The following is a 57,671-nucleotide window of genomic DNA, read 5'->3' as shown; positions in this document are numbered from 1 at the left end:
CTTTTTTCGAAAAAATTCTTGGACGTTCTGGGAATATAATCCTGAAGCAGGGCATCCGAATCCACCACACTGAAAATCGAATCGAGCTGTCGGGCATTGTAACCGGAAGCATACAATCCTCCGATGATGGCACCCATACTGGTTCCGCCAATGTAATCCACTTTTACGCCGGCTTCCTCCAACACTTTCAACACGCCGATATGCGCCAATCCTTTCGCACCGCCGCCACTTAAAACCACTCCTATTTTAGGTTTTTTTTGATCTTGGGCCACAGCAGAAAAAACTAAGCTAAAGAGAAAAAGCAGCGGGTAAAGTTTTTTCATTTTATTGTTTTGGATTGGATTCCTTGTAAAATTCGACAATTTTTTTGGCTTTTGAAAGTCCTACAACCTCAGAAATTTCTTTTTCGGTCGCTTTGGACAGTCTTTTTACGGATTTGAAGTGTTTGATCAGCGCTATCATGGTTTTTTCGCCGATGCCCGGAATGCTTTCAATCGAGGTCTGAATGGCTGCTTTGCTGCGTTTGTCGCGGTGAAAGGTAATTCCGAAACGGTGTGCTTCGTTCCGCAAATGCTGAATGATTTTCAGCGTTTCCGATTTTTTGTCAAGATACAACGGCACCGAATCGCCCGGATAATACAGTTCTTCCAGACGTTTGGCAATGCCGATGATGGCGATTTTTCCACGCAGCCCTAAATCGTCCAGACTTTTTAAAGCGGAAGACAACTGACCTTTTCCGCCGTCGATGATGATGAGCTGCGGCAAGGGTTCGTTTTCGTCCAGCAAACGCTTATATCTTCTGTAAACAACTTCTTCCATCGAGGCGAAATCGTTAGGACCTTCGACCGTTTTAATGTTGAAATGCCGGTAATCTTTCTTGCTCGGCTTACCGTCTTTAAACACCACACAGGCCGCCACCGGATTGGTGCCCTGTATGTTGGAATTGTCAAAACATTCGATGTGCCGCGGCTCGACAGACAAACGCAAATCTTTCTGCATCTGCGCCATGATGCGGTTGGTGTGCCGGTCCGGATCGACAATTTTGATTTGTTTGAGCTGGTCCAGACGGTAATATTTGGCATTGCGTTCCGACAAATCGAGGATTTGTTTTTTATCGCCCAGTTTAGGAACGGTCACTTTTATTTTGTCGCCGAAATCGAGTTCGAACGGCAGGATGATTTCTTTGGAATTCAGATGAAAACGCTCGCGGAGTTCCACTACGGCTAACTCCAGCAGTTCCTGGTCGGTTTCTTCCAGTTTCTTTTTTAGTTCCATCGTATGCGAACGGACAATCGCGCCGTGGGAAATCTGCAGGAAATTCACGTAGGCCATGCTTTCGTCAGACACAATCGAAAACACGTCGATGTTGGAAATTTTAGGGTTTAAAATCGTCGATTTCGCCTGATAATTCTCTAAAACTTCTATTTTTTCTTTGATTTTCTGGGCTTCTTCAAATTTCATGTCGACCGCCAAATCGTTCATCAGTTTTTTAAAGTCTTTTAAACTCTCTTTAAAATTTCCTTTGAGAATTTCGCGGATGGCCTGCACCTGTTTGTCATAATTGGTAATCGATTCCAACCCCTCACAAGGCCCTTTGCAGTTCCCGATATGGTATTCCAGACAGACTTTGAACTTGCCGCTGTCGATGTTGGCTTTGCTCAAATCGTAATTGCAGGTGCGCAGCGGATAGAGTTCTTTTACCAAATCCAGAATCGTGTGTACGGTTTTAAAATTCGTATACGGCCCAAAATATTCCGAACCGTCTTTAATCATTTTTCGGGTGGAAAAAATTCGCGGGAAACGCTCGTTTTTGATGCAGATCCACGGATAGGTTTTGTCGTCGCGAAGCAACACATTATACCGCGGCTGTAAGGTTTTGATCAGATTGTTTTCCAGTAATAACGCATCGGTTTCCGTAGGAACGACAATGTGCTTGATGGCGACAATCTTCCGGACCATCACATTGGTTTTGGCGTTGTCGTGCACTTTGTTGAAATACGACGCAACGCGTTTTTTCAGATTTTTGGCTTTCCCGACATAGAGAATTTTACCGTCTTTATCGTAATACTGATACACGCCGGGACTGTCCGGTAAGGTTTGGATTTGAAGTTCTAAAGCGGAAAGCGACATGGTAGTTGTTGGCTCTTTGTTAGTTTCAAATTTACGAATTTGTTTGCGAAAAAGCGACTTCCTAACAATTCGTTACCTATAATTTATAAATATTACTATTTTAGCATTTTAACCTGCTATGAACTACCGCAATAACATCCTGAAAATACTGAAAGAAGAGATTTTACCCGGAGAAAGCAAAACCATCAACATGGAAATTGCCAAGCTCCACACCATGACCAAACTGAAAATCCCGATCATTGTGGAGCGTTCCAAACTTCCGGGACCAACCGTTTTGTTATCGGCCGGGTTGCACGGGGACGAAATCAACGGGATTGAAATTGTACGGCAGCTTATCGTGAAGAAAATCAACAAACCCAAAACCGGGACGGTTATCTGTATTCCGATTATTAACGTTTTCGGCTTTGTAAACCAGACGCGCGAATTTCCAGACGGTCGTGATTTAAATCGCGTCTTCCCCGGAAGTAAAAACGGTTCCTTAGCCAGTCGTTTTGCGTATTACCTGCTGAAAGAAATCATCCCGAACGTGGATTATGCCATCGATTTTCACGCCGGTGGTGCCGCCCGTTTCAATGCCGCGCAAATCCGAATCGCACCGGGAAATCCTGAATTGAGAGATTTGGCTTCCGTTTTCAATGCTCCGTTCACGTTGTATTCCAACAACATTAGCGGTTCGTTCCGGAACTCCTGTGACAAACTCGGTGTAAAAATGCTGCTGTTTGAAGGCGGAAAATCTATCGACATCAACGAAGAAATCACCCAGCAGGGAATTGAAGGCGCCAAACGCGTGCTGGAACACCTGGGCATGCTGAACCCGAGAAAAAAACCAGAACCTACTGACCACCAAAGCATTTACATTGAAAAATCGGCCTGGATTCGCGCGCGGTATTCGGGGATGTTCCACGGCTATACCAAAATCGGCAGTTATGTGGAAAAAGGACAACTCTTAGCCACCATTTCCGATCCGTACGGCAAAATCGAACACAAGATGAAAGCGCCCAATGCCGGCTACATCATCAACGTGAACGAAGCGCCGATTGTGTACCAAGGGGATGCTATTTATCATATTTCCACCGAATTGGAATCTCAAACCTAACAATTATCATATTTTATGTATGTGGAAGCCCTTAGTTTTGAAGAAAATTCAGGACTATGCTACCGTGGAAAAAACTCACGCAACAGGAACGCCAAGCCCGTATTGAGCGCGCCTTACAGGAAAACGTAAACTTTGCACACGACGCTTCTTTAGGCTATCCCGCCTCCAAACTGGACGGCAAAGTCTTCAATAACGAAGCGCCTTTTTTAAAAGATGCGCCCACGCTGCAGGCCTATGTGGCCAATCCGAACCATATCGGTTGCCATACCTTCGGCACTTCGGAAAAAGCGTTTAGCGGTACGCAGAAAATGGAACGCGAAGTGCTGAAAGTGCTGGCGGAAGATATTTTTAAAGCCGAACCGCTTTCCTACGACGGCTATATCGCTCCGGGCGGCACGGAAGCCAACATACAGGCCATTTGGATGTACCGCAATTTTTTTATGAATTATTGCGACGCTTCCGCGGAGGAGATTGCGATTATTGCTTCGGAAGACACGCATTATTCCATTCCGAAGGCTTCCAATTTACTGATGCTGGACCGTTATGCCGTTCCCGTGGATTTCGAAACCCGGAAACTGGACAAAGTCGCTTTGGATAAAATCGTCGTCGGAGCAAAAAACAAGGGTAAAAAATATTTCATAGTGGTGGCGAATATGGGAACCACCATGTTTGGTGCCATTGACGATCCGGAAGAATATTGTGAAATCCTGGAACGCCATCAGCTTTTGTACAAATTGCATATTGACGCGGCCTACGGTGGTTTTGTGTATCCGTTCAGCAATCCGGAAAGCACTATCAATTTTGAAAATCCAAAAATCAGTTCGATTACCATTGATGCGCATAAAATGTTACAGGCGCCTTACGGAACGGGTGTTTTCTTATGCAGAAAAGGACTAATCGAAAACGTCCTGACTCAGGAAGCCGAATACGTGGAAGGTATGGATTTGACCTTGTGCGGCAGCCGAAGTGGTGCGAATGCCATCGCGGTCTGGATGATTCTTTTTACCTACGGTCCGTTTGGCTGGTGCGAAAAAATCCGGGTTTTGCAGATGCGCACGGATTGGCTTTGCCGGCAGTTGGATGCATTGCAGGTAAAATACTTCCGGGATCCGTTTATGAATATCGTGACGATTCAATCGGAATGCATCACGGAAGAACTGGAAGAAAAATACGATCTGGTACCGCAAAAACACGGTATCGGCAACCGTTGGTATAAAATTGTAATCATGGACCACGTGGAAGTCGATCATTTGAGTACTTTTACAGCTGATTTGAAACGAACACTCCATGCTAAAGAAAGAACTCCGCACAAAGTATAAAGACGACCGAAAAAAACTCACGTTTGATGAAATCCAGCTGATGAGTCTGGAAATTGCGAACCAGTGTTTGGGCCTGCCGGTTTGGGACAAGACTTATTTCCATTTGTTTTTACCGATTGAAGCCCAAAACGAAATCAATACGGAATTCCTGTTGCAGATTTTGGCCGGACGGGACAAAGAGGTCGTGATTGCCAAATCCGATTTCGACACGCGGAAAATGACGCATTACCTGTTGACGGACAATACGAAAATCCAGAAAAACGCGTACGGCATACCGGAACCTGTGGACGGTCTTGAAGTGCCTGTTTCAAAAATTGAGGTAGTGTTTGTACCGCTATTGGCCTATGATAAAACCGGACACCGCGTAGGCTACGGCAAAGGTTTTTACGACACGTTTCTGAGCGAATGCAAACCTGATGTCATTAAAGTCGGGCTTTCCTATTTCGATCCGGAAGATACGATTACCGATATTGCCGAAAACGACATCCGTTTAAATTACTGCGTAACACCGGAAGGAATATTTGAATTTCTGTTTTAAAAAAGTATATTCGTAAATCCAAAATACCATTTATGAGAAATACATTTTTAAAAAGAACCTTTTACACTGTATTGGCCCTTACCGTAATGCTGGGGTTCAGTGAGTGTTCGCATCACCACCACCATCATCATCACAAAACAGTTAAAGTTAAAAAGAAACGATTACCGCCGGGACATGCCAAAAAGATTCACGGGGACAAAAGCGCCCGAAAACATGCCCGCGGACACAATAAATAATATTTTCCGCAATAACGGAGAAAGCCACGAATTCACGAATTATTTGCTTTTAATTCGAGAATCCGTGGCTTCTTATTTTATCTTCGGAAACCGCTGATTTTATGACAACCTATTTTCCAAACGCTTTTTTGTTGAACACAATCAGGATGCCTACACCGGTGGAAATTGCCACATCGGCTACGTTAAAAATTGCGTTGAAGAAGGTAAAATGCTGTCCGCCCCAAATCGGCAGCCACGAAGGCAAATTCCCTTCCCAAATCGGAAAATAGAACATGTCCACCACTTTCCCGTGAAACCATTGCCCGTAAGGTTCGCTGCTGAACAGCGTGGCCACCTGTCCGTAGCTGTCGTTGAATATTCTTCCGTAGAATACCGAATCCAGAATATTTCCCACTGCGCCGGCTAAAATCAAGGCTACAGCAACAATTAAATAATTGGAGGCGTGTTTTTTTACCGCATCCCAGAGCCAGTACGCAATGCCTCCCACGGCCAGGATTCTGAAACTCGTGAGCAACAGTTTTCCGAAAGCACCCGGAATTTCTGCACCCCAGGCCATACCGGAATTTTCAATGAAGTGAATGCGAAACCAATCGAACACATACACTTCTTCGTCCAGTTCAAAATTGGTTTTGATGTATATTTTGGAAAGCTGGTCGACCACCAGAATCAGAATGACCAGCAAATAGGCTTTTTTTAGCGACATTTCATTCAATTTGAAAGCAAAAGTAAACTATTTATATAACATAAAAAACGCCCCTAATGGAGCGTTCAGTAAAATTTTGAAAAGATTAACGTTGCAGGTTCTTGGCTTCAATGCTCATGGTGGCATGCGGAACCAGTTTCAATCTCTCTTTATTGATAAGTTTTCCTGTTACTTTACAGATCCCGTAGGTCTTATTCTCGATACGAATCAAAGCGTTTTTCAGATCTCGGATGAATTTTTCCTGACGAATGGCAAGCTGTGAATTGGCCTCTTTCGACATGGTCTCGCTTCCCTCTTCGAAGGCTTTGAACGTAGGAGATGTATCATCGGTTCCGTTATTCAAATCGTTTAAATAAGCGCTTTTTATTAAATCCAAATCGTTTTTCGCTTTTTCCAGTTTCTTCAGAATCAATTCTTTGAATTCCGCTAAATCCGCGTCGGAATATCTTATTTGTTCATCTACCATAATTCATCTGTTTTTGGTTAATTACTCATTAATTTGTCAGATGTAACCTTCCGGTTTCCCTCATTTTGAAATTAATATTCTTGTTTTTAGGTCGTCAAACTCAATTTCCGTACCATTTTCGATACGTTCGGTAAAAACAAGTTCTTCGGTTAAGGTTTCCGATTTAATGTATGCTTCGTTATCGTTTACGGCTTCCTGAATGATGCCGTCTCTTTGCATTGTCACTTTAATCTTGTCCGTCACTTCAAAACCTGAATCTTTGCGGATATTCTGAATTCGGTTGACCAGTTCGCGGGCGATACCTTCTTTTCGTAAAGTATCGGTTATCGTAATATCTAAGGCTACGGTTATTCCCCCGGAATTTGCTACTAGCCAACCTTCGATATCCTGTGAAGAAATCTCCACATCTTCTGTTGTTAAAGTAATACTATTTCCTGAAATAACAATACTTATTTCGCCTTCTCTTTCTAATTTATTGATCTGTTCCTGACCGAAATTTTGTATCTCTTTGGAAATCAGCCCCATGTCTTTACCAAAGCGCGGTCCCAAAGTTTTAAAATTCGGTTTGATTTGTTTTACCAGTACCCCGGAAGCATCGTCCAACAACTCTACTTCTTTGACGTTTACCTCAGCCTTGATCAGGTCGGAAACCGCTTCAATTTCCGCCCGCTGCACCTCGTCAAGTACAGGAATCATCACCTTTTGCAGCGGTTGACGCACCTTGATCATCTCTTTCTTGCGAAGCGACAATACCAGTGACGAAACCGTCTGCGCTTTCAACATTTTGCTTTCGAGTGATTTATCAACAAAATTTTCAACAAATTGCGGGAATTTCGCCAGGTGTACACTTTCGAAACTTTCCTTGTTTGTTGCGGCATTCAAATCCTGATACAGACGATCCATAAAGAACGGTGCAATCGGAGCCGATAATTTAGCTACGGTTTCCAGACAGGTGTACAACGTCTGATACGCGGCAATTTTGTCGGTGCCGTACTCGCCTTTCCAGAATCTTCTGCGGCACAAACGCACGTACCAGTTGCTCAGATTTTCCTGTACGAAATCGGAAATGGCTCTGGCGGCTTTGGTTGGTTCGTAATCGTCGTAGGCTTCGTCCACCAGTTGAATTAACGAATGCAGTTCCGATAAAATCCAACGGTCGATTTCCGGTCTTTCGTGCAGCGGCACTTCGGCTTCACTATGAGAAAAACCGTCGATGTTGGCATATAACGCAAAGAACGAGTACGTATTATATAAAGTACCGAAGAATTTTCGTCGCACTTCGGCCACGCCTTCGATGTCAAATTTCAGGTTGTCCCAAGGGTTCGCGTTGGCAATCATGTACCAGCGGGTCGCATCCGGGCCATATTCTTTCAGGGTTTCGAACGGATCTACGGCATTGCCCAGTCGTTTGGACATTTTCTGCCCGTTTTTATCCAATACCAAACCGTTGGATACTACATTTTTATAGGCTACCTGATTAAAAACCAGTGTTCCGATGGCGTGCAGTGTATAAAACCAGCCGCGGGTCTGGTCTACACCTTCTGCGATAAAATCCGCAGGGAAGGACTTGTTACCGTCGATTAAGTCTTTGTTTTCAAACGGATAATGCCATTGTGCATACGGCATCGCTCCGGAATCGAACCAAACGTCAATCAAATCGGCTTCGCGTTTCATCGGTTTTCCGGAAGCGGAGAGCAAAACGATGTTGTCGACTATGTTTTTGTGTAAATCCACCAACTCGTAATTCGCTTCAGACATATCGCCGATTACGAAACCTTTAAACGGATTTTCCGCCATCAGACCGGCTGCAACGGCTTTTTCGATTTCGTTGTACAGTTCTTCCACCGAACCGATGCAGATTTCTTCGGTTTTGTCTTCCGTTCTCCAGATAGGCAACGGAATACCCCAGTAACGGGAACGCGACAAATTCCAGTCGTTCGCGTTTTTCAGCCAGTTTCCGAAACGGCCTTCTCCGGTAGCTTTCGGCTTCCAGTTGATGGTTTCGTTCAGGTCGAACATGCGGTCTTTTACCTCCGTCACTTTGATGAACCAGGAATCTAACGGGTAGTACAACAACGGTTCATCGGTTCTCCAGCTGTGTGGGTAACTGTGCACGTATTTTTCTACTTTGAACGCTTTGTTTTCTTCTTTTAAACGAATCGCGATTTCCACGTCTACGGATTTTTCCGGCACTTCTCCTTTATCGTAGTATTCGTTTTTCACATATTTGCCGGCCAATTCACCCATTTGAGCCACGAAACGGCCTTGTAAATCCACCAGTGGCATTGGGTTTCCGTGTTCGTCCAACACTAACATGGGCGGCACTTCCGGTGTGGCTTCTTTGGCTACTTTGGCGTCATCGGCACCAAACGTCGGCGCGGTGTGTACGATACCGGTACCGTCTTCCGTAGTAACGAAATCTCCGGAAATTACCCGGAAAGCGTTTTCAGGATTTTGGTACGGCAGCGCATACGGCAATAATTGCTCGTATTTGATTCCCACTAAATCAGCGCCTTTGCTTTCCGCTAAAATCGTGTACGGTATTTTTTTGTCTTCGGATTTGTAGTTCGCAAAATCGTCTTCGGATACTGCTTCAAAATATTTTCCTCCAAATTGTTTCGCTAACAATGGTTTTGCCAAAATCACGTTGATTGGTTCGAAGGTGTATTGGTTAAAGGTTTTCACCAACACATAATCGATCTTTGGCCCAACGGTTAACGCAGTATTCGACGGTAACGTCCAAGGCGTAGTCGTCCAGGCTAAAAAATGAATCGTTCCGAAACCTTGTAAAAATTCAGGCAGCGTTTCGTCTTTTGCTTTGAACTGCGCCACAATGGTCGTATCGGTAACATCGCGGTACGAACCCGGCTGGTTTACTTCGTGCGAAGACAATCCGGTTCCCGCTTTGGGCGAATACGGCTGGATGGTGTAGCCTTTATACAGTAAATTTTTATCGTAAATCTGTTTCAGTAACCACCATACCGATTCCATGTATTTGGATTTGTAGGTTACGTATGGATCTTCCATATCCACCCAGTAGCCCATTTTTTCGGTCAGGTCGTTCCACACATCGGTGTAGCGCATTACGGTTTTTTTACACGCTTCGTTGTATTCGGTTACGGAGATGGTTTTCCCGATGTCTTCCTTGGTGATGCCCAATTCTTTTTCGGTACCCAATTCCACCGGCAAGCCGTGAGTGTCCCAACCCGCTTTACGCTTTACCTGAAACCCTTTTTGAGTTTTGTAACGACAGAAAATATCTTTAATCGCACGCGCCATCACGTGGTGAATGCCCGGTAAACCGTTGGCGGAAGGCGGCCCTTCAAAAAACACATACGGGGTCGCGCCCTCACGGGACGTTACACTTTGCTCAAAGATGTTTTGCTTTTTCCAGAAATCAAGCACTTCAGAAGCCACGGTAGGCAAATCAAGTCCTTTGTATTCAGTGAATTTCGTACTCATTTTGTCGTTTTCTAAAATCAATGCGCGAAAGTACGGAATTTTGACTAATTCTACGTTAATACTATGACAAAATACACGGCTAACTGATGATTTTTGTGCGGTTTACGAGAAAACTTCCTTGAGGACTTCTAAGGATTTCGGCATTTTAAATCCGTCCAAATGAACGGAATAGTAATTCAGGAGGATTTTTAAAAGAATCTGACGTTCGGTTCCGGCGAAAATTTTCTGTTCGGAATCGAATTTCAAACCAATCAGTTTTTTAAACAGAACGGTTTCGTGTTCCGAAAGACAACTCAACGCGTGAAATTGGGAAAACACGCCTTCGTTCAATTCAAAAAAAGGCAAACCGATTTCGGAAACATCGGGATAAAACCCTAAAAATTTGGTGATTTCCAGCAATAAAATCAGGTGAAAATTGGCTGTTTCTTCGTGGTTGTCCAGCCAAAGCAGCGCCGTTTCCAGAAAGGTGAACAATTCCCGGTTCTGCTCTTCCTCGCGGATGCTGTGGTGCAGCACTTCGGACAGGAAAATCACAATGGTGCTTTTTACCACATCGGAAGGTATGGAATGGTACGGAAATGCAAGCCGGACTTCTTTAAAATGTTCTAAGGTTCCCTTGTTTTTGTGGTTGGCTTCGATTTCCAGAATCGACAACGGCTGAAAATACGCGGCCTTCTGATTGGATTTTTTAGCCGAAAACGCACTCGGCACAAAATACGATTTCAATCCGTCGGATGCCGTAAAGCATTTGACAATCAGGGATTTTTCCTGATATTTTAAGGCACTGAGGACAATCGCTTTGGTTTTGACCTGCATTAACGGACAATCATTACTTTTTTCACTTTGGTTTCCACGCCGTCTTCCGCAGCAATGAAAATCATGTATACACCGGAAGCTACTTTGTGTTTGCCAAAAGCTCTGGTATCCCATTCTATGGTTCCGCCTTCGGATGTTGTTTCATACACGAGGTTTCCTTCGATATCGGTAATTTTCACGTTCGCGTTGTCAATCAGCCCGCTGATTTTTACCGTGCCTTCATAGCCCGGACGCACCGGATTCGGATAGACATACACGTTGCTCAAATCTTCGGCCGGTCTTGTCGAAACACCTTTGAAGGACACCAGGCCTCTGTCGGTCGCGAAATATACTTCTCCGGTCTCACCGTCGATTTCAATGTCGTTGATGTTATTGCTCGGCAACGGTGAATTTTCCATGGTAAAATGATAAATGGTTTCCTGACCGTTAGGCGACAGTAGAAACACTCCGGCCTCGGCTATGGCCACCCATTTGCGGTTGGAACCGTCTACGGCGATGTCCCAGATACTCTGCTGATAGAATAATTCCTGCGCCAGTCCGTCTTCGAGTATGATAATGGAATTGGATTCGAGCGTGTCTTCGGAAAGGAAGCGGTCGACACTCGGAATTACACGGAGTCCGTCAAAGGTACCGATCCAGAGCTGATTTTTATTATCTATAGCTACACAACGCACGTCATTGTTGGGCAGATTCCCGGATCCGGATCCTTCTTTGATGAGAATGAATTTGTTGTTGTAATTTTCGTTAAAGGCGATAACGCCGTTGCGGTAAGACGGTATCCATTTGGTATTGTTTTTGTCGATTACCATGGAGGCATAGTCGTCGTCTATGGGATTGGTTGTAATATTTTCCAACGTATAAGACTGCCAGTTGCCGTCGGCTTTCATTACTTTGATGGCTTTTTTAATGCGGCTGTTGGTCATCCAAAGGTTTCCGTTTTTATCAAATGTCGGACCGTTAACCCGGATGTCTATGTAAGACGGATCACCAATATCCAAAGATTCCAATCCGTTGGGTCCGGTATTGGTCTGATTGAAAAGCGTTACGTTTTCCTGAGCATCAATTTTCAGCAATCCTGAAAAATAAGAACTTACAAAAACATTGTTGGAGGCAGGGCTTATACCTATCCGCGTAAGCGATTTTGCACCCAAAAGATTTGAGTAAGGAATCGAAGTCCAGCCGTTCTGTTCGGAATATTTACTGATGTCGAATTCGTCTAACGGATAAGGATTGTACTGTTTGGTGTAATCGCCGTATACCGCCCAAAGAAAATTAGGCGCTTTTTTTACGTTGAAGATATTATTCCGGAAAGGGCCGTTTGGCGTATTGTTCACAAAAGCCGACAAATTGGTAGTCGCGGTTTCGTAAAGTCCTTTGTCTGCAGTCCCCACAAAAATTTTATCCCCAATTGTGGTGGCGCAGGAAAAAAGAGAGACTACCTCCGGTATTTGGGTAATGTGCGCCAATTCCATAAAATTCTCATTGTACACATACACATGGTTGTTGCCGGTGATTGTCAGTCGGTTGTCGTAAGCCTCCAAATCGATTATCGGCTGACCCACATTTAACAAAGGGCTGAAAGCACTTCCCGTATGCCGGTAAACGGTTGTGTTTGAATTCGAAGCAACCAACTGATTCTGAAAGGTTTCAATTCCGCTCCAATACCCGGCATCAAAAACAGACCACTGGCTGAAATCGACCAGATTCGGATTAGTTATTTCGGCTCTTCTGATGCCATAGATGGAAGTCACGGCATAAATATAATTGTTGTGTACCGTGGTTTGATACACCTCCACTTCTTCACCAGCCGGCCCGATAAAAAAGGTATCCCCAAACTGATCGATGGTCAGATCAAACACACAAACCCCAAAATCACAGGACAGATAGACTTTTCCTTCGTGTTCGTAGATGTCGTTAATCTTCTTTTTATTCGGCGGTATCGTGGGTTTGTTGACAATGTCAATCACATTAAGAACGGTTCCTGCGACTTCATCAACCACTAAAAGCAATCCGTTGTTGTTCCCAACCAGCGTTTTATTAAAAGCTGTACTGTGGTGCATGGCCGTAATGATTTCCGCCTTAAATCCTTCTATTGAGGTTGTTGTTTTAAGTTCACCGGTACTTAGGTTTTTCGAAAAAAGAGCATTTTCCGCGGCGGCATAAACTTTATCGGCTGAAGGAGACAAATCCTTGATGTTGCTGTACGAAAAATAACTTTTCCAAAGCTGATTTTGCTGCCCGAAAAGTATGCTTTGAAAAAAAAATACCGAAAAGAAAACAAAAACCTTTTTCATTAGTGCTGAATCATTTCTACAAATATAAACGAAAACCCTAAGATTCCTCGTTTTATACCTTAACTCTTTTAAATCAGTTTTATTTTAAATAAGAAATTTAATTTTTTTATAACACGTATTTTTTTTCTTTTTTTTTTAAAGTGAAGTATGTTTTTATATATTTGTCCGAAATTGACCTAAATAGAATTGAAGATGCCCAAAAAAATTTTATTGCTTTTACTGACCGTAATTGGCAGCAGCAGTCTTACCAGAGCGCAATTTGGTTTCTCTCATGAAGTGGGAGCCATCGCAGGTCCTGTAATGTTTATGTCGGATTATGGTGTGAGATACGATTTTGAAACCAATTCAGGAAACACAGGCTATGGGATAGGGCTGATTCACTATCTTAACTTTTCTTATCGCGCCGAGTGTAACTGTTATACCCCTGAAACCTACTTTAACGATCACTTCAAATTAAGAAGTGAGTTGTCCTACAATAAAACCAACTTACAGCATTTTGGTAAATGGGTAGACGACAAAAAACAGTCTATCACTGCGCAGCAATTAAGAGCAATGCGTGGAGAAGCTTCGGTTACCGATATTGGTATGCAGTTGGAGTATTTCCCTTTAAGTATCCGTGACTTTACAGCTACCAATGGTGCTTTTGGACCGTTTGTAAGCTTAGGAGCACACTACTCTTTCTTCAAACCGGAAGCGTATTCCAAATTGGGTCGTATTGACCAGCCGGGAGTATTACCAACCAAATATATCGGAGGGGTTTCCAACGACAGCGGCAGCACTTGGTCTGTAGTAGCTTCTGTAGGAACACGCTACAAATTAACCGAATTGTCCGACTTAATGTTAGACTTGCGTTGGCAATACTATTTCTCCAACTGGGTAGACGGTTTGAACCCGGATCCGGATATCTACAAGGAGAACAAAGCTAACGACTGGTTGGTTTGGTTAAACTTCGGTTACATTTATTATCTAGATTAATCAGTACATTTGACAGAATAAAAAACCCGAGCGATGGCTCGGGTTTTTCTTTTTTATACTTTTACTGTTTAGGCTAAGGCCTGCTTCAAATCTTCAATCAAATCATCGGCATCTTCCACACCTACACTCAGACGAACCAAATCATCGGTAATTCCGATTTCTTTGCGCTTGTCTTCCGGAATGGACGCGTGGGTCATTAACGCCGGATGGTTCGCCAAAGATTCCACACCGCCTAAAGATTCCGCTAAGGTAAACACCTGAACTTTTTCCAAAAACTTAATTGCATCTGCTTTAGCTCCCGATTTGAAGGTAAAGGTCACCATGCCGCCAAATCCGCCAAGCATTTGTTTTTTGGCAATGTCATGAAACGGATGGTTTTCCAAGCCCGGATAGTATACTTTATCCACTTTCGGATGGTTTTTCAGGAACTCCGCCACTTTGGCTCCGTTTTCGCAATGGCGTTGCACGCGCAAGTGAAGCGTTTTGATGCCTCTTAGCACCAAGAAACTGTCCATTGGCCCTAAAGTTCCGCCGGTTGCGAATTGTTTGAAATGTAATTCGTCTCCCAGAGCCTTATCTTTAATCACCAATGCTCCAGCAATCACATCACTGTGACCGCCTAAATATTTAGTAGCGGAATGCATCACGATATCCGCGCCTAAGTCTAACGGTTTTTGCAGATACGGCGTCGCGAAGGTGTTGTCTACCGCGAACAAAATATTGTGTTTTTTCGTGATTTTGGCAATTTCCGCAATATCGGCTAACTTCATTAACGGGTTCGTAGGCGTTTCCACCCAAACCAATTTCGTGTTTTCGTTGATTAACTTTTGAAAACCGTCCAAATCGTTCATGTCCACGAAATGAAATTTGATGCCACTGTCTTTGTACAGACGGGTAAACAAACGGTACGTGCCGCCGTACAAATCGTCCATGGCGATGATTTCGTCACCGGCCTTGAACAGGCGCAACAAACAATCGGTAGCTGCCAAACCGGAAGAAAAGGCCAAACCGCGCGCGCCGTTTTCAATCGACGCCAACGCATCTTCCAAAGCCTGACGTGTCGGGTTTGCCGCACGGCTGTATTCGTATTCCCCTATCGGTTGCCCTGGTGACACCTGAGCAAAAGTAGAGGTCTGAAAAACAGGAGGCATCACTGCTCCCGTTACTTTCTCATGGTGTTGTCCGCCATGTATTACTTTTGTATTAAACTTCATGTTCTTTATATTTTAGAGGATAAAATTACGGCGAATTTCAGGATTATAAAAACTTGGCGATGCGCATCATAATGCCCGTGTGCACACCTTCGTGATAGTTGTTGAATTCCATAGCTTCCTGTGCGTTTCGGATGTGAAACCCGGACATCGTGGTAAAAGCCGTATAGTTTTTAAAAACGTCTTCTGAAAAATCTCTTTTGGTTTGTTCCAAAGTAGCATAAAGCAATGCTTTTAACTGCTCCGCTTCTTCTTGCAAAACGGGCGCTTCCGGTTTGGTGCCTTTCTTATATTTTTCTACCATTTCCGTGGAAACCAGCATCGGTAATCCGGATAAATTATACACCAGCATCTGTTGTACCACCACAATATGGCCGATATTCCAGATCAGGTTGTTGCTGAAGCCTTCCGGAACTTTGTTCAGTTGCTCTAAAGAGTAATTTTCAAGAAATTTAAGCAGTGTGTTTCTGCTGGACAGGTTAATGTTGAAGGTAGCTTCCATAATTTGAATTGGGTCAGGTTAAAGTAAAACAAAATCTTCGGTCTTAGGAAAAGCGTGCATCACCTCGCGGGCTATTTCCGGAGTCGGGCTGGCCAGTTTTCGCAGTTTCGTATCCATCCAGGCCCCGTCCACACTCAGTACCGCACACAGTTCGCCTTTCTGGTTTTTCATCTCGTGCACAATCGTCCAGCGCGAGGCATCGTCCTTCATCTTCCCGATTTTGGTACTGATGGTAATGGTATCGCCCAAATGAATCTCTCTTCGGAAAATACATTCTTCGCGAAACAAAACCGGGCCGAAATGCTGTTGTTGCATTACTTTAAGGGTTAAGCCCTGCTGTTCTAAAACTTCTATACGGTGTTGGGCGCCAAAATCGTAATAAGCACTGTGGCGCATGTGAAAATTCGGGTCCAAATCCGACCAGCGAATCGAAATAGTTTTGGTAAAAACGCTCATCTTCTGTAAAATTTACTCAAAAATAAAGAGAAATATCCGCCTGCCGTTTCCCAAGGCATTTAAATTAAAGCTATTTTAACGAAAACCGTATTTTTGCATATAAAATGAAACGAAAACCCATGAGAAAAATATACTACCTGAAAACCTGCAGCACCTGTCAGCGCATTTTAAAATCACTTCCGAATCTGGACACTTTCGAATTACAGGACATCAAGACCGAACCGATGACCGTTAAACAGGTGGACGAAATGGCAAAAATGGCCGGTTCGTATGAAGTTTTGTTCAGCAAGCGCGCCACCTTGTACAAAGAAATGGGTCTGAAAGATGAAAAACTGACCGAAGCCGATTTCAAGCGCTACATTTTAGAACATTATACTTTTTTATCCCGACCGGTAATCATCACCGACGGAAAAATCTTTGTAGGCAACAGTCCGAAAACGGTACAGGCGGCCATAGAATTTTTAAGTAAATGAAAGCCCGCACCTATGCTTTGATCGCTGCCTGGATGGTGGCCATCATTTACGGCGTAACGTTTACCATAGCCAAAGACGTCATGCCGAAACACATTGACGCATTCGGCTTTATTTTTCTTCGGGTGGGCGGTTCCACGCTGCTGTTTTGGCTGTGCACCCTGTTTGTAAAAACCGGGAAAATTGACCGGAAAGATTTCCCGAGAATCATCGCCGCGGCTTTTTTCGGAGTCGCGTTCAACATGCTCACGTTTTTTAAAGGGCTGAGCTATACTTCCCCGATTATGGGAGCCGTATTGATGGTGACCACGCCGATGATAGTCCTGGTTTTATCCGCCATCATCATGAAAGAACGCATGGAAAACCGCAAAATATTGGGGATTTTACTCGGACTGGCCGGAACGGTAACGCTGATTCTCTACGGAAAATCGATGGTGAATGCCCCGAATGCGATGCTGGGAAATTTACTGGTTTTCGTGAACGCCGTTTCCTATGGTTTTTACCTCATCATCGTTAAAAAGCTGATGGACAAATACAACGCCTTTGCCTTTGTCAAATGGATTTACCTTTTCGGATTTCTGATGGTCATCCCGTTTGGCTGGGGCGAATTTCAAGCAGTGGACTGGGCAACGGTTCCGGTCTCCGCCTGTCTGAAAATCGGATTTGTGGTCGTAGTTTCCACTTTTTTAACCTATTTGCTGAATTTGTTGTCGATGCGCGAACTCAAACCCACTACGGTCGCGGTTTTTATTTACCTGCAGCCGTTTTTTGCCACTGTTTTTGCCATCGGATTGGGAAAAGACAACCTGGGTTGGGTGAAAATCGGTTCGGCGGCCCTGATTTTTGCCGGTGTGTATCTTGTGATTAAGAAAAAACCGGAGATTATCGAAGAATCGCTTCCCGGAACCGATCCAAGCCAACACTAAGCGCCGATAACTGAAGAGTTTTATTTATCTTTGAAGTCTATTTAGAAAAACATGATACAATCGATGACCGGATTTGGCAAGGCGACCTTACAGTTACCTACCAAAAAAATCACAGTAGAAGTTAAATCGCTAAACAGCAAAGGCCTTGACCTGAATGTGCGCATGCCTTCGGTGTACCGCGAAATGGAATTGGGGCTGCGCAACCAGATTTCCCAGAGCTTAGAGCGCGGTAAAGTCGATTTTTCCCTTTACATCGAAGTGACCGGTGAGGAAACTTCCACCAAAGTAAACGCTCCGATTGTAAAAGCTTATATCGCCCAAATGCGGGAGATTTTACCGGAAGCCGATGCCACGGAACTGATGAAAATGGCCGTTCGCATGCCCGACGCTTTAAAAACCGAGCGCGACGAAATCGACGAAACCGAATGGAAACAAATCCAGACGGTAATTGACGAAGCGCTGACCAACATCAATACCTTCCGCAAAGACGAAGGACTGTCACTGGAAACCGAATTCAGACTGCGCATCGAAAACATCCGCAATTTTATGAATCAGGCCATTGCCCTGGATCCGGAACGCATCGATAACATCAAAAACAGACTGCAAACCGCCATCGACGAGTTGAAAGTGACTGTGGATGAAAACCGTTTCGAACAGGAATTGATTTATTATCTGGAAAAACTGGACATCACCGAAGAAAAAGTTCGCCTGACCAACCATCTGGACTATTTTCTTGAAACTTTAGCCGGAAACGAAGCCAACGGGCGAAAATTAGGGTTCATCACGCAGGAAATGGGACGCGAAATCAATACGATGGGTTCCAAATCAAACCACGCCGGGATGCAGAAACTGGTAGTCCAGATGAAAGACGAACTGGAAAAAATCAAAGAACAGGTTTTGAACGTTTTATAAGCCAAAACCAATTACAAACAACACAACCAAGCTAAAGGCTTACCGCTGAACGCTAAAAGTTACAACAATGAGCAAAGGAAAACTGATCGTATTCTCGGCACCTTCCGGTTCGGGAAAAACCACTATAGTAAGACATTTATTAGGAAAAGAAGACCTGAACCTTGAGTTTTCGATTTCTGCCGCTACAAGAGCACCCCGAGGCGAAGAAGTAAACGGCAAGGATTACTATTTCATGTCGATTGAAGACTTCAAAAAACACATCAAAGCGGAGGATTTCGTGGAATGGGAAGAAGTGTACCGCGACAATTTCTACGGCACCCTGAAAAGCGAGGTGGAACGCATTTGGGCGCTGGGCAAAAACGTGATTTTCGACATCGATGTGGCAGGCGGACTGCGCATCAAATCCAAATTTCCGGAAGAAACGCTGGCTGTTTTCGTAAAACCGCCGAGTGTGGACGAGTTAAAACGCCGTCTGAAAGAACGCTCCACGGAAAGCGAAGACAAAATCAACATGCGCATCGCCAAAGCCCACGTGGAATTGGCTACCGCGCCTCAGTTTGACACTATCATCAAAAACTATGATTTGGAGGTGGCGAAAGAGGAAGCGTATCAATTGGTAAAGAATTTTGTGAGTAAGTAACAAGGGAAAAGGGATAAGGAAAAAGTAACCTATCTTCTCGCTTATCCCTTCTCACTTATCCCTGAATAAAATGAAAATCGGACTGTATTTCGGCACTTTTAACCCGATTCACATCGGACACCTGATCATAGCCAACCACATGGCGGAACATTCCGATCTGGACCAGATTTGGATGGTCGTGACGCCCCACAATCCGCACAAACAGAAAAACTCGCTTTTAGACGATTACCACCGTTTGCACATGGTACATCTGGCAACGGAGGATTATCCTAAAATCAAACCGTCCGATATCGAATTCAAACTGCCGCAACCGAATTATACGGTAAACACGTTGGCACATCTGCAGGAAAAATATCCCACTTATGAATTTTCCCTGATTATGGGTGAAGACAACCTGAATTCGCTGCACAAATGGAAAAACTACGAAGTCATTCTGCAAAACCACGAGATTTATGTGTATCCGAGAGCCGCTTCCGGGGAAATTGATGGGCAGTTTATCAATCATCCGAAAATTCACCGCATAGGTGCACCGATTTTGGAGTTATCGTCTACTTTTATCCGCGAAAGCCTTAAAAATGGTAAAAATATCCGTCCGATGTTGCCGCCAAAAGTCTGGGAATACATTGATCATAATTTGTTTTACCGGAAATAGTTTCAATTAACATAGTTTTAAAAGTCCCTACTGAAATCTTCTGTACCTTTAGATTTTAAAAATTTTAAGCTATGTTAAACTTCGAATTATACAATCCGACCAATTATGTTTTCGGCAAAGACCAAACGGCAAAACTGGCGGATCTGGTTCCCAAAAACACAAAAATATTGCTGGCTTACGGAGGCGGAAGCATATTTAAAAATGGCGTTTACGATCAGGTAAAAGCGGCACTTACCGGTGTTGAAATCATTGAATTTGGCGGAATTGAGCCGAATCCGCGCTATGAAACGCTGATGAAAGCGGTAGAAATCATCCGCAGGGAAAACATCGGGTTTATTCTGGCAGTGGGCGGCGGCAGCGTGATTGACGGGGTGAAATTCATCTCGGCAGCGGTTAAATTTGACGGTAATCCGATGGACATTCTGCACAAACGCCTTTTAATCAAAGACATAACGCAGGTTATTCCGTTCGGAACCGTATTGACTTTGCCGGCTACGGGAAGTGAAATGAATTCCGGCGCCGTAATCACGATAAACGAAACGCAGGAAAAATTATCCTTTGGCGGCAGCGCGTTGTTTCCGAGATTTTCGATTTGCGATCCGACGGTAATCGAATCCCTGCCCAAAAGACAAATCCAAAACGGTATTGTCGATGCGTTTACCCATGTGATGGAACAATATTTAACCTATCCGACCGATGCCTTGCTGCAGGACCGATTAGCCGAAAGTATTTTACAGACCTTAGTGGAAATCGGCCCTGGCGTGGCTGAAAATCCAACCGATTACAAACTGGCATCCAACTTTATGTGGTGCGCCACCATGGCCTTAAACGGACTGATTCAGAAAGGCGTTCCGACGGATTGGGCGACCCACATGATCGGACACGAACTGACCGCTTTATACGAAATCGACCACGCCAGAACATTGGCCATCATCGGACCGAACCTGTACCGCGTGATGTTCGACACCAAAAAAGAAAAACTGGCGCAATACGGCGAACGGGTTTTTAACGTTCAGGGTAATTCCATCGAAGAAAAGGCACAAAAAGCCATCGAAAAAACGGAAGCTTTCTTCCACAAAATGGGCATGCTGACCCGTTTATCGGAAAACACCGAACAGTACGAAGGTACGGCCGATTTCATTGTAAAACGCTTTGAGGAAAGAGGCTGGGTGGCCATGGGTGAACAACAAAACATCACCCCGGAAAAAGTCCGGGAAATCGTGGAAATGAGTTATTAAAACAAAACGCTCCTTTTTCGGAGCGTTTTTTATTGCTTTAAAATCTTAATTTCTTTCATTCCGGTTTCGCTGGTTATTCTGCAGAGGTACATTCCGCTTTCCCATTGTGCCACCTCAATGACCTGCTCAAAAGCCGTAGTCTTCATTTTTTTAACCGTTTGTCCCAAAACATTCAAAAGAACGATTTCCGAGGTTTCTGTCAGTCCGGATATCGTGAATTTCTCTTTGACCGGATTCGGAAAGGCTTTCAATTCATCATCAGCTACTTCATTCACGGCTAGATTTGCCTGTACTTCAATACTAAAAGTAAATGAACTGCTTCCGTCCTGATTTTCAGCTGTTACGACATAGTCGGTTGCCGGTGTTACCTCCAAAGGCTGTCCGGTTATTGCTCCGGTCGCTTTGTTAAACTGCAGTCCTGCCGGTAAATTCGGCGAAATGGTATAACCATAGGCCTGAATTTTCCGGATTTTGTGATTGGCGTAATCCGCAATATACAGTCTGTCATTCGGGTCTACCACAATACCCGTCGGACTGTTAAAAGTTGCCAAAATGGCTTTATCGTTGTTGCTTCCTACCTCACCTGTGCCCGCGTACGTGGTAACCACTCCTTCCGGGCTTATCTTTCGGATTTTATGGTTGTATTGATCGGTAACAAACAGCTCGTTGTTACTATCTGCCGCTACTATGGCCGGATGATAAAACGTTGCCGAAGCGGAAACTCCGTCTGCGGCTCCTGCCGTGCCGTTACCGGCGAAAGTGGTAATCGTTCCGGAAGTACTTATCTTTCGGATTTTATGGTTACCGTAATCGGCTACATATACATTCCCAAACGAATCCAGGCAGACGCCGGTAGGGCCGTTAAACCGGGCTGTTGCTGTGTCACCGTCTACATTTCCGGCGAATGTTCCCGCATAAGTGCTCACCATACCGGCCGGCGTAATCATCCGGATTTTATGGTTGCTGTAATCGGCTATATAAAGATTGTCGTTGGCGTCGATGGCCATGCCGGCCGGATAAAAGAATTTTGCCACGGAACCGGTTCCATCCTGAAAACCTCCAACACCGGTTCCTGCAAAGGTTGAAACTACACCGTTGGTATCAATTTTCCGGATTTTGTGGTTGCTCTGATCGGTTACGAAAATATTGCCGTGAGAATCTACAACGGCTCCGTCGGGATAACGGAAAGTTGCCGCATTTCCCGGTCCGTCCTGAGCTCCGGCAATTCCTGTCCCCGCAAGTGTTGTTACCTCACCCTGAGGTGTTATTTTACGGATTTTGTGATTGCTGCGGTCGACCACGATAAGATTGTTTTGATTGTCAAGGGTTACCACAGTAGGCAAATTAAAGGCCGCATTGGCACCGGTCGAGTCCTGAGCTCCTGCCACTCCGGAACCCGCAAAGGTTGACACAATGGGCTGGCTTGGTATAGATCCGCCGTCATTGGTTGGCAGTAAAGGACTGATGGCTTGATTAACGGTAAAAATATTGACTGTCGGATAAGAAATTACCGGCGACTGCGCGTATAGGGAAAACGTAACAAAAACAAAAAGGCAACCTAAGAACAATCTTTTCATTTGTTTTCTAATTGGCTGTGCAAAAGTAAGTTAAAAAAATATTAAAAAACGAAAGGCGCTCAGAAAATTTTTCTTGAGCGCCTTTCTCACCAAAAACAAAAAATATTAACTAATCCTAACCTACTAACTCAAACAGCTTACGGCATAATCGCAATGCTTCACTTTAACTGCTGTCTGCCCGCAAAAAAAGAGAGGGAAAGCACAACCGCAAACTGCTGACATAATAACGGCCGCTGAAAAGTTTTCATTGCCCCCGAAATCATAATCTAATGTTAAAATTTTTAAGTGTCTTTAATTTTAAAGCTAACTTTTTGATAATCAAATAACCGTGTATTGATATAACTGCACCCAAATCCGGAAACCTTTTAAACAACTCGATAATCGGAATGGTGCAGAAAAGAGAATCTTGCGAGTTTTTATCTCAAGAATCAGACAATTTATCCATACTTTACCTATAATTTTTATCAGTTGGGCATTTTTGAGTATTTTTGAAATTCAAATCTGAAAAATAAAATGAGTGATACTCCAAAATTTGCAGTAATCGGCGGAGGAAGCTGGGCAACGGCCATCGCGAAAATGCTTTGCGTGAATCTTCCCGAAATTGCCTGGTACATGCGAAACACGTACGCTATCGAACATATTAAAATCAACAAACACAATCCGAATTATTTGAGTTCGGTAGAGTTTGACACCAATAAATTAAAACTGACCAACGACATTAACGAAGCGGTCGCTTATGCGGATTACGTCATCTTTGCCATTCCTTCTGCTTTTTTAAGTGCCGAACTGGAAAAACTTACCGTAAGTTTAGAAGGCAAAGTGATTTTCTCGGCCATCAAAGGAATCGTACCGGAAACCAGCCTGATTGTAGGCGAACATTTTCACAAAACCTACCACATTCCCTATGACAACATCGGCGTTGTTACCGGACCGTGTCACGCGGAGGAAGTTGCGCTGGAACGTCTTTCCTATTTAACCATCGCCTGCGGAGACGACGAGAAGGCTAAAATCATGGCCAAAAACCTCAACAGCCATTACATCAAAACCAAAACATCCGACGACATCATCGGAACGGAATATGCCGCCATGTTAAAAAACATTTATTCGATTGCGGCCGGAATTGCGCACGGTTTGGGCTATGGGGACAATTTTCAGGCTTTGTTGATGAGCAATGCCATCCGTGAGATGAAAAAGTACATCAAAAAGGTGCATAAGATGAAGCGCAACATTAACGATTCGGCTTACTTGGGCGACTTGTTGGTTACGGGCTATTCCATCTTCTCCCGAAACCGAATGTTCGGGAACATGATTGGCAAAGGCTACACGGTGAAATCGGCACAGATGGAAATGAGTATGGTGGCAGAAGGCTATTACGCTACCAAAAGCGCCTACAAACTGAATGAAACTTACAAAGCCAAAACCCCTATTATCGACGCGGTTTACGCCATTTTATACGAAGGAAAAGAACCGAAAAACGTCTTTAAAAAACTGACCGAGAAACTGGATTAAAAAAATTGCATTTTTTAAAAAAACACCCGTTATCTTAAAAACGCAGCGGTAAAACAAGCAAAAATCCTTTACACACAAAGGTTTACACTTGTTTTTTGATTTTACCCCAAGCAAAAACCAATCTTGCAAAACCTTTATTCATAAGACTTCACAAGATTTCCCTTGGAGAAAAAAATAACCTTTATTTTAGCCGAATAAATTTAAAGCCAAATGGACAACTTAATCAATCACCCCGGTATTTTAACGGTTTTCACTATTGTAATCGTAGCGATGCTGCTGTTGGATTTAGGCGTTTTCAAGAAAAACAATCACGCCATCAGCAACCGCGAAGCTTTGATGTGGTCAACGCTTTGGATTTCCCTGGCCATGGGATTCAGCGGTATTATCTATCATTATATGGGGGTTGAAAAATTTGCACAATTCCAGTCTGCGTATTGGATTGAAAAAGCACTTTCGGTAGACAACCTCTTTGTATTCATCCTGGTTTTCGGATTTTTTAATGTTCAGCGGGAGCTTCATCACAAAGTATTGTTTTGGGGGATTATCGGCGCCTTGGTCTTTCGGGCGATTTTCATCTTTACCGGTGTGGAGCTGATTAACATGACCTATTTGCCGCAAATGGACGTATTCGGCCATCTGGTTAAAATCAATGTAATCCTTTCCGTTTTCGGATTCTTTCTGATTTTTGCCGGTATTAAATCCTGGTTTTCCGAAACGGACGAAGGCGATAAGGATTTCACCAAAAGTCCGGGCGCACAACTGGTGCATCGTTTTTTCAAGGTAAGTGAAAATTATGACGGCGATAAATTCTTCACGGTACAGAACGGTGTAAAAATGGCCACACCTTTGCTGGTGGTGGTTGCCGTAATCGAGTTTACCGACCTGATTTTTGCGGTGGACAGCATCCCGGCGATTTTTGCCATCGCACCGAACGACCCGTTCATCCTATACACGTCTAATATTTTTGCCATTTTAGGGCTTAGGGCGCTTTATTTTCTGTTGGCCAACTTCATGTATATGTTCAGTCGTTTAAAGTACGGATTAGCCATTATTTTGGCTTTTATTGGGATTAAAATGTTAATTGCGCCTTTTTATCATATCTCTTCACCCGTTTCGCTGATGATTGTGGGCAGTGTTTTGATGCTTTCGGTGATTGCTTCATTTGCATTTCCGGTTAAAGATTAACTCCAAACTTCACTTAAAAGTATTAATAAAAAAAGAGCAACTTAACTGTAGCTCTTTTTGTTTTCTATTGAATCAGAATTTCATCCGTAAAAATATAAGCATCCCCTCCGGCGCCCTGATGCCACTCCGGTAATGTCCCGAAGTTTTTAGCAACAACTTTTACATAACGCGCTGTTTTTCCTTTAACCGGTAAAACAAAGGCTTTAATCTGTTCTTTGTAATCGTTTGCATCCACGGTATTGGCAACCGTTCCGGCCAGTTCAAAATTTATGTTGTCATGCGAAACATAATAGTCCACCTTCCTCGGCATGACAATCCACGCGCGCGTATCCTGCAGAAAACGTCCGGCAATTTCGTTGATTTTGGTTTCCTTTTTCAGGTCGATAACGGCTTCAAAATCCTGTCCTTGATAGCCCTGCCAGTCGCCTTTACGCCAGTTTTCGTTGCCGAGAATTCCGTCAATTAAACCTTCCGGTCCACCGGCGTGGTATTGTGCGGAATATTTCGATTTGATGTCGACACTCCAATCGTTGGCTTTTTGGAAATAAGAGGCAGAAACGGTATGGCTTCGATTTTGGTTATCATCCTCACTATAGGCGTAAACCGTTACTGATTTGTTAATGAAAAAAGGCTGTTTATACTTCTTAAACGTTTTGTTATCAAAAGAATAAAACGCTTTGTTTTTTGGCGCTGGTATTAGTGAAACCTCTAAATTCTTTTTAAACGCTTTGCTTTCTGCTTGCATTACCGGAACAGGGATTATCGGAGTAATACTCTCTTGTTTTGAAGTTGCCAATACTTCCTTTAAATAACCTTTGTGACCTTTTGAGGTTATGGTTAATGATTGATTATTTTCAAAATGGATAATGGCTTTTTCAAAATAAGGAGTCGTTTTTGCATAATCTGGTTTCCCTGGCGTAACCGAATACATTCCCAACGAACTCAAAACATACCAGGCGCTCATCTGTCCGCAGTCTTCGTTCCCGATTAAACCATCCGGCGTGTTTTTGTAGAATTCGTTTAGTATGTAATGTACTTTTTCTTTCGTTTTTTCCGGTTTCCCGATGTAATTGTACAGATAGGCCATGTGGTGGCTTGGCTCGTTCCCGTGCGCATACTGCCCAATCAGTCCGGTTATGTCTGCCTGTTCTCTTCCGGTGGTTTCGGATGGAGCCGTAAACATTTCGTCCAGTTTCGCTTCAAATTTGGCTGGGCCGCCATAGGCTTCAATCATCCCGGGAATGTCCTGTGGCACAAAAAAGGAGTACTGCCACGAATTGCCTTCGGTATAATTGTTGTTAACCTCACGAGGCTCGAAAGGCTTGTCCCAACCACCGTTTTTCTTAGGGCGCATGAATCCGCTTTCCCAATCGAATACATTCTTCCAGTTTTGGGAACGCTTCATAAAATACTGATAATCGTCTGTTTTGCCCAACAATTGCGCCATTTGGGCGATACACCAGTCGTCGTAGGCGTATTCCAAAGTCTTGGACACGCTTTCGTGTTCATCATCAATGGCAATGAAACCATTTTTCTTGTATGCTTCTAATCCCAAATGATCGAGCATGGCAGAATGTTTCGCGGCTTCAAAAGCTTTTTCGTAATCAAAACCTTGAATCCCTTTTGCCATCGCATCCGCCATCACGGAAACGGAATGGTAACCGATCATACAGTCTGTTTCGTTGGAAGCGAGTTCCCAAACCGGCAATCGTCCGCCCTGTTCGTACTGTTTGATAAACGTATTGATGAAATCCGCCGTGCGCTTTTTATCGAGTAAGGTATACAACGGATGGGCGCCGCGAAACGTATCCCAAAGCGAAAACACCGTATAATAATCAAAGGTGTCGGCAACGTGGATTTGGTTGTCCCGTCCGCGGTATTTGCCGTCTAAATCTTCGGCGATGTTCGGCTGCATCATCGTATGGTACAAAGCCGTGTAAAAAATGGCCAGTTTATCTTTATCCTTTTCTTCGATCTGAATTTTTGTCAGCTCCAGATTCCACAGTACTTTGGCGTCTTTGATGGTGCGTTCAAAATCCCAGTGTTTGATTTCGGTTAAATTCAACGCGGCTCCTTCGTAACCCGTTGGCGACAAGGCTACTTTTACCCAGATTTTTTCGCCTTTTGCAACAGGTTTGGAGAAACTTAACGCCACTTCGGTTCCGCTGTAGAAATTGGCTTCGTTTTTTCCGTTGGCTTTCACCTTGCTGAGGGTCATCGGTTGGTTGAATTCGATGCGGGCGAAAACATACTGGTCGCGCGCCCAGGCCTCACTTCTGCGCAAAATTTCAACGGTACGGCTGTTGACGATGCGCACATCGCCCTGCAGTAATTTATCGCGGTGGTTCAAATCCAAAATAATGTTGGCCTGCCCTTTTTCGTTGAAAGTGTATTCGTGAAAGCCTACTCGTGTGGAAGCCGTTAAACGGACATCGATATTGTGCTTGTCCAATTTGACACTGTAATACCCTGCCGAAGCTTTTTCGTTCTTGTGTGAGAAGGTGGACGAATATGTTTTATTGTCGAAAGACGGTTCTCCCATAGTTGGCATCAGCATGATGTCGCCGTAATCGGAAACGCCTACGCCGTTCAAATGGGTGTGGGAAAAGCCGTAAATAACATTATCGGAATAATGATAACCGCCGCAACCGTCCCAACTGCCGTCGATGCGAGTGTCGGGCGAAAGCTGTACCATTCCGAAAGGCACGGTGGCGCCCGGAAACGTGTGTCCGTGGCCGCCCGTTCCGATAAAGGGGTTTACATATTGCGCAAAATCATATTGCTGAGTGAATCCGAAATGGGAAGAAAAAAATACTAAACAGGCAAATGCGTAGCGTTTCATAGAAAATCAACTGAAAAATTTGCTCTAAAATAGCGAATATTTCAGGAAACGCAACAAAGGCTTACAAGTTTTACTTCAGCAAAACACCTCGTTTGTTCAGTACCGGAACATCAGCTAAGGCTTTGTCGTTGATGGTATTGCTGCGGAAGACATAGGTTTTGTCGTAAAGTTTGTCGCCGATAAAAAACGTCACCATGAATTCGTTGTTCAGCTGCAAGACATTGTTTTCCAGCAATTCGATTTTTACCGAAGAATTCGGCTCCACTTCCTTAAACGCATGACGGAAGGTTCCGGTTTTGCGGTCTTCGCCGTTGATTTGTCCGTAGGCTCTGGACACCACTATGGCCATTTCCAGTTTGGCATCGCTGTCGTTAATCAGGTGGGCATACCAGGAGTTTTCCATAAAATCGTCGTTCCATTCCTGAACGGCGGCCACATACACCTTTTCCACTTTTGGTATACTAATATCCTTCTGCATAGCGTTGACTTTTTAATAAGCGGCAAATTTACTATAATTAACCTTTTACCGATACCATTTAAGCCACGAATTCACGAATTTTCTACTAATTCAATACGACAGAATAATTCGTGAATTTGTGGCCTTTATATTTAAAAGCAGAAGTCTTGCCTATATACTGGATTTAAACTGTTCCAGAAAACGCACATCGTTCTCATAAAACATTCGGATATCGCCAATCTGGTACAACAGCATTGCAATACGCTCGATTCCCATACCAAAAGCGAAACCGTTGTACTTGTCCGCATCGATACCACAGTTTTTCAAAACGTTCGGATCGACCATTCCGCAACCCATGATTTCCAGCCAGCCGGTGCCTTTGGTGATGCGGTAATCAGTTTCCGTTTTTAAACCCCAGTAAATATCCACCTCAGCACTTGGCTCCGTGAACGGGAAATAACTCGGACGCAAACGGATCTTCGATTTTCCGAACATTTCCTTGGTGAAATACAACAACGTCTGTTTCAAATCGGCAAAGGAAACATTCTGGTCGATGTACAAACCTTCCACCTGATGGAAAATACAGTGCGAACGCGACGAAACCGCTTCGTTACGGAACACACGTCCCGGTGAAATGGTACGGATCGGCGGCTTGTTGCTTTCCATATAGCGCACCTGTACCGATGAAGTATGTGTACGCAACAACACATCCGGATTCGTCTGGATGAAAAACGTGTCCTGCATGTCGCGCGCCGGATGGTATTCCGGTAAGTTCAACGCGGTAAAGTTGTGCCAGTCGTCTTCGATTTCCGGACCTTCGGAAACGTTGAACCCGATGTTGGAAAAAATATCGACAATTTGGTTTTTTACGATCGAAATCGGATGACGCGAACCGATAACCAAAGGTTCCCCCGGACGCGTTAAATCACCATACACGCCACCAGCTACTTCTTTACTTTCCATAGCTTCCTGAAGGGTTTTCACCTTGTCTTCCGCCGTGGTTTTCAACAGGTTGATTACCTGACCGAATTCTTTTTTTTGGTCGTTCGGCACGTTTTTAAATTCGGCAAAAAGGTCTTTCAGCAAGCCTTTGCTTCCTAAAAACTTAATGCGAAACGCTTCTAAAGCATCTTTGTTATCGGTGGTAAATGCCTGGGCTTCACCTATGTATTCTTTAATCTTATCAGTCATCGTCATATGCAATAATTGGATGCAAATTTAGTTTTTTTTGAGTGATTAGTAAAGAGTAATCCGGAATTAGTTCCAAATACTTAATCAATCAGTTCTTTTTCCAAAAAGTAGTTCACAATGGCTTCTTTCATCAGGACCGCCTGCTCACCGGCTTTTAACGGCGGCAGTTGCTCTTTTACCTTGTAATGCGGCCATCTGTCGGCATCAAAATAGTCGAATTCATAATAACCGTAGGGTTCCAGCAAACGGCAAATGGCGATGTGCATCAGGTTGAGCTTTTCGTCTTTTTTGAATTTCCGGTTGAGTTGCCCCAATTCCTGCACACCGATTAGGTAAATGATAGCGTCCAAATCGAGTATCTCGCCATCGGCAAACTGATTGGATAATATGTTGACCACTGCATCCCAGCGGGTTTTTAACTGTTCGTCTCTTGACATAGTTCTAAGTTAGAAGTCAGAAGTAGGAAGTTTTTCCTGTTTATAAAATCAGACTTAATTTACGGCAAAGATACTAAGTTGCAGCGCGAGAATTACGGTTTCGAAAAAGTCTTTTTCGCTTTTTACTTTTTACTTGTCCCGCTTCTTTTATCTTTGCTCTTATTACTATTCTCTTACTTTATGGGTTTTATCGATATTGCTTTAGCGGCTTTACTGGTTTTTGGCTTAATCAAAGGGTTGCGCAACGGTCTTTTTGTGGAACTGGCTTCGCTGGTTGCTTTTTTCGTCGGAATTTATGCCGCGGTTAAGTTTTCGTACCTTGCTAAAGCCCTGTTAGAAGAAGCAGTTTCCTGGTCCCCTAAAACGGTACAGCTTACGGCTTTTGTGCTGACGCTGGTTGTCGTTGTGATCGCCATTCACCTGTTGGCCAAAATTTTTACCGGTATCGCGGATTTCGCTTTTTTAGGCTGGCTGAACACTTTAGGCGGCGGTGTTTTTGCGGTGCTGAAGACGGTTTTGCTGCTCGGCATTGTACTCAGTCTGTTCCAAAAGGTAAACCTCAACAACATGCTGGTATCGCAGGAAACTCAGGAAAACTCTTTGCTTTTCCATCCGATTTTAAAAACTTCGGAAGTCTTGCTCCCGGTTCTGACCGATTGGTTTGAAGCGTTGAAAAATACCGAATTTCCCCAACAAGAGGCAAACCAATAACGGCAACTGAGTTTAGAACTGCTTCAGCTCTTTAATCGCGGCTCTTTCAATCCAGCCCTGCGTTTCATCGGTTAATTCGATTTTCGCCCATTTGTCTTGGGTTTCCAACACAAAAACCTTGGTGCCTTCGTGCAACTCGAAAGCTGCAGGTGCAGCGGCTTTAGGTTCGTTTTTCACAGGAGCAACTTCGGCAAAAACTATCGCCGGACGTTCGCTGTTGTAATGCTTGCGTTCCAGCACGGCAGCGCCCACACTTACGGCAATAACCAGCAAGGCCAGTATCATGCCTGCAAAAAACAAGCGCTTCATCAAAGACGTAGGGCCAAAATAATAGCCGGTAAAAAACAGCAGAAACACCGTGGAAAACACCGTGGCAATCCAGGCCCAGGTATCATAGTGAAAAACATCTAAAGCTTCGTTCAGCATTTGGGAAAACCCTACTTTCGGCACGACTTTGATTTCGTCGATGGCCATTTTCTGGGCAAATTTCAGATTGGTCTGAATTTCCGCATCGTTGGGTTGTAGCAACAAGGCTTTTTCATAATGGTAAATCGCCGGCGCAACTTTGTGCAGTTTGTAATAGGCATTGCCCAAATTGAAATGCAATTCCGCCGATTGCTGTCCGGACTTCAGAATTCCTTCATACATACCAACAGCCTCTTCAAATTGTTCGCTTTTGTACAATTCGTTGCCCTTCTGAAAAACAGATTGCGCGAAGAGGGTCTGGGCAATCATTAAAAATAGATATACTAGCTTTTTCATGGTTTCCAATTTAAATCTGCTTGCTCAATTCTGAAATGACACTTACGGCTTTGTCGTAGTCCTGCTGCATCGCCACACTGGTTGACGGCGCGTAACGGGCGAATTCGCAGTTCTTCATCAGGGTCATGAAATCGGTTACGGTTTCGGCTTGTGCTTTTTTGGACACCAGCAGTTCCTGAATGTTTTCCTTGCTCATTTCCGAGGTTTCTATGGAAAGTTTGGCTTTCAGGAAGTTGTGCAGCGCGCGTTCCATCGCATCGTAAAACGGTTCTTTGTTGCCCATTTGCTTGCTGGCTTCCGACAGGAATTTTTTCGCCAGCTTGTTCGACTGACGGATGCGGTTTCCGGTGACGTCGCGGTCGATGGCTTCTTTTTTCTTCTTCGCCAGAATGATAATCGGGATGATACAAAACGGTGCCAGCAACAAGGCATAAAACAATCCGGAACCTAAGAAATCCTTGCGGTTAACCGGCAACAATTCGGCATTTGATTTGATAAAGGCAAACTGGTCGCTTTTGGTAACCGTTTGCTTGTTTGCCGAAGCAGCAGCTTCACTACTATTCGGCATCACACCGTCCAGTACGTTAAGCTGAATGGCTTCTGAAGACAAGGTTTTATAGCTTTTCGTATTCAGATCAAAATAGCTGAACGTAAGCGGTTTGATGGTATAGGTTCCCTTGTACTGCGGTACGATGGTGTAATTGTCGGAAATCGTGCCCTGCATCCCGGTTAACGGCGTGGTTACGTTTTCTTTGTGTTCCGGGTCGTACATTTCCAAAGCATTCGGCACTACCGGTTTGGGTAAGGTGAACAACTTCATATTCCCTCTTCCGGCGGCACTTACTTCCAGCTGTAACGATTCTCCGGCTTTTAGCGTGGTTTTGGACGGTTTGACTTTAAAATCGAAATGGCCCACGGCTCCGGTGAAGTCTTCGGGTTTTCCGGTTTCCGGCAAGGCTTTTACCGTAATCGATTTGGCACCCGCCGATACTTTTTTGGTGCCGTTCGCATACTCCATTCGGCCAAACATATCGCGTCGGCCGGTTGGCGCCTGCATCGTGATGTCCAGCATTAGCGGTTCGATCGTCAGTTTTCCGGCTTTCTGCGGATATAACACGGTTTTGCGCAGGATGACGTAACGGTAATCTTCGCCGTTGTATTTTCCCATCTGCACCGATAAGTTCTTCACGTCGATACTCTGGCTCCAGAAGTTGTTGTATTTCGGGCTCGTGGCTTCGCGGAAATCGCTCACGCTTACGTACGGGCTCACATACAATTTGTAAATGGCCGTAATCGGTTCGTTTACATACGGATTGGTATTGGATATTTCGGCCACCAGATGAATCCCGTCGCCTTTCAGTTCCGGCGGTGGCGGTGGTGCGACCTGTCGCGGTCTTCGGTTTCCGAAAATAATGGCAAACGGATCTTCCTCTTCTTCGGGTTCGGGTTGTGCCACGGCATTGCCAACCGTTACTTTAACCGGATTGGTCTTGTAGACTTTCCCCCCGATTTCGATTGAAGCCGGTTTGATGATGAACGTTCCCTTTTTGGTAGGCATCAGGAAAAACGAATACGATTTGCTGAAGGATTTCCGGCCGTTTACCCACGAATAATTTACGGATTGGTTGGGTCCGCCGAAAATTTTAAAGCCTTCAAAAGCCGGGGCTTCGAAATTATCGCCGTCGTCGTTCATCGTGAAATCCACGCGAAGACGCTCGTTAATCCCTATGGTGCTTTTACTCACTGTAGCTTTGAATTCCACCTGAGCCAGTAATGACTGAGCTGTCAGTAACAGTAAAAGAATGTATTTGTTCATAATCGCTTGCTTCATTAGTATCCTACCAGTCTTTCTCGTTGCGTTTTGGCGTTCCTTTTACTTCGCGTCCTTTTACGCGCTCCTGAATTTTCTTTTCTTCATTGTTCAGCGCGTCTAACAGATTTTCCATGCGTTGCTTGGAAGCGCCGCCCTGTTGCGGTTTTTGCTGTTGTTGGTCTTGGTCGCCTTTACCGTCTTTGTTGTCAGGGTTCTTCGGATCGTCTTTTTTGTCTTGGTTTTTGTCTTTGTTCTGATCTTGCTGATCCTTATTCTGATCTTTGTTGTCCTTCGGCTGCTGATCTTTGTTCTGATCTTTATTTTTGTCCTTATCCTTATCGTCTTTGTTGTTCTTCGGCGGATTCTCTTTTAATTTCTGTTTGGCCAAGGCGTAATTGTAACGGGTTTCCTCGTCGTTCGGATTGTTGCGCAGGGCATTTTTATAGGCTTCCACCGCGCCCTGATAGTTTTTTTCCGTCATTAAAGCGTTGCCCAGGTTGTGAAAGGCTTTGTGTTTTTCCGCTTTGGTTTGCGCTTCGGCAATCGCTCTTGAAAACGAACTTTTCGCTTCCGACGGTTGCTTCTGACGGTAAATCGCATTGCCTAAATTGTACGACGCCATGGCCGATTTCGGGTTTTTGAACTGGGATTTCCGGTATTCCACTTCTGCTTCGGCATATTTTTTTTCTTCGAATTCGCCGTTGCCTTTAGGCAGATTTCGGTCTTTCTCCTGAGCAAAAAGCGCGGCAGCAAAAAGCAACATCCCGTAAATTAGCAGCTGTTTCATCAGGCTTTATTCTTTTCATTAAACAAATTCAACTTCTTCACCCAGGCGGTTTTGCGTTCCAGAAAGAAAGCGTCCAACAGTAGCAAAAAGAACGCCAGTCCTAAAAACCACTGGAATTGGGATTCGAAATCGGCAATCTGCTGGCTTTCAAAATCGGTTTTTTCCAGATTGTCCAGTCCGTTTTTCACATACTCCAGCACTTCTTTGGTGCTTCCGCCGAAAACATAACCGCCATTGGCATTTTTCGCAATGGTTTTCAGGGTTTCCGGATACAGTTTGGTGATCACCGTTTCGCCGTTCTGGTCTTTCTTGAAACTTTCAATCACGCCGTTATGACGCAACGGTATCGGGCCTCCTTTTTCGGTTCCGATACCGATGGTGATGACTTTTATCTTTTTGTCTTTGATTTCTTCCAACGCGTCTTCAAAGCCTTCGCCGTGGTCTTCTCCGTCCGAAAGCATGATGATCAGTTTACTGGTTTGCGGATTGTCAAAATAGGAAGCGGCTAATTTAAGGGCATCACCTAAAGCCGTACCTTGCGAGGAAACCATGTCGGTATTCATCCCTTGCAGGTACATTTTGGCCACGCTGTAATCGGTGGTTATCGGTAAAACCGGATAGGCACTTCCAGCATAGCCTACAATCCCGATGCGGTCGCTGCCCAACTGGTTGATAATCTGGGACACCACTTGTTTGCTCTTTTCCAGACGGTTCGGCGCGAGGTCTTCCGCCAGCATGCTTTTGGAGATGTCTACGGCAAAGACGATATCAATTCCCTGTCGCTTCACGGTTTCCATCTTGGTTCCGATTTTCGGATTGACCAACGCCACGATTAATGCCGCAAGCCCCAGTAAAACCACAATCAGTTTCAAAACGGGTTTGAAGGTGGATTTTTCAGGACTCAAGTGCTGTAACAAGGCCAAATCGCCAAATTCCCGCTGCTTTTTGCGCTGCCAGTACAAATTGACCAAAAAAAGCAACAGCACCACCGGAAGCAGGGCTAAAAGGTAAAAATATTTCGGTTCGTCAAATTCCCACATAATTCTTTAAAATTTCAAAAAACGACTCCCTAAATAAAACTTCTGAAAATAGTTTTTCGCAATAACAGTTCCAACACGACTAAACCAAGCGCCAACAAGGCTAACGAACGGTATTTTTCATCGTAATTGTAAAAACGCTGTTCCATGACTTCGGTGGTTTCCAGTTTGTTGATTTCGTTGTAAATACTCGTCAGACTCTGGTTGCTCGTGGCCCGGAAGTATTTTCCTCCGGTCATGGCGGCGATTTCTTTCATGAGTTTTTCGTCAATTTCCACCTTCATCTTTTTGAAGAGGAATTGTCCGTTCGGAGCGATGGCATACGGAAATTCTGCCATTCCGTTGGTTCCGATACCGATGGTGTACACTTTCACACCGTATTCCCTCGCAATTTCGGAGGCCATTCTCGGATCGATAAAACCGGAATTGTTGATCCCGTCCGTCAGCAAAATAATGACTTTGCTCTTCGCTTTACTGTCTTTCAAACGGTTGACCGCCGTGGCCAGTCCCACTCCGATACCCGTTCCGTCCTGCAAAATGTTGTCGTATTTTACGCCTTCCAAAGCGTCCAGCACTATGGCTTTATCGCTGGTTACCGGAGTTTTGGTGTAGCTTTCCGCCGCGTAAACCACCAGACCGATCCGGTCGTTGGGACGTTGCTCGACAAATTCTGCAGCTACGCGTTTTAAGGCTTCCATCCGGTTGGGTTTCAGGTCTTTGGCCAGCATACTTCCAGATACGTCGATGGCCATGACAATGTCGATACCGCGTGTGGTTCTCGATTTGTTGGTTACATCCGTAGACTGTGGTCGGGCCAGGGCGGTGATTAAAGTGGCTAATGCCAAAAGGCGCAACGCAAATAAAAGCGGTTTCAGTTTCGGCAAAACAGAACCCGCCGTCTTGAATCCCTGAACGGAACTTATTTTTAACGTAGGTCTTTGTTCGTTCTTCTTCCAAAAATACCAGGCAATGACTATCGGTAAAACCAAAAACAGCCAAAAGAATTCCGGATGGGCAAAAGTGATAGTCTTCATCATGGCGCTGCTTTTCTTAATTCTAATGATTCCAGGATTCGGGCGGTGATTTTGCTTCCGTATTCGTCTCCTTCTTCGTGGAAGAGCAAAATCTGCTGCAACCCGCCTTCCTGACTGAACATTACAAATTCATAATATACTTTTATCGAACGCTTGGTGATTTTGTCGATCATGTTCATGGTTCCGTAAGCTTTACGGCCGGAAAGTCCTTCCGGAGTGCTGAAATCTTCGGTTTTGATGATGATGTCCTGAGCGCCTTTGGCTTCCAAAGCCTGTAACCCGGCTTCAAGCGCCTTATCCAATTCGATTGGGGTTTGCTGCTTGTATTTTAATGTGCTCAGCATGATGTAATAATCGTCGAAATAGCCGCCGTATTCAAACACCTGCATTTCTTTAACTACTGCCATCATTTGTTTTCCGATTTCTTTCGTTACGTCTTTACGCTTCAGAACATCGGGTGTGGCAACAATCATGCCTGGGTTTCCGTACTCACTGGTAATCCAGTCTTTCTCATACATTTCCTGAGTGGATTCGCCAAACAGGTTGTATTTGTCGAAAAAATAATAAGCCCCGGCAAAAAGAAGCGCAAAACCCACACCAAAGCCAATGAGCTGATTGCGTTTTCTGATTTTCTTCAGACGCAGCTCTTCCTGATGTCTTGCATAGGCGATGCTTTCCTCGTCCTCCACTTCTTTCGGCAACGCTTTGTCGATGGTAAGAATAATGCTTTCGATGTTTTTGCGGTCTTCGGCAATTTCAAAATCCAGTGGTTTGGATTTGGCGAATTTTACCAAATCGGCGTTTTTCAGGATTTTTTCGAAGGTTTGCATGGTTTCCTGTCGGATGCCCATTTTCTTTTTCAGCGAAGCTTTTTGCATCGCCTCGAGCAATTCGTCGGTAGTGCTTTCCATCGCCGGAATGTGTACCGTTTCTTCGATATAGGTTCGGGTAATATCGGTCATTTCGGAGTAATACGACTTCACGTCGCCCTGCTCCAAAAGGGATTTTTTCTCTAAGTTTTGCAGCAAACTGGTCGCTTTTTCAATAGGGGTCGCATACACCACTTCTTCGGCAACCGGTCGGTTTTTGTATTTTTTGTACAACCAATAGCCCAAAAAGGCCAGTGCTGCCAGTACCGCCAAAGCGAGAAGGAACCACCAAAAATCGGACGAAGTGTCCTGCGGCTTCATAATCGGTTTGATGTCGTACATTTTTTGTTTCAACGTATCTACTACGACCGGATTTACCTCCACGACAGCCGAATCGGACAGAAACTGCTTGTTGCCGATTAATACCGGAATTCTCGGAATCACGTAACGGCCGGAATCAAACTGCGTTAATCCGTACTTTTTAATGAATTCGAAAGTGGCGTCTTTCTTAACGGTATCAATCGGATAGGATTCCAACACTTCCAATTGGCCAATATTTTTTACATCCGGAAAGGCGACCCGGGTTTCTTTGGTCCCTTTTACTTTCAGGGTAAGATGAAACTGGGAACCGATTTTAATTTTCGCGGAATCCACGATGGTTTGTACCGGCTGCTGGGCAAAACCAAATGTCGCCAACAGCAAAAAAAGTACGATGTAATATTTTTTAAGCATTAACTTCTTGATTTAAAATAACCCAACAATTTCATCACATAACTTTCATCCACTCGGGTATTGACAACACCGGAACCGCAACGGGAAAACGTATCTTTAAAATATTTTACGTTGGCCTGATAGTTTTTCTCGTATTCCAGACGCACCGCTTTCGAATTGGTGTTGACCACGGTAATTTCACCGGTTTCGGCATCTTCCATGGTGACCATTCCCAGATTCGGAATTGTTTCTTCGCGGTGGTCGTACACCCGGATTCCGGTTACGTCGTGTTTTTTCCCGGCGATTTTTAAGGTTTGTTCGTAATCCGATGTCATGAAATCGGAAATTAAAAACACGATGGCTTTCTTTTTCTGAACGCCGGAAAGGAATTTCAAGGCCTGCGACAAATCGGTTTTCCGGCTTTTGGGCTGAAATTCAATCAGTTCGCGGATGATGCGCAACACGTGCGATTTTCCTTTTTTGGGCGGAATGAACAATTCGATCTGATCGGAAAACAGGATCAGTCCGATTTTGTCGTTGTTTTGCGTTGCCGAAAAGGCCATGGTGGCGGCGATTTCGGTAATCACCTCGCTTTTCAGCTGGTTTTGGGTTCCGAAACTTTGTGAGCCGCTACAGTCGACCATCAGCATCATGGTGAGTTCGCGTTCTTCTTCGAACACCTTGATGTACGGTTCGTTATAGCGCGCCGTTACATTCCAGTCAATCGCACGGACGTCGTCTCCGAACTGGTACTGGCGCACTTCCGAAAAGGTCATCCCGCGGCCTTTAAACGACGTATGGTATTCACCCGAAAAGATGTGATCACTCAATCTTCGGGTTTTGATTTCGATTTTGCGTACTTTTTTGAGTAATTCTTTGGTATCCATTTTTTCAGTGGTCAGTGGTCAAGCCGTCAGTGGTCAGTTAAATTCGTTGCGAAAAGCAACTGATTACTGATTACTAAAAACTGCGAACTGATTAAGGCACTTCAACCTCGTTAACGATTTTGTTGATGATGTCTACCGAAGTGATGTTTTCGGCTTCGGCTTCGTAGGTTACCCCGATTCGGTGACGCAACACATCGTGTACTACGGCGCGGACGTCTTCCGGAATAACATACCCTCTGCGCTTGATGAACGCATAACATTTGGCAGCCATCGCCAGATTGATACTACCCCGCGGAGATGCTCCGAAACTGATCAGCGGTTTTAAATCGGCTAATTTGTATTTTTCCGGATAACGGGTGGCAAAGATGATATCTAAAATGTATTTTTCGATTTTTTCGTCCATGTAGACTTCGCGAACGGCTTGTTGGGCGCGTAAAATCTGGTCTAAGGAAACCACTTGATTTACTTTTTCAAAGCCGCCGTTTAAGTTTTGACGGATCACCAGACGCTCGTCTTCCATTTTCGGATAGTCGATTACGGTTTTCAGCATGAAACGGTCTACCTGTGCTTCCGGTAACGGATAGGTTCCTTCCTGCTCCACCGGGTTTTGTGTAGCCATTACCAAAAACGGTTTGTCCAGCTTGAAGGTTTCGTCGCCAATGGTTACCTGTTTTTCCTGCATCGCCTCCAACAGGGCCGACTGTACTTTGGCCGGCGCACGGTTGATCTCATCGGCTAAGACGAAATTGGCAAAAATGGGACCTTTTTTTATCGTGAAATCGTTTTGCTTGATGTTGTAAATCATCGTACCGACAACGTCGGCTGGAAGTAAATCGGGGGTAAACTGAATACGGCTGAACGAACCGTGAACGGCCTGCGACAAGGTGTTAATCGCCAGGGTTTTGGCCAACCCGGGAACCCCTTCCAAAAGGATATGCCCCTGACCCAAAAGTCCAATTAACAAACGTTCCACCATGTGCTTCTGTCCGACAATTACCTTGTTCATCTCCATGGTCAGAAGGTCGATAAAGGCACTTTCTCTTTCTATTTTTTCATTGATTGCCCTAATGTCCAAAGTAGTTGTATTTTCTTCCATTATGTTACTTTTTTTGAGCCGTGAATTTAATAAGATATTTTAACACTGCAAATTGAAAATTAATTTAGTGTGAAGTTGTTAACAATTGGTTAAAAAAAGAAAGACAGCCTTGGTTTTAGCTGTCTTTTAATATAATTTTTATTTCTCTTTAACTTATTCGATCGTATGGACACCGATGTCGGTAACTTCTCCGTTTACGACCGTGACATTTTCAACGAGTACGGCAGGCAAACCGGTTGTGGCATCCGGGGTTAGGGTAACGGTATAGGTTCCGGCCGGAATTCCATTAAGCTGAAAGCTGCCGGTTTCGTTCGTATAGGCGGAAACTTCTGTTCCGTTAACTTGTGCAGACACCAGAGTTTGCAGACCGATTGGCAGCACCTGACCTTTTATGGCCCCTGAAGTTCCTTCGGTAATGACTCGAATTACCGGATGCAGGTTATAATTTCCGGAACCGCCGGCTTCCACTACCACCGAATGTTCCACATCAAAATCCAGAAGGAAGTTATAGGTTAACCCGGGTTCCAGAGTTTGGTTGACTTTTAGTTTTAATCCGGACTGCTGGGCACTTGGCGTATGCAGCGGATAGGTTACCCCGTCTTTCACCACGGTATTGTCATCGCCCAAAATCAGGCGGATCTGCCCTAAAAAACCGGAAGGAATATCATTATCAGCCAATAAAACATTGACCCCGCCGGTTAAATCCAAAAGGTTGTACACACCAGGATTGACATTCCCAAGGCTCACCCAACCTTCTTCTCCGGTATCGGCATTGCCTTTTACCATTACGTCCAGCACCTCAACGTTTACTTCGTCGTAATCGCCGGGCGCATCTGTCATTCGTACAGCTACGTGGGATGTTCCTTGGGTATCGTCATTGTCATTACAACTTGTCAATGAATAGGATAGCGGAGCAAACACTAATAGACCAAACAAATACTTTTTGAAATTTTTCATAAGAAACTGTTTTAAAATTAGTAATTTCATAACGTTTAAAAGACGTACTTCTTACAAGCTTTAACATAACTTAACGCTTTTTTATGTCTTTTTTGTGTTTTACCCAAACCGTCATCGGAAATGATTAACAAACGGCTCCTGATTAAAAACCTGTTGGCACATAACGATGAGAACAGTTTCTACGACAAGAAACGCCAGTTAAACCTGCACACCAAAGAAGGTAAAGCGAAATTCCTGAAGCACATCTGCGCCCTTTCCAATTCCAATCCGATGAACAACTCGTATATCGTGGTGGGCGTGGAAGACATGGACAACGAAATTGTGGGGGATGATTTCTTCGACGACAGCCGGATTCAGAATCTGGTGAATGCGTTTCTGGAAAATCCGCCGAAGATTCAGTATGAGAATGTGCCGTTTCCGGATTTACCGAAAGACAAAGTAGTGGGTCTGGTAACCATTAAGCCGAACAACAAGGTGTCCTTCTTCAAGAAAAACATTCATACGATTTTGGCCAAAACTGCCTTTGTGCGAAGAGGCAGCAATACGATGCCTGTGGAAGAACTTTCCGAGATTCCGACTTCAATTAAGACAAAAAGCTTAAACATGGAAACGGTAATCAGTATCGAAAACAATTCGAGAAACAGCATTGCGCATACTCTGGAAGGCGTTATCGATTTCATGAATAACCGCCATAAGGACATGAACCCGAGGTATCACGTTTTTAAGGAACTCTTCGTGGTGTGTTGGGCCGGTAATAAAAAGAAAGTACGCGACAAGACCTTTTTTTCCCGGGTAGACATTGAGCTGATTAACGAACAGGTAAAACTGTTTTATTCCGCCTTGGACGAAGTGACCATCGAATATGACGACCACACCTTTTCGATTACCGAATATGTACCGCTGGGCTTAAACGACAAAACGAGTTATTACCCACTGGAAAAAGTAACCTTACATTTTTACGACAACGGTTATTACAAAATGGAAACAACCATGCTGTTTGAACCGCCGGAATACAACCGGAAAATGCTGCATCATATTTACAATTCGAACCTGGCGCTGATTCAGAAATTGCAGAAAGGGTTAAATTTATCAGGACGGGAAAGCAAGGACTTGGAGAACTTACCTTCTACCCTGATGATTTGCTACCTTAACGGTTTTGAAGAGGCCAAAATGAAACTAATTGAAGCCAAACCATATTTAAAAGCGCTTGAAAACCAAACGGCTTATGTGTATTTTAAGGAAACGATGCGGGTGCTGCGGAAGGTCAAGTATAATTGATTGAAGGTTTTGCTTCGAACTCAGTTTTCAGCTTAACCATAAAACAAATCTACTTGAAACTTTTCAGCGACCTTGACAACTCTAAAACCACAATAATCAGGTTTCCTAAAAAATGTAACGGATATTTGCCCTTTTTCAGAATCGAGTAACGGGTATCGATTCCCAGACTGAGCAACAAATCAGGCTCGAAAACAAAATCTTCCTCCTGAATGAATTCTATTTTTTCGTTACATGTAATTTCGGAGTAAGTCTTGCCAAAAAAACCCTTTTGTTCTTGCTCCGAGAGTCGATCCGTATACAACTGAATGGCCAGACTCGTTTCAGACAACTTTACTAAACCGTAATTTTTCATGCTTGGGATTATGGATAAAATAATGATTTCAAAAATAATCCCAGTGAAAAAATAGTATGTGAGGTTTTTCCTCAAAAGTTGTTAAGTTATTAATCCTTGATTTCGGGCTTCGCGGATGATATCTTCGTCTCCGCCTCGGTCAATGCAGAAAATATCGCGGATTTTGGATTTCCTTTTCTCAACGGCGCTTTCGGTTAATTTTACTTCACTGGCAATGCTCTTGGTTTTAAATCCTTTGGATAACAAGGTAATAATCTGCCGGTTAACGCTGTCCAAATAATCTTGTCGGGTCAGCAACTGCTTGACAGATTCCTCCACGGTTTTGGAAAAATAAGTACCGCCTTCCAGCACAGTCGTGAAAGCCGTCAGGAGTTCATCGCCGCCAAAATCGCTTTTGATTAAAAGTCCTTCCGGATTTACTTTTTTGACAATATCGTAAATAACAAAAGATTCCACATGAGACGTTAAAATAAGTATCTTGGTTTGGGGAAATTGTTGTTTGATCAATAAAGCCAGATCTTCTCCGGAATGAATACCTCTTTCATCGTATGCCGGCATGCTTCGGTCTAAAAAAACCATGTCAAAAAAACCGGAAGTATCGGCTTTGGTAATTCGATGGTAAGCTTCTTCACAACTGTGACATTCTTCTATATTAAGTTCAATCCCTTGTTCGTTAAAAGACAGTATGGTCTTATAACCCATTATTTGGGAAGGATGATCGTCTACAAAAAGTATTTTTACAGCCATTTCGTGAAATTTCTCACAAAAATACCAAACTATGTTGGAATTGTCAAAATAATTTGTGTTCCCTGTTGTTTTTCTGATAAAATTTTGAGGGTTGCTCCTATTTCTGCTGCCCGTTCTTTCATGTTTTTTAAACCGATTCCGCCCTTTGCCTGATTCGTGTTAAAACCAACGCCGTCATCTGTTACGGAAACCACAATGGCGTTGTCTTTTTTCAACATCGTTATGGAAACGTTTTCAGCTTTGGCATACTTTCCGATATTCTGTAACGATTCCTGAAGGATGCGGTACACCTGAATTTTTACTGCACTTGAAACGGTCGTCCAGTCGATCGCCTCATCCGCCGTCACTCTAAAACGAACTGTCGAATGTTCTTTAATATTGGCCACCAGATTGTCTACCATCAAAACAAAATCGGAGGTGTCTGCAAAGAGATTCTGGTTTAAGTCGTGGGCTATCTTTCGGATTTCTTTTTCAATGTTCTGAATTTCATCGACCTGTTTCATGCAACGGGCAATGGTTTCCGGATCGTTTTTTTTGTTCAGAATGAAGAGATTCAGACGTATCGCCGTCAGTTTGCCCATAACGCCATCGTGCAATTCTCGGGAAATGCGTTGTTTTTCCATCTGTTTACCTTCTTCGATTTTCTGGTGCTGGTCCAGCATGAGCTGGTAAATCTCGAAATTGGCTTGCTGTTGCTTTTGTTTGTATTGCAATTCTCTATTTTTGGTACGTTGGGCTTTGACAATATACAGCAAAACCAACGCTATAATCAAAAAGAGACTGAAGCCCAGAATTAGCCGGCGTTGCGCCGAAATACGCCTGTTTTCGGCTTCTATGAGTTTTTTCTCGCTGGTGATTTCGTCGGTTTCAAATTCGATACGGGCAAATTTGTTTCGGGTGGCACGCTCTACGTTCTGAAGACTGTCACTTAAGGTAATGTAGCGCTCATTGTAGATGGTACTGTTTTTGGGATCGATTTTAGCAAGGAGTTCTAGTGCTTTTAATTCGTCTTCGAAGATTTTATTTTGACGTGCATCAACTAAGACACTATTAGCATATTGCAAAGCACTAAGAGTATCTTTTTTGAAGGCATGGTATTCAGAAAGATGTAACTTTGATGTTAACTGGATATGAGAGTTATTAATACTATCTCCAATTTTTAAGCAATTAACAAACGTTTTCAAACAACTATTATCACCCGTCTTAAATTTAGAGTATGCTAATGTATTAGTAAAATAAATATAACTAATCACATCACTCTTCTCAAAATCATCGAGAGAAAGTGCTCTCTGAGAATATTCGAGTGCTTCCTTGTATTTTTTCTGCTCTTGCAAAACAAGTGCGATATAATTCAATGGCTGTGCTTTAAGAAGTATATATTGTGGGTAATCTTTTAGTTTTTCAGCCTGAATTAATGATTTGTTATAGTAATTTATTGCTGTATTGTAGTCTTTCAATCCTCTAGAAGACATACCAAGAATTAAATAACAATCATAAACCAATCTAACATCATTTTTCTTAATCGCTTCTTTAAGAATTTCTATTACATTTACCTCACATTGTATGTAATTCTTTTCATACAATAAAATACATGCTTTATTATGAGCTACTCTTGGATTGATTTCATTAATTCCGGAATCTTTATATAACTTTTCAAGTTTTGTATAGTAATAATAAGCGCTATCATTTTTTAAAGTATAAAAATAATAATCCGCAATATTGTTTAATGATTTTACAATATGTACAGTATCCTTTTTAGCAGATGACAATTTATATATTTTATCCGATACCCTTTTAAAATCATCATATTCTTCAATATTGTAATACCTGTCTGCAATTTTGAACAAATAACCAATTGAAATTGAATCTTCTCTCTTATTCAGCAAATCATAAACTACATTAGTGTTCTTTAAGCGTTCCTGCTTAGATAAACGAAAATCATTAGCCTTAACCAAAAGGCTGTCGATTTCATTGATTTCTGTTTTGGACAATTTTAGGCTATCAGTTCTTTCACAACCAATCAAAAAAACAACGAGGAAGAATAATACAAATGCTTTTTTCAAGATAATTTGAATTGATTGGCTAAAATAGAAAAACTGATTTAATCATTAAAATTTATGGTCGCACTGGAGGTTTGGTTGGCGGATCTGTTTCCTCTCCTTCCTTAGAAACCGAATCCCGTTTCGTCATAAAATCAGAAAAATTAGGGTTGGCATTCATCTCTGTTTCTTTTTTAAAAGAAGGAGTTTCAATATCGTCTGCGGTACAGGAATAGAGGGTTAACAGGGCAAAAAGTGCCAGAATTACAGTTGTGGTGGTTTTCATCGTCCGTTGTTTTTTGTTACAACACAAAACTATTATAACAGAAAACCCTGGTTTTGTGGATTTTTATCAACATTTGTTAAATGTTTAAATTTTAAAAAACGGTTTGATTATCCCGATTGTTTTTAGGAAATTTGACTAAATTTTTAAACATCTCATGAGCAGAACTTTAGTCATCGGCGATATCCACGGCGGATTAAAAGCGCTCGAACAGGTACTCGAAAGAGCAAAAGTGACACCGGGCGACAAACTCATTTTTTTAGGTGATTTTGTAGACGGATGGAACGACACGCCCAAAGTGGTGGATTTCCTGATCGAACTCGAGCAAACGCACGACTGCATCTTCATCAGAGGCAATCACGAAGAAATGGTCCTGCGGTGGTTATCCGAAGGAGAAGACAACGAAGAGTGGCGTTTACACGGCGGACAATCTACCGTTGAAGTGTACGAAACCGTTCATGAAGAAATAAAAGGCCGTCACATCGATTTTCTGACCCGGCTGAACGATTACCATCTGGACGACAAAAACCGGCTGTTTGTGCATGCCGGCTTTACCAATCAAAAAGGCGTGCATTACGAATATTTCAAAGGCATGTACTGTTGGGACCGGACCTTGTGGGAAGCCGCACTGGCTATGGACAAAACCCTGTCCAAAAAAGATTTGTTCTATCCGAAACGCCTGGCCCTTTACGAAGAAATTTTCATCGGCCACACCCCTGTTACCCGCATCGGATACTCGGTACCGGTAAACCGTGCCAATGTATGGAACGTGGATACCGGAGCCGCTTTTAAAGGCCGGCTGACCATCATGGATGTCGACACCAAAGAGTTCTGGCAAAGCAAACCACTGCCGGAATTGTATCCGAACGAGCGCGGTCGGAACTAATCCGTATATTTGCAAAAAAATCACCGTCATGATTAAACGATTCATTCTTGCTGCGGTTGTACTTTTGGCCGGGTTGTCTGCACAGGCACAAAACAAAAACGAAGCAAAACTCAACATCCTGAATACCATCGCACTGGCTTCAGTGGAAGTGGGCTACGAACATTTTATCGACAGCAACCAGTCCATAGGCGCTGAAGTTTTAATCAACGACCAGTTTGCCTATTTTCTGGAAAAAAGCGGAAAAAAATTCAACACGAACAGCATTCTGGCTTCTTATAATTTTTATTTCAGCAACAGCGGAGACCGTGCTTCAGGCTATTATATGTACCCTTTCCTGAAATACCGTTTTGGCGATTTTGAAGAAAAAAAGACCGTGGAGGATGTGGTGGTTACTGTTAAAACCGACATGGACAGTTTCATTCTGGGACTCGGAGCCGGTTACAAATGGGTGTGGAACGACAAGTTTGCCGTTGCACCGTATGCCAGTATTGCCCGGAACTTCAGCGAAGACGTAAACGATAAATTCATTGCCATTGAAATCAACGCCGGTTTCAGCATCGGTTACCGTTTTTAAAAATAAGATTTCTATAACCCATCCCGATAATTCAAAACAAAATGAGCGTAATTGAAAAAAAACTGAAAGACCGCAGCGATTCCAAATGCGAATTGTGCGGCAATCCGCACGACTTAGTGGTTTACAACCTGCCACCGGAAAACAAAGAAAGTCTGGAAACCAGCATTTTGGCCTGTAAAACCTGTGTTGGACAAATTGAAAATCCCGAAACGACCGATCCGAACCACTGGCACTGTCTTTCCGACAGCATGTGGAACGAACATTTACCCGTTCAGGTAGTTTCCTGGCGCATGCTGACCCGTTTGAAAAAGAACGATTTACTGGAAATGATGTACTTGGACGACGAAGCCTTAGAGTGGGCCAAAGCCACCGGCGAAGGCGACGATGACGAAGGCAAAATCGTGCACAAAGATTCGAACGGGAATATTTTATTTGACGGCGATTCTGTAGTACTGATTAAAGATTTGGACGTTAAAGGCGCCAATTTTACCGCAAAACGCGGAGCCGCCGTACACAACATCAAACTGGTTTGGGACAACGCCGAACAGATTGAAGGCCGTGTGGAAGGCCAGCATATTGTGATTTTGACCCAGTATGTGAAGAAAACGAAGTAGTTTCAACTTCTGATAAACAAAAAACCCGATTCGTTTGAATCGGGTTTTTTTTATGAATTGAGTTGATTAAAAATCAAATTTGATTCCCTGCGCCAACGGTAAAGCCGTTCCGTAGTTAATCGTATTGGTCTGTCTTCTCATGTAGGCTTTCCAAGCATCAGAACCTGACTCACGGCCACCACCGGTTTCTTTCTCGCCACCGAACGCGCCACCGATTTCCGCACCGGAAGTACCGATGTTTACGTTGGCGATACCACAGTCTGAACCGGCTGCGGAAAGGAACAATTCCATTTCTCTCATGTTGTTGGTAAAGATCGAAGACGATAATCCCTGAGGCACCCCGTTTTGGATGGCAATAGCTTCTTCAATCGTTGAATATTTCATCACGTACAATACCGGTGCAAAGGTTTCGTGCTGTACGATTTCGAATTCGTTTTTCGCTTCGATGATACATGGCTTCACATAGCAACCGCTCTCGTAGCCTTCGCCTTCTAAAACGCCGCCTTCCACAATCATTTTGCCACCTTCGGCTTTGGCTTTCTCAATCGCTTTTAAGTAATCCTGAACTGCCCCTTTGTCGATAAGTGGCCCTACGTGATTGGTTTCGTCCAAAGGATTTCCGATTTTCAACTGTCCGTAAGCGCCTTTCAGCACCTCTAAGGTTTTGTCGTAAACGCTTTCGTGAACGATCAAACGACGGGTGGATGTACAACGTTGTCCTGCCGTACCAACCGCGCCGAACACTGCTCCTACCAATACCATAGACAAATCAGAATGTTCTGAAACGATGATGGCGTTGTTTCCTCCTAATTCCAAAATTGTGTTTCCGAAACGGGAAGCTACCACCTGAGATACGTGACGACCAATTCTTGTAGAACCTGTAAACGATACCAACGGAATGCGTTTGTCGTTGTTGATTAAATCTCCGGATTCGTTACCTACTACCAAGCAGCTTAAACCTTCCGGTAAATTATTTCTTTCCAATACAGTTTGGATGATGTTTTGACACGCTACCGCACATAAAGGTGTTTTGGAACTTGGTTTCCAGATACAAACGTCTCCACAAATCCACGCAATCATCGAGTTCCAAGACCATACCGCTACCGGGAAATTGAAGGCTGAAATAATACCCACGATTCCTATCGGATGCCATTGTTCGTACATTCTGTGCATCGGACGCTCCGAGTGCATGGTCAAACCGTACAACTGACGGGACATTCCAACAGCGAAGTCACAAATATCAATCATCTCTTGCACTTCTCCTAAACCTTCCTGATACGATTTCCCCATTTCGTAAGAAACCAATTTTCCAAGGGCTTCTTTATTTTTACGCAGTTCCTCTCCCATCTGGCGCACTATTTCGCCACGTTTCGGAGCCGGAACCAAACGCCAGGTTTTGAACGCTTCTTCTGCGGCGCTCATGGCTTTTTCGTAATCTTCTTTTGTAGCGGATTTTACTTTTCCGATCAATTCACCGGTTGCCGGAGAATACGATTCGATGATTTTTCCGTTGGAAAACCAGTTTTTACCGGTGGATGCTCCTTCGTTTATTTCTTTTAAGCCTAATTGCTGCAAGGCTTCCTGAATACCAAATTGGTCTACTGCAGTTGTTGTCATTAGTATAATTTAATTCGTTTTTTTATAATTTTTGCAAAGTTACTGTTTTTTGTTAAATCGGTAACGCATTCCTTTGTTAAAACTAACCTAAAGAAAACCAAATAGTTAGCTTTCATAGTTAGTCGTGAATCTAGGATCGGTTTCCATCACGGTGCCGCATTCCGTACAGGTGCGCAAGGCTTCCGAATTGTAAAAGTGCTGAAAATGAGGCAGAAAGTCCTTTTCGATGTCGTGCAATTCAAAATACACTTCATACAATTTGTGATTACAGTTTTCGCAATGCCACAACAAACCGTCGGTGAACCCTTTCCCGGCTCTTTTCCGTTCAATCACCAGACCGACAGAGCCTTCGCTGCGCACGGGAGAATGCGGCACCCGGGCCGGATTCAGATACATGTCGCCGGCTTTCAGTTCCATTTCTTTGCGCTCGCCTGCTTCCTGAATGACTACTTTGATTGTGCCTTCCAACTGGTAAAACAATTCTTCGGTTTCGTTATAGTGGTAATCTTTGCGGGCATTCGGGCCGGCTACTACCATTACGATATAATCTTCGGATTCCGCATAAAGGTTTTTGTTGCCAACAGGCGGTTTTAACAGATGCCGGTTGTCTTCAATCCATTGGCTCAGGTTAAATGGTTTTGGAATACTCATAAGTTCTGCATTTAGCTCCGCTAATTTACAAATAAAAAGGCCGACTCATGCCGACCTTTAACTATTATTTTGCTTCTTTTATCAGATAGATGTACACCGGAAAGTGGTCACTAAACCCTACTTCTCCGTTCGAGTTACGCAACGGGTAACCCTTGTACTGTCCTGTTTTCTGTACTAAGAACGGCTTGTTGTAAATTCCGGCTTTCCAGTAACGCCAGGACGAATAGTCGTTGCGGATTAACGGCTCGGAAACCATGATGATGTCGAACAGATCCCAGGCGTCGCGGTAGGCTAGGGTTCCCATGCCTTCTTCGGCCATTTTCTGCATCGGGTTGTACACCCCAAACGGTTTTACGTCTTCTTTTTTGCCTTTGGCGCCAACTTCCACTTTCACACTTTTGTTGAAACTGCCATCGTTTAAGTCGCCCATCGAAATAATCTTCGCGTTGGGATTGATGGCATACAAAGAGTCCATGATTTTTCGGTTCAGACGTCCGGCTGCCTCACGGTTCGGACTGCTTTTCTTTTCTCCTCCGGAACGGGACGGCCAGTGGTTCACAATTACATGAACTTCCTCTCCGTCAAGTAATCCGGTAACCAAAAGCTGGTCACGGGTGTAGATGCGTTTGGTCGTTTTATCGATATTGACATTGTCTTCTTTGTCGTCATCTGCCTCTTTTTCTTTTTTATAAGCATCTTTCTCATAAATCATCAGAGGGATGTTTTTATAACTGGTGGGTTGGAAATGTTTCTTCTTGTACAACAAAGCCACGTCAATCCCGCGTTTGTCCGGCGAATCGAAATGCACAATTCCGTAATCTTTGTTTATGATATTGGGTTGCTTCACCAAATCTTCCAGAACACCGCGGTTCTCCACCTCGGAACAACCAATCAAAACAGGCGATTCTTTTTGCGATTCTCCGGTTCCCAACTCGGCCAAAACCCGGCTTAAGTTTTCGAGTTTCTGTTTGTATTTTTTTCCGGTCCAGTTCTGTTTTCCGTCAGGCAGCCATTCCTCATCGTAATTCGGTCCGTTGATGGTGTCAAACAAGTTTTCAAAGTTGTAAAACGCAACTGTGTGCACCATAAATTTTTTCTGTTGCGACATAGCCGACACGCTTAAAAGGGCTACAGAAAAAACAAGAAAGAGTCTTTTTTTCATAAGAAAAATAAAAAGTTTTTTAATTGTTACTGGTCCGTAAACCAGTCATTCTGAAAAATTTACGACAATAATCAAGCCAAATTCAAAAACAGCAAATCCGTTTTTACATTTGGGGCAACAAAAGTAAAACAATAATCTAAAATGTTCACGCATATTTAATTAATATATTTTAAAATCCGGAAACAAGTGCAAAAAAACAGCTCAAACAACCAATAACAAGCCGAAATCCACCTTTTTAACCCTATAATTTAACATTCATCCCATATTAAATTCTGAATATTTATATTACCTTAGAATTAAGTTTTGCAAAAATTTCAAATTAGAGTATTGCTAGTTGGCTGAAAGTATGTAAATTTGCCACCCTTTCTTTTCTTATTAAATTAAAAGACAAGGAATTAACTTTAATTTTATTTATGAAAAAACTTGTAATTTGTACTTTATTTGTAATGCAAGTCGTTTTTGCCTGGGCGCAACAAAACCCGGCCTTAAAAGGTAAGGTTGTTGATTCCAAATCCCAAAAACCATTACAGAATGTTGTTGCAACCATTCAAAGCACGAATCAATCTGCATTGACCAACTTTGAAGGTGTTTTTGTTTTTCCAGTTGTTGCGGAAGGCAACCAAGCTGTTCAGATTAGCAGCCCGGGTTATACTTCACAAACTTTTGCAATTGAAATTAAAAAAGGAGAAACCACAGATTTGGGCATTGTCGTTTTAGAGGAAGACATTACTTCAGAACAGCAATTAGCCTTAGTAACCATCACCGAAAACGATTTGGGTGATGACAACAGCGGATCCGAAAGTACCTCAGGTCTTTTGCAGGCTTCCCGCGATGTTTACCAACAAGCGGCGGCTTTCAACTGGGGGCAGGCCCGTTTCAGAATCCGTGGTTTGGATAACGAATACGGAACGACTATGATTAACGGTATCGTAATGAATAAACTGTACGATGGAAGACCACAGTGGAGCAACTGGGGTGGTTTGAACGACGCGACCCGCAATCAGGAATTTACCATGGGTTCTGCGCCATCAGATTATACTTTTGGCGGAATCTTGGGAACCCAGGCAATCAACACCCGTGCCTCACATTACAGACCTGGAAACCGCGTTTCGTTTTCCGGTACAAACACAAACTACTCCTGGAGAGTTATGGGAACCCATGCTTCCGGAATGAATACTAACGGATGGGCTTTTGTGGTTTCCGCTTCCAGAAGATGGGCTGAAGAAGGCTATTTCGAAGGAACGGATTATGCGGCCAATTCTATTTTTGCCAGTGTGGAGAAAAAATTCAACGACAAGCACAGTTTGAACTTTACTTCGATTTACGCACAAAACAGCCGTGGGAAATCGTCTCCTAACACCAAAGAAGTAACCGATTTAAAAGGTATTGAATACAACTCCTACTGGGGATGGCAAGACGGTAAAAAGAGAAATTCCAGAGATAAAGACATCGAGGAGCCAATCATGATGTTGAGCCACTACTGGAAATTAACTCCAAAGACTACTTTAAATACCAATGTGGCATTCCAGACTGGTTCCATCGGAAATTCCCGCTTGGATTACCAACAGGCTAACAACCCGGATCCGACATACTACAGAAACTTGCCGAGTTATTATCTGAATTATCATAATAATGGTGTGTGGACACCGGATTATGCCGGAGCAACCGATGCGGAAAATTATTTCTTAAGCCACAGCCAAATCGACTGGGCAGCCATGTATGCCGCCAACCAGGCTACTGCCGCAGGAAACAGTGCTTATGTTCTATACGAAGACCGTACAGATGACACACAGATTACGGCTAATTCAATTTTAACTTCTGAATTATCAGACAACATCAGTTTAAATGCCGGTGCTACTTTCCGCAAACTGAAATCACACAATTATCAGAATTTATTAGACTTGTTGGGCGGTAACTATTTTATCGACAAAGATTTCTTTGCCAATACCGATAACGGTCAGTCTCAAGATGCCGATTTGAACAATCCGGATCGCTTAGTAGGCGAAGGGGACACTTACGGATATAACTACAATTTATTTGCTACCGTTTTTGACGGATTTGCGCAGTTTAAATTCAACTACAGAAAATTCGATTTCTATCTAAGCCAGTCTTTTTCCAGAACGGAATACAAAAGAGAAGGGTTATACCGCAATGGTATTTACGCCAACAACTCATTCGGCGACAGTGATAACATAATCTTCGAAAACTTTGGATTCAAAGGAGGTTTGACATACAAACTAACCGGAAATCACCTGTTCAACTTTAACGGAGCCTATTTGACAAAAGCACCTACACTTCGTAATACTTTTGCCAATGCCCGTTTAAACAACAACATTACACCGGATTTGGACAGCGAAAGAATTTTCAGTGCGGATGCCAGCTATATAATCCGAACTCCAAAATTCAAAGGTCGCTTAACCGGTTTTATCTCTAAGATTCAGAATACTTCGGAATTGTCTTTCTATTATGCAGAAAGCATTGGTGAAGATTCTGGCGATGCAGACTCTTTTGTAAGTGAAATTGTTACCGGAATGGATAAACAAAACATCGGCGCAGAGTTGGGATTGGAATACCAAATTACATCTACCATTAAGGCAAGCGCTGCAGCTTCTTACGGGCAGTACATTTACAGCAACAATCCGAACCTGAAACTTAACGATGATGCGCAGGCTTCAGCGACCAATCAGTATCCTGTTGTTGATTTCGGTAAGACTTACCTGAAAAATTACAGACAACCGGGCATGCCGCAACAGGCTTACTCTTTTGGTTTGGAATACCGTGACCCTCATTATTGGTGGATTGGAGCCAATGTGAATTATTTGGCAGACTCTTTCCTAGACGTTTCTAACGTTTTAAGAACCGATAACTTTGCTATTGACAGCAATAGCGGTGTTTCCTACCCTGGCGCAACGGAAGAAAGCGTTCGTGCCATGTTGAAACAAGAGAAATTTGACGATTTCACCATTGTTAACCTAACAGGGGGCAAATCTTGGATGATTGACCCAAAAACCAGAAGTACTGTTGGTTTCTTTGCTTCGGTAAACAACGTTTTTGACTTCCGATACAAAACAGGAGGTTTTGAACAATCCAGAAAAGCCACGTTCCCGGACATGCAACAAGACATGGCAAGCGGAACCCGAGGTTTTGGCCCTAAATACTTCTACGGTTATGGTAGAACGTTCTTTTTAAACTTCTACGTTAACTTTTAAACTAACAGACAATGAAAAATATATTTAAATCTGTTTTTATGCTTGCAGCAACTGCGGGTTTATTAACAAGTTGTGTAAATGAGGATGACTTTGATATTCCACCGGTGAAAGAGTTAATTCTTGCCGAAGGGTTTGAAACTACGACTACCGGAAGCGGATCTAACGAAGTGCCAATCGCGTTGGAAGGCTGGACAAATTACAATAGAACGGCAACCCGTAAATGGCATTCCCGCATTTTTAGCGACAACAAATACGCTGAGTTCTCATCTTTTTATTCAGATGCCGGAACCAACGATGAAGTGTGGTTAATCTCTCCTGCCATGGATTTGTCTTCCACTGCAAATGAACTTTTTTCTTTTGAAACTAAAATCCGTTTCTGGGCAGGTGCCTGTTTAACGGTTTTTGTATCTGAGGATTTTGACGGAACTCCGGACGGAATCGCAACGGCTACTTGGACCGAACTGAACCCAACTTTACCGGGATCAGGTCAAGAGGATGTATTTGTGAACAGTGGGGATCTTGATTTAAGTTCTTTCAACAGCTCAAATGTTCGTGTGGCTTTCAAATACACCGGAAGCAAACAAACTGGAGTAACCACTACCTATCAATTGGACAATATCAAGGTTTTTGAAAATTAATAAGCTATGAAAAACATTAAATTTTTAGCGATTCCTGCATTGCTGGCCACTTTGGTAAGCTGCGTTAATGGCGATGACTACGGTACACCTGATTTATCAGAGAAATGTGCAACGTTAGCAGTAACCAAACAAGTTAGTCAGATTACAGGAGCGGCTACCAGCAACAGTCCGCAACTTTATGCGGATCCTCGTGATGCTCAAGGCATTCAAACAGAAATAGGTGTAATCGAGGCTTATGTAACTTCCAGTGACGAAGGCGGTAATTTCTACAAGTCAATCTCACTTGTTTCGGGTACTGATGACAACGCAAAAGGATTTACCATTCCGGTAGACAACTATAACCTGTATACAAAATACGAGCCGGGCAGAAAAGTATACATTAAATTGGATAGCCTGTATTATAACTTCAGGACACAAACTGCTTCCTATGAAATAGGTAACTTGTACAATGGAAATCAGATTGGCCGTTTGTCTGGAGTAGAATTCGAAAACGTTATCACCAGAGGTTGTGACGACCAAAAAATTGATGAAGAACTTTTGGTTAAACACATGACTATTGCTCAAGCCAAAAACGATGCGAACATGCACAAACTTATTGAGTTTGACAATGTTCAGTTTTCCGATATCTCTGTTGGTAAAAAATATTTTGACCCAACTGTGAACAATATCGGTGGCGCAACCAATCACATTATTACCGATGAAGACGGAAACTCGATTGAGGTTCGTGTGAGTGAGTTTGTAACTTTTAAAAATTCTTCCATTCCTTCGGGTAATGGTAAAATTAGAGGAGTTCTTACTAAGTACAACAGTGGTTATCAATTTATGATCCGTACGCTAAATGATGTAACGCTTGACAACCCAAGACAAAATCCTGTTGTTGAAACTTTCGAGTCGTATGCAAACAATACCGCAACTTTTCCTAACTATTATAATATAAAAGTTATCGGAACCAACGACTGGTTTGTAGGTACTTTTAACGGAAATAAATACCTACAGGCAAGAAAAGGTGCCAGTACCGGTGCCACAAAAATTTTCTTTGTTATGCCTTACGACTTTGATACGTACACTAAACTGTCATTCCAAACCTTGTACGGATACATGTCGCTAACAAGCACACCAATTATGAAAGTTTACTATTCCACAAATTTTGATCAGACCAATCCGACGGCAAACCTTGTGGATATTACCAATAGCTTCACCTATTCCAACTACACCGGAACCTCATGGGCAAGTTCCTTTACCAATTCCGGTGTCCATACTTTTACAGGTGTGACCGGTCAGGGACATATCATTTTTGCTTATGATGTAGCTACTGCATCTACCACTAATGTTGAAACACGACCAGGTATTCAGTTAGACAATATCAAGTTTCAGTAATACAAACCTGATGCAATAAAAAAACCACTCTTTACAGGAGTGGTTTTTTTATTGACAATCTTTACAATGAAAAGACTTTAACAAAGTTAAGGAAGTAAAATGCGATGTGTTACGAAGATTCTCTACAGATGACACATCAATAGTGCAACTTGGCTGTTAACTGCAACCGACGTATACTTACAGAAACAAACAACTAACATTAAAAATGTATTCTAAATATATCATTTACAGACTTGGTTTTTTTATTGGATTGGTGGTTATAATTATTGGTGGCTATCTTAAATTTTGCAATAAAACTTCTTCAACTCAGTTTGATTATAGGAGATTGGGAACGTATACCCAAAAGCAGACAATAGATGGAAACGGAACCTTAATTTTAGGTGCTCTACTTTTGCTAGTTTCTCTGTGGATGTATAACGAATATAAAACCGAAAAAACAGAAAGAGATGAAAGGAAAGAAAAAGAAGAACTTGAGTTTTTAAATAAACATGATAAAGACAGCCACTAACCGCGGTTTTGAGCCATCGCAGTCCTTAGGAAATATTTGAGGGGTCGGTGATTTCTTTTTTCCGCGAAGTAAGGCTCTTTCTTGCAATCTTTTCAGTATATCTGCAAACATCAGTAACAAAACATCCGCCACAACCCTAAGCAGAGAGGACACTATTTTATGCCTCTACATATTTTACTAATGCAGAAAAAGACATCTGCAGTCCAAACAAACCGTCAATACGGGTGTTTTTTGTGAAATTTAATTTTTAAAACCAAGACCGCACTTTACAAACACTGTTTTTTGCATGTTTTCTTGATTTTAAGAATGTTTTACGTTGCCAAAGCAGTTTATATGCTAAACAAATTTTTACTTGGTTTAAAAAGCTTTTTAGCAATGAAAAACCTGAACGAAAACAAACTAACCTCCTAAGGGTTCTAAATACCCAAGTAGTACGCATAGAACGGTTAAATAATACAAATAAAAAACCCGCTGTATAGCGGGTTTTTTATAATGCTCGTAAAAATTATTTCTTCACAATCAAGAATTCCGAACGTCGGTTCTTAGCGTGTTCCTCTTCGGTACATTTTTCGCAAGCTACCTTCGGTTCGCTCTCCCCGTAGCCTTTGCCCGAGATTCTGTCTTTGGCAATGCCTTTAGAGATTACATACTGAACCGTCGATTTGGCTCTGCGCTCCGACAGGTTCATGTTGAACGCATCCGATCCGCGGCTGTCTGTGTGCGATTTCACCATGATAACCATCTCCGGGCTGTTCTTCATCACCTGAACCAGTTTGTCTAACTCAAACGCCCCTTCTCTGGTGATGTTGCTCTTGTTGAATTCAAAGAAGAT

The 57,671-nt window shown here is 43.3% G+C and carries 54 protein-coding genes (1 of these 54 running past the window's edge); 22 read left to right on the top strand and 32 right to left on the bottom strand.

The window, feature by feature from the left end; translation table 11 throughout:
• Together G498_RS0106625 and uvrC are read right to left on the bottom strand one after the other, a co-directional pair.
• On the bottom strand, positions 1-323 hold the start of the coding sequence (locus G498_RS0106625; RefSeq protein WP_026980460.1) for a patatin-like phospholipase family protein. Its footprint begins 1,879 nt before the window's first position; the window shows 323 of its 2,202 coding nt (coding positions 1-323); the start codon lies at positions 321-323; the stop codon falls past the left edge of the window.
• A gap of 1 nt (position 324) precedes the next feature.
• The gene (gene uvrC, locus G498_RS0106620) at positions 325-2,130 is read right to left on the bottom strand and encodes an excinuclease ABC subunit UvrC (RefSeq protein ID WP_026980459.1); all 1,806 of its coding nucleotides are present in this window, start codon (positions 2,128-2,130) and stop codon (positions 325-327) included.
• Between the two features lie 118 nt (positions 2,131-2,248).
• Between uvrC and G498_RS0106615 the strand changes: the two genes are divergently transcribed.
• The 4 genes from G498_RS0106615 to G498_RS15730 are packed head-to-tail and all read left to right on the top strand — an operon-like array spanning position 2,249 to position 5,319.
• The gene (locus G498_RS0106615; protein WP_240470464.1) at positions 2,249-3,226 is read left to right on the top strand and encodes a succinylglutamate desuccinylase/aspartoacylase family protein; all 978 of its coding nucleotides are present in this window, start codon (positions 2,249-2,251) and stop codon (positions 3,224-3,226) included.
• Between the two features lie 56 nt (positions 3,227-3,282).
• Positions 3,283-4,545 (top strand): pyridoxal phosphate-dependent decarboxylase family protein, encoded by a 1,263-nt coding sequence (locus tag G498_RS0106610; protein WP_026980457.1) that lies wholly within the window; start codon positions 3,283-3,285, stop codon positions 4,543-4,545.
• Complete coding sequence (locus G498_RS0106605; RefSeq protein WP_026980456.1) at positions 4,514-5,083, top strand: 5-formyltetrahydrofolate cyclo-ligase; 570 nt, start codon at positions 4,514-4,516, stop codon at positions 5,081-5,083. The genes G498_RS0106610 and G498_RS0106605 overlap by 32 nt, the downstream gene beginning before the upstream one ends.
• Positions 5,084-5,115: 32 nt before the next feature.
• Positions 5,116-5,319, top strand: coding sequence for a hypothetical protein (locus G498_RS15730; RefSeq protein WP_131387688.1), 204 nt, complete (start codon positions 5,116-5,118; stop codon positions 5,317-5,319).
• Between the two features lie 109 nt (positions 5,320-5,428).
• On the opposite strand, the gene G498_RS0106595 is transcribed toward G498_RS15730, so the two are convergent.
• From G498_RS0106595 to porZ, 5 genes are all read right to left on the bottom strand, one after another.
• Positions 5,429-6,022: a lipoprotein signal peptidase gene (locus G498_RS0106595; RefSeq protein ID WP_026980454.1), complete on the bottom strand. Its 594-nt coding sequence runs from the start codon at positions 6,020-6,022 to the stop codon at positions 5,429-5,431.
• Positions 6,023-6,107: 85 nt separating this feature from the next.
• Positions 6,108-6,488, bottom strand: a complete 381-nt coding sequence (locus G498_RS0106590; RefSeq protein ID WP_026980453.1) for a TraR/DksA family transcriptional regulator — start codon at positions 6,486-6,488, stop codon at positions 6,108-6,110.
• Between the two features lie 60 nt (positions 6,489-6,548).
• Positions 6,549-9,950, bottom strand: coding sequence for an isoleucine--tRNA ligase (gene ileS / locus G498_RS0106585; protein WP_026980452.1), 3,402 nt, complete (start codon positions 9,948-9,950; stop codon positions 6,549-6,551).
• A 102-nt stretch (positions 9,951-10,052) separates the two neighbouring features.
• Entirely contained in the window at positions 10,053-10,766 is a 714-nt protein-coding gene (gene recO / locus G498_RS0106580) for a DNA repair protein RecO (protein ID WP_026980451.1), read from the bottom strand.
• Positions 10,766-13,060, bottom strand: coding sequence for a type IX secretion system anionic LPS delivery protein PorZ (gene porZ, locus G498_RS0106575; protein ID WP_026980450.1), 2,295 nt, complete (start codon positions 13,058-13,060; stop codon positions 10,766-10,768). Before porZ ends, recO begins: the two co-directional genes overlap by 1 nt.
• Positions 13,061-13,252: 192 nt before the next feature.
• On the opposite strand from porZ, the gene G498_RS0106570 reads away from it, so the two are divergent.
• Entirely contained in the window at positions 13,253-14,035 is a 783-nt protein-coding gene (locus G498_RS0106570) for a THC0290_0291 family protein (RefSeq protein ID WP_026980449.1), read from the top strand.
• Positions 14,036-14,103: 68 nt separating this feature from the next.
• On the opposite strand, the gene G498_RS0106565 is transcribed toward G498_RS0106570, so the two are convergent.
• Genes G498_RS0106565 through G498_RS0106555 form a run of 3 tightly spaced genes read right to left on the bottom strand, consistent with a single transcriptional unit; the run spans position 14,104 to position 16,204 of the window.
• Positions 14,104-15,249 carry a cystathionine gamma-synthase gene (locus G498_RS0106565; protein WP_026980448.1) on the bottom strand — a complete coding sequence of 382 codons (1,146 nt, stop codon included), beginning with the start codon at positions 15,247-15,249 and terminating at the stop codon, positions 14,104-14,106.
• A gap of 43 nt (positions 15,250-15,292) precedes the next feature.
• On the bottom strand, positions 15,293-15,748 hold the full coding sequence (locus G498_RS0106560; RefSeq protein ID WP_026980447.1) for a DinB family protein: 456 nt from the start codon (positions 15,746-15,748) through the stop codon (positions 15,293-15,295).
• Between the two features lie 18 nt (positions 15,749-15,766).
• The gene (locus G498_RS0106555) at positions 15,767-16,204 is read right to left on the bottom strand and encodes an acyl-CoA thioesterase (protein ID WP_026980446.1); all 438 of its coding nucleotides are present in this window, start codon (positions 16,202-16,204) and stop codon (positions 15,767-15,769) included.
• 119 nt (positions 16,205-16,323) lie between these two features.
• Here G498_RS0106555 and G498_RS0106550 point away from each other — a divergent pair, with 119 nt between their 5' ends.
• The 6 genes from G498_RS0106550 to G498_RS0106525 all read left to right on the top strand — a co-directional run bounded on the left by G498_RS0106550 (position 16,324) and on the right by G498_RS0106525 (position 21,042).
• A complete protein-coding gene (locus G498_RS0106550) occupies positions 16,324-16,677 on the top strand; it encodes an arsenate reductase family protein (RefSeq protein ID WP_026980445.1) in 354 nt (117 codons plus the stop codon).
• Positions 16,674-17,600, top strand: a complete 927-nt coding sequence (locus G498_RS0106545; protein ID WP_026980444.1) for a DMT family transporter — start codon at positions 16,674-16,676, stop codon at positions 17,598-17,600. Before G498_RS0106550 ends, G498_RS0106545 begins: the two co-directional genes overlap by 4 nt.
• A gap of 51 nt (positions 17,601-17,651) precedes the next feature.
• Entirely contained in the window at positions 17,652-18,512 is an 861-nt protein-coding gene (locus G498_RS0106540; RefSeq protein WP_035744513.1) for a YicC/YloC family endoribonuclease, read from the top strand.
• Positions 18,513-18,579: 67 nt separating this feature from the next.
• The gene (gene gmk, locus G498_RS0106535) at positions 18,580-19,152 is read left to right on the top strand and encodes a guanylate kinase (RefSeq protein ID WP_026980442.1); all 573 of its coding nucleotides are present in this window, start codon (positions 18,580-18,582) and stop codon (positions 19,150-19,152) included.
• 70 nt (positions 19,153-19,222) lie between these two features.
• Positions 19,223-19,804 carry a nicotinate (nicotinamide) nucleotide adenylyltransferase gene (nadD, locus tag G498_RS0106530; RefSeq protein WP_026980441.1) on the top strand — a complete coding sequence of 194 codons (582 nt, stop codon included), beginning with the start codon at positions 19,223-19,225 and terminating at the stop codon, positions 19,802-19,804.
• 71 nt (positions 19,805-19,875) lie between these two features.
• Positions 19,876-21,042, top strand: a complete 1,167-nt coding sequence (locus G498_RS0106525; RefSeq protein WP_026980440.1) for an iron-containing alcohol dehydrogenase — start codon at positions 19,876-19,878, stop codon at positions 21,040-21,042.
• 29 nt (positions 21,043-21,071) lie between these two features.
• Here the strand turns inward: G498_RS0106525 and G498_RS14745 are convergent, their stop codons facing one another.
• Positions 21,072-22,619, bottom strand: a complete 1,548-nt coding sequence (locus tag G498_RS14745; RefSeq protein WP_051269770.1) for a T9SS type A sorting domain-containing protein — start codon at positions 22,617-22,619, stop codon at positions 21,072-21,074.
• 513 nt (positions 22,620-23,132) lie between these two features.
• On the opposite strand from G498_RS14745, the gene G498_RS0106515 reads away from it, so the two are divergent.
• Complete coding sequence (locus G498_RS0106515; RefSeq protein ID WP_026980439.1) at positions 23,133-24,128, top strand: NAD(P)H-dependent glycerol-3-phosphate dehydrogenase; 996 nt, start codon at positions 23,133-23,135, stop codon at positions 24,126-24,128.
• A 210-nt stretch (positions 24,129-24,338) separates the two neighbouring features.
• Positions 24,339-25,313, top strand: coding sequence for a TerC/Alx family metal homeostasis membrane protein (locus tag G498_RS0106510; RefSeq protein ID WP_026980438.1), 975 nt, complete (start codon positions 24,339-24,341; stop codon positions 25,311-25,313).
• 64 nt (positions 25,314-25,377) lie between these two features.
• Here G498_RS0106510 and G498_RS0106505 read toward each other — a convergent pair whose 3' ends face one another.
• The 4 genes from G498_RS0106505 to G498_RS0106490 all read right to left on the bottom strand — a co-directional run bounded on the left by G498_RS0106505 (position 25,378) and on the right by G498_RS0106490 (position 30,240).
• Positions 25,378-28,155 carry a GH92 family glycosyl hydrolase gene (locus G498_RS0106505; protein ID WP_026980437.1) on the bottom strand — a complete coding sequence of 926 codons (2,778 nt, stop codon included), beginning with the start codon at positions 28,153-28,155 and terminating at the stop codon, positions 25,378-25,380.
• Positions 28,156-28,225: 70 nt separating this feature from the next.
• A complete protein-coding gene (locus G498_RS0106500) occupies positions 28,226-28,633 on the bottom strand; it encodes a hypothetical protein (RefSeq protein ID WP_026980436.1) in 408 nt (135 codons plus the stop codon).
• A gap of 150 nt (positions 28,634-28,783) precedes the next feature.
• On the bottom strand, positions 28,784-29,803 hold the full coding sequence (gene pheS / locus G498_RS0106495; protein ID WP_026980435.1) for a phenylalanine--tRNA ligase subunit alpha: 1,020 nt from the start codon (positions 29,801-29,803) through the stop codon (positions 28,784-28,786).
• An 80-nt stretch (positions 29,804-29,883) separates the two neighbouring features.
• Positions 29,884-30,240, bottom strand: coding sequence for a hypothetical protein (locus G498_RS0106490; protein ID WP_026980434.1), 357 nt, complete (start codon positions 30,238-30,240; stop codon positions 29,884-29,886).
• 180 nt (positions 30,241-30,420) lie between these two features.
• On the opposite strand from G498_RS0106490, the gene G498_RS0106485 reads away from it, so the two are divergent.
• Positions 30,421-30,951, top strand: a complete 531-nt coding sequence (locus G498_RS0106485; RefSeq protein ID WP_026980433.1) for a CvpA family protein — start codon at positions 30,421-30,423, stop codon at positions 30,949-30,951.
• A 12-nt stretch (positions 30,952-30,963) separates the two neighbouring features.
• Here the strand turns inward: G498_RS0106485 and G498_RS0106480 are convergent, their stop codons facing one another.
• From G498_RS0106480 to G498_RS0106440, 9 genes are all read right to left on the bottom strand, one after another.
• On the bottom strand, positions 30,964-31,713 hold the full coding sequence (locus tag G498_RS0106480) for a tetratricopeptide repeat protein (RefSeq protein WP_026980432.1): 750 nt from the start codon (positions 31,711-31,713) through the stop codon (positions 30,964-30,966).
• A 10-nt stretch (positions 31,714-31,723) separates the two neighbouring features.
• A complete protein-coding gene (locus G498_RS0106475) occupies positions 31,724-33,544 on the bottom strand; it encodes a BatD family protein (protein WP_394330615.1) in 1,821 nt (606 codons plus the stop codon).
• Between the two features lie 7 nt (positions 33,545-33,551).
• Entirely contained in the window at positions 33,552-34,313 is a 762-nt protein-coding gene (locus G498_RS0106470; RefSeq protein ID WP_026980430.1) for a tetratricopeptide repeat protein, read from the bottom strand.
• Positions 34,313-35,353, bottom strand: coding sequence for a vWA domain-containing protein (locus G498_RS0106465; RefSeq protein WP_026980429.1), 1,041 nt, complete (start codon positions 35,351-35,353; stop codon positions 34,313-34,315). The genes G498_RS0106470 and G498_RS0106465 overlap by 1 nt, the downstream gene beginning before the upstream one ends.
• A 29-nt stretch (positions 35,354-35,382) precedes the next feature.
• Complete coding sequence (locus tag G498_RS0106460) at positions 35,383-36,384, bottom strand: vWA domain-containing protein (RefSeq protein ID WP_026980428.1); 1,002 nt, start codon at positions 36,382-36,384, stop codon at positions 35,383-35,385.
• Positions 36,384-37,985, bottom strand: coding sequence for a hypothetical protein (locus tag G498_RS0106455; RefSeq protein ID WP_026980427.1), 1,602 nt, complete (start codon positions 37,983-37,985; stop codon positions 36,384-36,386). Before G498_RS0106455 ends, G498_RS0106460 begins: the two co-directional genes overlap by 1 nt.
• Positions 37,985-38,851, bottom strand: a complete 867-nt coding sequence (locus tag G498_RS0106450) for a DUF58 domain-containing protein (RefSeq protein WP_026980426.1) — start codon at positions 38,849-38,851, stop codon at positions 37,985-37,987. Before G498_RS0106450 ends, G498_RS0106455 begins: the two co-directional genes overlap by 1 nt.
• Positions 38,852-38,942: 91 nt before the next feature.
• Complete coding sequence (locus G498_RS0106445; protein ID WP_026980425.1) at positions 38,943-39,947, bottom strand: AAA family ATPase; 1,005 nt, start codon at positions 39,945-39,947, stop codon at positions 38,943-38,945.
• Between the two features lie 153 nt (positions 39,948-40,100).
• The gene (locus G498_RS0106440) at positions 40,101-40,904 is read right to left on the bottom strand and encodes a DUF4382 domain-containing protein (RefSeq protein ID WP_026980424.1); all 804 of its coding nucleotides are present in this window, start codon (positions 40,902-40,904) and stop codon (positions 40,101-40,103) included.
• Between the two features lie 120 nt (positions 40,905-41,024).
• Between G498_RS0106440 and G498_RS0106435 the strand changes: the two genes are divergently transcribed.
• Entirely contained in the window at positions 41,025-42,182 is a 1,158-nt protein-coding gene (locus G498_RS0106435) for an ATP-binding protein (protein ID WP_026980423.1), read from the top strand.
• 49 nt (positions 42,183-42,231) lie between these two features.
• On the opposite strand, the gene G498_RS0106430 is transcribed toward G498_RS0106435, so the two are convergent.
• The 4 genes from G498_RS0106430 to G498_RS0106415 all read right to left on the bottom strand — a co-directional run bounded on the left by G498_RS0106430 (position 42,232) and on the right by G498_RS0106415 (position 45,606).
• Positions 42,232-42,534 carry a hypothetical protein gene (locus tag G498_RS0106430; protein ID WP_026980422.1) on the bottom strand — a complete coding sequence of 101 codons (303 nt, stop codon included), beginning with the start codon at positions 42,532-42,534 and terminating at the stop codon, positions 42,232-42,234.
• A gap of 81 nt (positions 42,535-42,615) precedes the next feature.
• Positions 42,616-43,281, bottom strand: a complete 666-nt coding sequence (locus tag G498_RS0106425) for a response regulator transcription factor (protein WP_026980421.1) — start codon at positions 43,279-43,281, stop codon at positions 42,616-42,618.
• 29 nt (positions 43,282-43,310) lie between these two features.
• The gene (locus G498_RS0106420) at positions 43,311-45,272 is read right to left on the bottom strand and encodes a tetratricopeptide repeat-containing sensor histidine kinase (RefSeq protein ID WP_026980420.1); all 1,962 of its coding nucleotides are present in this window, start codon (positions 45,270-45,272) and stop codon (positions 43,311-43,313) included.
• A gap of 124 nt (positions 45,273-45,396) precedes the next feature.
• Positions 45,397-45,606: a hypothetical protein gene (locus G498_RS0106415; RefSeq protein ID WP_026980419.1), complete on the bottom strand. Its 210-nt coding sequence runs from the start codon at positions 45,604-45,606 to the stop codon at positions 45,397-45,399.
• Between the two features lie 154 nt (positions 45,607-45,760).
• Here G498_RS0106415 and G498_RS0106410 point away from each other — a divergent pair, with 154 nt between their 5' ends.
• The 3 genes from G498_RS0106410 to G498_RS0106400 are packed head-to-tail and all read left to right on the top strand — an operon-like array spanning position 45,761 to position 47,677.
• Positions 45,761-46,489, top strand: a complete 729-nt coding sequence (locus G498_RS0106410) for a metallophosphoesterase family protein (RefSeq protein WP_026980418.1) — start codon at positions 45,761-45,763, stop codon at positions 46,487-46,489.
• A gap of 31 nt (positions 46,490-46,520) precedes the next feature.
• On the top strand, positions 46,521-47,063 hold the full coding sequence (locus G498_RS0106405; RefSeq protein ID WP_026980417.1) for an autotransporter outer membrane beta-barrel domain-containing protein: 543 nt from the start codon (positions 46,521-46,523) through the stop codon (positions 47,061-47,063).
• A gap of 41 nt (positions 47,064-47,104) precedes the next feature.
• Entirely contained in the window at positions 47,105-47,677 is a 573-nt protein-coding gene (locus tag G498_RS0106400; protein ID WP_026980416.1) for a PhnA domain-containing protein, read from the top strand.
• A 66-nt stretch (positions 47,678-47,743) separates the two neighbouring features.
• Here G498_RS0106400 and amaB read toward each other — a convergent pair whose 3' ends face one another.
• The 3 genes from amaB to G498_RS0106385 form a co-directional block, all read right to left on the bottom strand.
• Positions 47,744-49,294: an L-piperidine-6-carboxylate dehydrogenase gene (amaB, locus tag G498_RS0106395; protein ID WP_026980415.1), complete on the bottom strand. Its 1,551-nt coding sequence runs from the start codon at positions 49,292-49,294 to the stop codon at positions 47,744-47,746.
• 105 nt (positions 49,295-49,399) lie between these two features.
• On the bottom strand, positions 49,400-49,945 hold the full coding sequence (locus tag G498_RS0106390) for a 3-hydroxyanthranilate 3,4-dioxygenase (RefSeq protein ID WP_026980414.1): 546 nt from the start codon (positions 49,943-49,945) through the stop codon (positions 49,400-49,402).
• A 64-nt stretch (positions 49,946-50,009) separates the two neighbouring features.
• Positions 50,010-51,107, bottom strand: coding sequence for an endonuclease/exonuclease/phosphatase family protein (locus G498_RS0106385; RefSeq protein WP_117616531.1), 1,098 nt, complete (start codon positions 51,105-51,107; stop codon positions 50,010-50,012).
• A gap of 413 nt (positions 51,108-51,520) precedes the next feature.
• Here G498_RS0106385 and G498_RS0106380 point away from each other — a divergent pair, with 413 nt between their 5' ends.
• From G498_RS0106380 to G498_RS0106365, 4 genes are all read left to right on the top strand, one after another.
• Positions 51,521-54,316, top strand: coding sequence for a TonB-dependent receptor (locus tag G498_RS0106380; protein WP_026980412.1), 2,796 nt, complete (start codon positions 51,521-51,523; stop codon positions 54,314-54,316).
• An 11-nt stretch (positions 54,317-54,327) separates the two neighbouring features.
• Positions 54,328-54,954 carry a choice-of-anchor J domain-containing protein gene (locus tag G498_RS0106375; protein ID WP_026980411.1) on the top strand — a complete coding sequence of 209 codons (627 nt, stop codon included), beginning with the start codon at positions 54,328-54,330 and terminating at the stop codon, positions 54,952-54,954.
• Positions 54,955-54,960: 6 nt separating this feature from the next.
• A complete protein-coding gene (locus G498_RS0106370) occupies positions 54,961-56,331 on the top strand; it encodes a DUF5689 domain-containing protein (protein ID WP_026980410.1) in 1,371 nt (456 codons plus the stop codon).
• Between the two features lie 205 nt (positions 56,332-56,536).
• Complete coding sequence (locus G498_RS0106365) at positions 56,537-56,839, top strand: hypothetical protein (RefSeq protein WP_026980409.1); 303 nt, start codon at positions 56,537-56,539, stop codon at positions 56,837-56,839.
• Positions 56,840-57,344: 505 nt separating this feature from the next.
• Here G498_RS0106365 and G498_RS14740 read toward each other — a convergent pair.
• On the bottom strand, positions 57,345-57,671 hold a 327-nt coding region (locus tag G498_RS14740; protein WP_026980923.1), incomplete at its 5' end, for an OmpA family protein.

The organism is Flavobacterium suncheonense GH29-5 = DSM 17707, from assembly GCF_000430025.1.
GTDB lineage: Bacteria > Bacteroidota > Bacteroidia > Flavobacteriales > Flavobacteriaceae > Flavobacterium > Flavobacterium suncheonense.
Note: the sequence above shows the minus strand (reverse complement) of the source record. Positions and strands in the feature narration are given on the sequence as shown.

What these genes read in the sequence shown, in the direction of transcription:
- G498_RS0106425 (WP_026980421.1), bottom strand. Translation starts at nt 43,281, where the DNA reads ATGGCTGTAAAAATACTTTTTGTAGACGATCATCCTTCCCAAATAATG.
- G498_RS0106445 (WP_026980425.1), bottom strand. Translation starts at nt 39,947, where the DNA reads ATGGAAGAAAATACAACTACTTTGGACATTAGGGCAATCAATGAAAAA.
- G498_RS0106560 (WP_026980447.1), bottom strand. Translation starts at nt 15,748, where the DNA reads ATGGAAGCTACCTTCAACATTAACCTGTCCAGCAGAAACACACTGCTT.
- G498_RS0106610 (WP_026980457.1), top strand. Translation starts at nt 3,283, where the DNA reads ATGCTACCGTGGAAAAAACTCACGCAACAGGAACGCCAAGCCCGTATT.
- G498_RS0106430 (WP_026980422.1), bottom strand. Translation starts at nt 42,534, where the DNA reads ATGAAAAATTACGGTTTAGTAAAGTTGTCTGAAACGAGTCTGGCCATT.
- G498_RS15730 (WP_131387688.1), top strand. Translation starts at nt 5,116, where the DNA reads ATGAGAAATACATTTTTAAAAAGAACCTTTTACACTGTATTGGCCCTT.
- G498_RS0106460 (WP_026980428.1), bottom strand. Translation starts at nt 36,384, where the DNA reads ATGAAGACTATCACTTTTGCCCATCCGGAATTCTTTTGGCTGTTTTTG.
- G498_RS0106485 (WP_026980433.1), top strand. Translation starts at nt 30,421, where the DNA reads ATGGGTTTTATCGATATTGCTTTAGCGGCTTTACTGGTTTTTGGCTTA.
- G498_RS14745 (WP_051269770.1), bottom strand. Translation starts at nt 22,619, where the DNA reads ATGAAAAGATTGTTCTTAGGTTGCCTTTTTGTTTTTGTTACGTTTTCC.
- G498_RS0106555 (WP_026980446.1), bottom strand. Translation starts at nt 16,204, where the DNA reads ATGAGCGTTTTTACCAAAACTATTTCGATTCGCTGGTCGGATTTGGAC.
- G498_RS0106565 (WP_026980448.1), bottom strand. Translation starts at nt 15,249, where the DNA reads ATGAAGTTTAATACAAAAGTAATACATGGCGGACAACACCATGAGAAA.
- G498_RS0106475 (WP_394330615.1), bottom strand. Translation starts at nt 33,544, where the DNA reads ATGAAGCAAGCGATTATGAACAAATACATTCTTTTACTGTTACTGACA.
- G498_RS0106450 (WP_026980426.1), bottom strand. Translation starts at nt 38,851, where the DNA reads ATGGATACCAAAGAATTACTCAAAAAAGTACGCAAAATCGAAATCAAA.
- gmk (WP_026980442.1), top strand. Translation starts at nt 18,580, where the DNA reads ATGAGCAAAGGAAAACTGATCGTATTCTCGGCACCTTCCGGTTCGGGA.
- G498_RS0106510 (WP_026980438.1), top strand. Translation starts at nt 24,339, where the DNA reads ATGGACAACTTAATCAATCACCCCGGTATTTTAACGGTTTTCACTATT.
- G498_RS0106505 (WP_026980437.1), bottom strand. Translation starts at nt 28,155, where the DNA reads ATGAAACGCTACGCATTTGCCTGTTTAGTATTTTTTTCTTCCCATTTC.
- nadD (WP_026980441.1), top strand. Translation starts at nt 19,223, where the DNA reads ATGAAAATCGGACTGTATTTCGGCACTTTTAACCCGATTCACATCGGA.
- G498_RS0106440 (WP_026980424.1), bottom strand. Translation starts at nt 40,904, where the DNA reads ATGAAAAATTTCAAAAAGTATTTGTTTGGTCTATTAGTGTTTGCTCCG.
- G498_RS0106515 (WP_026980439.1), top strand. Translation starts at nt 23,133, where the DNA reads ATGAGTGATACTCCAAAATTTGCAGTAATCGGCGGAGGAAGCTGGGCA.
- G498_RS0106480 (WP_026980432.1), bottom strand. Translation starts at nt 31,713, where the DNA reads ATGAAAAAGCTAGTATATCTATTTTTAATGATTGCCCAGACCCTCTTC.
- G498_RS0106570 (WP_026980449.1), top strand. Translation starts at nt 13,253, where the DNA reads ATGCCCAAAAAAATTTTATTGCTTTTACTGACCGTAATTGGCAGCAGC.
- G498_RS0106415 (WP_026980419.1), bottom strand. Translation starts at nt 45,606, where the DNA reads ATGAAAACCACCACAACTGTAATTCTGGCACTTTTTGCCCTGTTAACC.
- uvrC (WP_026980459.1), bottom strand. Translation starts at nt 2,130, where the DNA reads ATGTCGCTTTCCGCTTTAGAACTTCAAATCCAAACCTTACCGGACAGT.
- G498_RS0106400 (WP_026980416.1), top strand. Translation starts at nt 47,105, where the DNA reads ATGAGCGTAATTGAAAAAAAACTGAAAGACCGCAGCGATTCCAAATGC.
- G498_RS0106545 (WP_026980444.1), top strand. Translation starts at nt 16,674, where the DNA reads ATGAAAGCCCGCACCTATGCTTTGATCGCTGCCTGGATGGTGGCCATC.
- G498_RS0106500 (WP_026980436.1), bottom strand. Translation starts at nt 28,633, where the DNA reads ATGCAGAAGGATATTAGTATACCAAAAGTGGAAAAGGTGTATGTGGCC.
- G498_RS0106525 (WP_026980440.1), top strand. Translation starts at nt 19,876, where the DNA reads ATGTTAAACTTCGAATTATACAATCCGACCAATTATGTTTTCGGCAAA.
- recO (WP_026980451.1), bottom strand. Translation starts at nt 10,766, where the DNA reads ATGCAGGTCAAAACCAAAGCGATTGTCCTCAGTGCCTTAAAATATCAG.
- amaB (WP_026980415.1), bottom strand. Translation starts at nt 49,294, where the DNA reads ATGACAACAACTGCAGTAGACCAATTTGGTATTCAGGAAGCCTTGCAG.
- G498_RS0106385 (WP_117616531.1), bottom strand. Translation starts at nt 51,107, where the DNA reads ATGAAAAAAAGACTCTTTCTTGTTTTTTCTGTAGCCCTTTTAAGCGTG.
- G498_RS0106465 (WP_026980429.1), bottom strand. Translation starts at nt 35,353, where the DNA reads ATGTGGGAATTTGACGAACCGAAATATTTTTACCTTTTAGCCCTGCTT.
- G498_RS0106370 (WP_026980410.1), top strand. Translation starts at nt 54,961, where the DNA reads ATGAAAAACATTAAATTTTTAGCGATTCCTGCATTGCTGGCCACTTTG.
- G498_RS0106605 (WP_026980456.1), top strand. Translation starts at nt 4,514, where the DNA reads ATGCTAAAGAAAGAACTCCGCACAAAGTATAAAGACGACCGAAAAAAA.
- G498_RS0106470 (WP_026980430.1), bottom strand. Translation starts at nt 34,313, where the DNA reads ATGAAACAGCTGCTAATTTACGGGATGTTGCTTTTTGCTGCCGCGCTT.
- G498_RS0106375 (WP_026980411.1), top strand. Translation starts at nt 54,328, where the DNA reads ATGAAAAATATATTTAAATCTGTTTTTATGCTTGCAGCAACTGCGGGT.
- G498_RS0106410 (WP_026980418.1), top strand. Translation starts at nt 45,761, where the DNA reads ATGAGCAGAACTTTAGTCATCGGCGATATCCACGGCGGATTAAAAGCG.
- G498_RS0106455 (WP_026980427.1), bottom strand. Translation starts at nt 37,985, where the DNA reads ATGCTTAAAAAATATTACATCGTACTTTTTTTGCTGTTGGCGACATTT.
- G498_RS0106490 (WP_026980434.1), bottom strand. Translation starts at nt 30,240, where the DNA reads ATGTCAAGAGACGAACAGTTAAAAACCCGCTGGGATGCAGTGGTCAAC.
- G498_RS0106435 (WP_026980423.1), top strand. Translation starts at nt 41,025, where the DNA reads ATGATTAACAAACGGCTCCTGATTAAAAACCTGTTGGCACATAACGAT.
- G498_RS0106365 (WP_026980409.1), top strand. Translation starts at nt 56,537, where the DNA reads ATGTATTCTAAATATATCATTTACAGACTTGGTTTTTTTATTGGATTG.
- G498_RS0106595 (WP_026980454.1), bottom strand. Translation starts at nt 6,022, where the DNA reads ATGTCGCTAAAAAAAGCCTATTTGCTGGTCATTCTGATTCTGGTGGTC.
- G498_RS0106615 (WP_240470464.1), top strand. Translation starts at nt 2,249, where the DNA reads ATGAACTACCGCAATAACATCCTGAAAATACTGAAAGAAGAGATTTTA.
- G498_RS0106550 (WP_026980445.1), top strand. Translation starts at nt 16,324, where the DNA reads ATGAGAAAAATATACTACCTGAAAACCTGCAGCACCTGTCAGCGCATT.
- ileS (WP_026980452.1), bottom strand. Translation starts at nt 9,950, where the DNA reads ATGAGTACGAAATTCACTGAATACAAAGGACTTGATTTGCCTACCGTG.
- G498_RS0106380 (WP_026980412.1), top strand. Translation starts at nt 51,521, where the DNA reads ATGAAAAAACTTGTAATTTGTACTTTATTTGTAATGCAAGTCGTTTTT.
- pheS (WP_026980435.1), bottom strand. Translation starts at nt 29,803, where the DNA reads ATGACTGATAAGATTAAAGAATACATAGGTGAAGCCCAGGCATTTACC.
- G498_RS0106540 (WP_035744513.1), top strand. Translation starts at nt 17,652, where the DNA reads ATGATACAATCGATGACCGGATTTGGCAAGGCGACCTTACAGTTACCT.
- G498_RS0106390 (WP_026980414.1), bottom strand. Translation starts at nt 49,945, where the DNA reads ATGAGTATTCCAAAACCATTTAACCTGAGCCAATGGATTGAAGACAAC.
- porZ (WP_026980450.1), bottom strand. Translation starts at nt 13,060, where the DNA reads ATGAAAAAGGTTTTTGTTTTCTTTTCGGTATTTTTTTTTCAAAGCATA.
- G498_RS0106590 (WP_026980453.1), bottom strand. Translation starts at nt 6,488, where the DNA reads ATGGTAGATGAACAAATAAGATATTCCGACGCGGATTTAGCGGAATTC.